This is a genomic window from Silicimonas algicola (assembly GCF_003148765.1).
Classification (GTDB): domain Bacteria; phylum Pseudomonadota; class Alphaproteobacteria; order Rhodobacterales; family Rhodobacteraceae; genus Silicimonas; species Silicimonas algicola.
Genome location: NZ_QGGV01000006.1, coordinates 53632 through 108889, shown reverse-complemented (window position 1 = coordinate 108889; position 55258 = coordinate 53632). Strand labels below are relative to the sequence as shown.

Below are 55258 nucleotides of genomic sequence, written 5' to 3'. Positions count from 1 at the left end.
CCCTAGGCCCCCCGGCATAGTCGTCATTCTCATGTCACAATGCCCTGCAACACGAAGGCCATGACCGTCACGCCGACCGATTTCCTGCGCGCGCCCCTGCCTCCGGCCGTGATGCCCGAGGGTAAGGACTTCGACGGTCCGGACCGTTTCATGAACCGTGAACTGTCGTGGCTGGCCTTCAACTGGCGGGTGCTGGAGGAGGCCGAGAACCCCCGTGTCCCCGTTCTCGAGCGTCTGAGGTTCCTGTCGATTTCGGCCACGAACCTCGACGAGTTCTACACCGTGCGCGTCGCCGGCCTGCGCGAGCTGGCCCATGCCGGAAACACCACGCCCGCCGCAGACGGGCTTTCCCCGATCGAGCAGCTGGTCCTCATCAACGCGGACGCGCGCCGCCTCCTGGAACGCCAGCAGGAGGTGTGGAAGGCCCTGCGCGACGAGATGGCCAGCGCAAACATCTCGCTTCTCTCCCGCGACGACCTCACGCGCGAAGACCGCTCCCATGTCGAGCAGGTTTTCCTGACGCAGGTCTTCCCGATCCTGTCGCCTCTGGCCATCGACCCGGCGCACCCGTTCCCGTTCATCGCGAACGAAGGTTATTCGCTAGCGCTGGAACTCGAGCGTGTTTCGGACAAGCGTCCGCTCCGCGCGCTTCTTCCGATCCCCGCGCAGGTCGACCGCTTCGTGCCCCTGCCGTCCGAGCCGGGAGAGCATCGCTTCCTGCCCCTCGAAGAGCTGTTGCTTCTTCACCTGCAACGCCTGTTTCCAGGCTACGGCATGAAGGGGCATTGCCAGTTCCGCGTCCTCCGCGACAGCGACCTCGAGGTCGAGGAAGAGGCCGAAGACCTCGTTCGCGAGTTCGAAGTCGCCCTGAAGCGCCGCCGCCGCGGCGAAGTGGTGCGCCTGACGATCTCGGCCAATGCGCCAGGCAAGCTGAGGCGCGTCATCATGGACGAGCTTCACGTCGAAGACAGCGAAGTTGTCGAGCTCGACGGGATGCTGGGCCTCAGCGACCTGAAGGAACTCGTGCTGGACTCGCGCACGGACCTGCTCTGGACGCCATTCCTGCCGCGTGTGCCCGAGCGGGTTCAGGACCACGACGGCGACATGTTCGCGGCGATCCGCCAGAAGGACATGCTGCTGCACCACCCCTACGAGACCTTCGACATGGTGATCCGCTTCCTCAAGCAGGCGGCGGCCGACCCGAACGTGGTGGCGATCAAGCAGACGCTTTACCGGACGTCGCGCAACTCTCCCATTGTCGAGGCGCTGTGCGAAGCAGCGGAAGACGGCAAGTCGGTCACCGCGCTTGTCGAACTGAAGGCCCGTTTCGACGAGGCTGCGAACATCCGCCAGTCGCGACGGCTGGAGCGCGCGGGCGCCCACGTCGTCTACGGCTTCATGAACTACAAGACACACGCCAAGATCTCGACCGTCGTCCGGCGCGAAGGCGGCGAGCTTGTCACCTATACCCATTTCGGGACCGGCAACTATCACCCGATCACCGCACGCATCTACACCGACCTGAGCCTCTTCACCTGCGATTCCGCCCTCGGCCGCGATGCCACAAAGGTGTTCAACTACTTGTCGGGCTACGCCCAGCCCGAGGGGTTGGAGAACCTGTCGATCTCGCCCCTGAACCTCAAGACCACGCTTCTCGAGCGTATCGCTGAGGAAGCCGAATTCGCGCTGGCCGGGAAGCCCGCCGTGATCTGGGGCAAGCTCAACTCGATCATCGAGCCGGACGTGATCGATGCGCTCTACCTCGCAAGCCAGGCCGGCGTCAGGATCGACCTCGTGGTCCGCGGAATCTGCGGCCTGAGACCCGGCGTGAAGGGTCTGTCGGACAACATCCGCGTCAAATCCATCGTGGGCCGCTTCCTCGAACACAGCCGCATCGTCTGCTTCGGCGCGGGCCACGGTCTGCCGCACAAGAAAGCGAGGGTCTACATCTCGTCCGCCGACTGGATGGGCCGCAACCTCGCTCGCCGGGTCGAGACGCTCGTCGAGTGCAAGAACCCCACGGTGAAAGCCCAGATCGTCAGCCAGATCATGGCCGCGAACCTCGCCGACGTGGCACAGAGCTGGATGCTCGGACCGGACGGAACCTACGCCCGCATCGCGCCGCCCGAGGGCGAGACGGCCTTCTCGTGCCATCGCTTCTTCATGGAAAACCCGTCCCTGTCGGGACGAGGATCGGCGGGCGCGGCGGACGTGCCGGAGCTGACCCACAGCGAGGATTGAGCCTCAATCGGGCCGGATGCGCGGCCCTGACTTGTCGGCAAAAGCCTTGAGCCGGTCGCGCGACGCAGGCTGCGTGTTGACGATGCCGGCCACCACTGCCTCGGCATAGGCGGCGTCGAGCGCCGACATGTTCTGCATGTGGCTGATCGCCGAGCAGATGGCGAAGTTCGACAGGGGCGGGTTCTGCGCGGCGGCACGCGCCAAATCGAAAGCCTTGGCGCGAGAATCCTCGACAAGGTACTGGCAAAGCCCGACCGCCATCGCCTCTTCGCCTTTGTAGACCCTGCCGGTCAGCATCATGTCGATCATCCTCCCCTTGCCGACGAGGTCGGCCACCCGGATCGTGGCCCCGCCGCCCGTGAAAAGGCCGCGCTGCCCCTCCGGCAGGGCGAAGTAGGTCGTTCGGTCGGCGACACGGATATGCGCTGCGGACGCCAGCTCCAGCCCGCCGCCGACGACAGCGCCCTGGAGGGCGGCGATGACAGGAACGCCGCCATATTCCATCTTGTTGAAGGCCTCGTGCCAGCGCAGGCAGAGGTGCATGAAGTCTGCCGCCGAACGCTCCTCGGCGTGATGCTCGACAAGATCCAGGCCGGCGCAGAAGTGGTCGCCCTCGGCCGTCAGCACGGCGGCGCGGGCCCCGATGCGCGGCAGGCGCGAGAAGACCTCGACCAGCTCTTCGACGGCCTGCGCGTTCAGTGCGTTACGCTTCGAGCCGCGGACGAGACGAACCTCGGTCACGCCCTCGCCCGCGTCGCTCACCTCGAGGAATTCAGTGTCGAACGTCATCTGCCTCTCCTCGTCGCGCCGGCCGAGGTTCCTGCCCACGCCCTGGAATGTCCACGGATAATTTTCCTTGCCCAGCCGTGGCTTCGTGGCGTCACGGGGACGCCGCGGGCATTGACCGCGGAGGGGTCCGGGTGCAGTGTCGCCCGGCACCATCATGGGGGACATGAATGGACGGCGCGAGCGAGTCCGCGACCACCGAGGATTGGGGCCCCTTCGGGCGCCCCCTTTTCGACGATCCGTCCGCGCGTGCCCTCAGCCGCGTCGGCGTGGTCGACGTCGGCTCGAACTCGGTCCGCCTTGTCGTCTTCGACGGCGCGGCAAGGTCGCCCGCGTATTTCTTCAACGAGAAAGTCATGGCGGGTCTCGGCGCCGGCCTCGCCGAGACGGGTCGGCTCAACCCGCAGGGCAAGGTTCGCGCGATGGAGGCGCTGAAAAGGTTCCAGCATCTTGCGGATGCCATGGGGATCGCACCGTTGACGGCTGTGGCCACAGCCGCGGTGCGCGAGGCGGAGGACGGTCCCGCGTTCAGGGAGGACGTGTTGCGTGAGACCGGCCTCCGCCTCTTCGTGATCGACGGCGAGGAGGAGGCTCGCCTTTCGGCGCAGGGCGTCCTTCTGGGCTGGCCCGGGGCGCAGGGCCTCGTCTGCGACATCGGCGGCTCGTCGATGGAACTGGCGGAACTGAGGGGCGGCAAGGTCGGCCGCTGCGTGTCCTCGAAGCTCGGTCCGCAGAGGCTGAAGACGATCAAGGGCAAGAAGGCGCTGAAGGCGCACCTGAGCCAAGGGCTCCGAGAGCTGGGCGACCAGATTGGCCGCGATCCGGGCCGGCTGTTCCTCGTCGGCGGGTCGTGGCGCGCCATCGCACGGATCGACATGGACCGGCGCGGCTATCCTCTGGCGGTCCTCCATGAATACCGCATGAGCCGGAAGGCGGTCTACGCGACGATCGAGTACATCGAGACCTCGGACATCGAGCAGCTTCGCCTGCGCTGCGGACTGTCCGAAAGCCGGATGGAGCTTGTGCCCCTCGCCGCGCAGGTCCTGAAACACCTCGTACGGGAACTGAGACCTACTGACATCGCGATCTCGAGCTACGGCATCCGCGAGGGCCTGCTCTACGAGCAGATGCCGCAGAAGCTCCGCGACCGCGACCCGTTGATCGAGGCCTGCCGCTTCGCCGAGGCGAAGGACGCGCGGATGCCCGGTTTCGGCGCGCGCCTTTACGATTTCGTGCTGCCGCTCTTCACCTGGCGCGGCGCCCCGGATAAGCGGCTCGTGAGGGCGGCCTGCCTCCTCCACGACGTGAGCTGGCGCGCGCACCCCGACTATCGCCACGAAGTCTGCTTCGACGAGGCGACCCGCGCGAACCTCGGCGGCATGACGCACGAGGAACGCGTGTTCCTGGGCGTGGCGCTTCTTCACCGCTACAAGAACAGCCGCGACGGCTCGCCCTTCGAGGATCTCTTCGGGCTTCTCGAGGAAGACGACCTGAAACAGGCCGAGATCCTGGGCAAGGCACTTCGCTTCGGTGCCATGCTGACGGCGTCCGAGAACGAGAAGATGGGCTCTCTCAAGTATTTTCCGAAGAAGAAGCGGCTTGAGCTGATCCTCGCCCCCGGCACGCGCGACCTCTATGGCGAGGTGGCGGAAGCCCGGCTGAAATCCCTCGCCTCCGCCCTTGGGGAGGTCGAGATCGTGGTGAAGGGCCGCTAGAGTTCGATCTCGCCCTCTTCGGCGCCCTCGATGCTCTCCTCGACCGGCGTCTTGCGGCGGATCAGGATGTCGCCGTTCGGAAGCACCTCGGGCGCATGATAGGCGTCGAGGTTGTCGAGAAAACCCGACAGGTCGTCGATGGCGGGCTCCATCTCCTGCATCAGCCCGCGCATGAAGAGCTTCAGCGCCTCGCCCATGAGGTCGATGCCCTGTTCGGGCACAGGCACCGGCTCGGGTTCGGCGTCCTGCGCGGCGGCGGGGAGCGTCATCGAGAGGGCGAGGAGTACAAAGAGAAAGCGCATGAAGCGCAATATAGCACCCCGCCCTTCATCGGTCCAAAAATATCCCGGGCAGGTCCGGAGGGGCAGCGCCCCTCCGACAGCTCAGACGCCCAAGCACCAGCGCATGATGGCCTTCTGCGCGTGCAGCCGGTTCTCGGCCTCGTCGAAGATGACCGAGTGCGGGCCGTCCATGACGGCCGAGGTCGCCTCCTCCTCGCGATGCGCGGGAAGACAGTGCATGAAGAGTGAGTCGGGCTTTGCCTTTGACATCAGGCGCTCGTTGACCTGGTAGGGGCGAAGCTGGTTGTGCCGCCTCTCGCGCGTGGTCTGGCTGTCGTGCATCGACACCCAGGTGTCGGTCACGACGAGATCGGCCCCGGTCACGGCGGTCTCGGGGTCGCGCTCGATGATGATCGGACGGCCCTTGTCACGGGCGAAGGCAAGCGCCTTCGCGTCGGGATCCAGCGTCTCGGGACCCGAGAAGGTCAGATCGAAGCCGAACTGGCCGGCGGCATGGGCGAGGCTCGCGAAGACGTTGTTGCCGTCGCCGCACCAGGTCACCTTCCGGCCCGCGATCGGGCCGCGATGTTCTTCGAAGGTCATCACGTCGGCCATGATCTGGCAGGGGTGGGACTGGTTCGTCAGCCCGTTGATGACCGGCACGGTGGCGTGCTCGGCAAGCTCGAGCAGCGCGTCCTGATCGAAGGTGCGGATCATGATGAGGTCGACGTAGCGCGACAGGACCCGAGCGGTATCGGCGATGGTCTCGCCGTGGCCAAGCTGCATCTCCGATCCCGTCAACACCAGCGTCTCGCCGCCCATCTGGCGCACGCCCACGTCGAACGAGACGCGGGTCCGGGTCGAGGGCTTCTCGAAGATCAGGGCGACGACATGGCCGCCGAGCGGCTGATCGTCGTCCTTCGCACCCTTCGGGCGACCGGCGCGCGCATCCTTCATGGCGCGGGCGTCGTCGATGATGGCGCGAAGGTCGGCGGGGTCTGTCCGGTGGATGTCGAGAAAGTGGTTCATGGCGTTTCGGCTTTTCGGTGGTCGGACCGGGGCTCTGCCCCGGACCCCGGAGTATTTGGTCCAAGAAGAATTCAGGCGGCTGCCATCGCGGAGGCGGCGGCGTCGATGCGTCGGGCGGCTTCGGCGATCTCGTCGTCGCTGATCGTGAGCGGCGGCAGCAGCCGCGCGACGTTGTCACCTGCTGGCACGAGGATGACGTCCTCGGCGTAGCCGGCCTTGACCACGTCGGCGGCGGGCGGCCTGCACTTCAGACCCAGCATCAGACCTGCGCCTCGCACCTCTTCGAAGACATCCGGATGATCGGCGACCAGACCTTCAAGCTTCTGCCGAAGAAGGCCGGCCTTGCGGTTCACATCCGACAGGAACCCGTCGGCGGTGATCGTCTTCATCACCGCCTGTCCCACGGCCATGGCGAGCGGGTTGCCGCCATAGGTCGAGCCGTGCGTGCCGACGACCATGCCGGCGGCTGCAGCTTCGGTGGCGAGAACGGCGCCAAGGGGAAAGCCGCCGCCGATACCCTTCGCCACCATCATGATGTCGGGCGTCACGCCCGCCCATTCGTGGGCAAAAAGACGTCCCGTCCGACCCATGCCGCACTGCACCTCGTCAAGGATCAGAAGCGCGCCCGTCTCGTCGCAGAGATCGCGCAGCCCCTTCAGGCACTGGTCGGGCAGAACGCGGATACCACCCTCGCCCTGCACCGGCTCGATCAGGACGGCGGCGGTGCGGTCGGTCACTGCGGCGCGTAAGGCGTCATGGTCGCCCCAGGGCACCTGCACGAAGCCCGGAAGCATCGGGCCAAAGCCCTTGACCATCTTCGGGGCGCCCGAGGCCGCGATGGCCGCCGACGACCGGCCGTGGAAGCAGCCCTCGAACGTCACGATTTCGATCCGGTCAGGGTCGCCTTTTTCGTACCAGTACTTTCGGGCCATCTTGATCGCCAACTCGGCCGTCTCGGTGCCCGAGTTGGTGAAGAAGACGGTGTCGGCGAAGGTCGCCTCGGTCAGCATCTCGGCCAGCGCTATCTGGCCCGGGATCTCGTAGAGGTTCGAGACGTGCCAGAGCTTCTGCGCCTGCTCGGTCAATGCCGAGACGAGGATCGGGTTGGCGTGGCCCAGAAGCGTCACCGCAATGCCGGACCCCAGGTCGAGGAAGCGTCGCCCGGTGTCGTCGATCAGCCAGGTGCCCTCGCCCTTCACGAAATGAAGCGGCGCGCGGGAATAGGTGGGCAGGACCGAGGGGATCATCGGGATCTTCCTTCTGAGAGAGGCCAAGACGTGCCAGCAGGGGCAGGTCGAGTCAACGGAACTGTAGGGGGTGTGGACGTGACGAAGCGGACGCTGAGGATCAGCGTCGGCGTCGGGAAGCGAAGTGAATCGCGTACGTCATGGGGCGCCCTCTAGCGCGTCGCATGTGGTCTGACCAGCGATTTCTCGCGGCCGCCAACGAAGTCAGAGGATTGCGCGACTGATCCGCCGGGAGGGTCCTCAGGCGGCGAGAACGAGAAGAACGAAGAGGGCAAGGGCGATCTGGAAGAGGCGCATGGGGTCCATCCCGGTCTGGCAGAGCCGCACTAGGGGCGCCAAATGTGGCAGCGGTTGGTCGAAACAGGCAAATTCCCGTGAAACGCCGAGCACTTGATGCAATCCCGAAACACCGCGACGACGAGCGCGTCTTGTAACCGCGGTGTGGGTGACTAGAATATGGCCCTCAAAGAAAGGGCAGGTTTCGAGATGTCGTGGACGGATGAGCGCGTTGAGCTCCTCAAGAAGATGTGGTCCGAGGGCCAGTCTGCCAGCCAGATCGCCAAGGAGCTGGGTGGCGTGACGCGCAATGCAGTGATCGGCAAGGTCCATCGCCTTGGCTTGTCGAACCGGGCCGGTGCATCCGCGCCCATGCCCGAGAAAAAGCCTGCCAAGGCCGCCATGCCCCAGTCGTCGCCCGCTCCGGCCGCCAAGGCGCCGGTCAAGCCTGCCGCGAAGCCGGCCGAGAAGGTGGTCGAGGTCACGGTCACTCCGCGCAAGCCGATCGTGCCGGCCGGGCAGCCGCTCCCGCCCCAGCCGTCGGCAAACGAGATCAGCCCCGAAGCGCTGGCCAATGTCCGCGAAGTCGAGAAATCGGCCAAGCGCATCAGCCTGATGGAGCTGACCGAGCGGACCTGCAAATGGCCGATCGGCGATCCCGCGACCGACGACTTCTGGTTCTGCGGTCTCGCCGTCCAGCAGGGCAAGCCGTATTGCGACGCTCACGTCAGCGTGGCCTTCCAGCCCATGTCGAACCGGCGGGACCGGCGGCGCTGAGACCGTTCCCCTCCTGGCGGACCGAACACCCTTCCCGCACGGAGAGGAACGCGCTATCAGCCGCGCCATGTCCGCGAACCCGCCAGACCTGCGCCCCGACCTAGCCCGCGCCCGCGTCCCCGAGGACCGCCGCGCCGGCCAGCCGACCATCGGCATGGTCTCGCTCGGCTGTCCAAAGGCGCTGGTCGACAGCGAACGCATCCTGACCCGGCTCCGCGCCGAGGGCTATGCGATCAGCCCGGACTACGGCGGGGCGGACGCGGTCATCGTGAACACCTGCGGCTTCCTCGACAGCGCCAAGGCCGAAAGCCTCGACGCCATCGGCGAGGCGCTGAAGGAAAACGGCCGCGTCATCGTCACCGGCTGCCTTGGGGCCGAGCCCGACTATATCACAGGCGCTCACCCAAAGGTTCTGGCGGTGACGGGGCCTCACCAGTACGAGCAGGTGCTCGACGCCGTCCACAGCGCGGTGCCGCCCGATCCCGACCCGTTCATCGACCTCCTGCCGCCTCAGGGCGTGAAGCTGACGCCGCGCCATTACAGCTATCTGAAGATCGCCGAAGGCTGCAATCACGCCTGCAAGTTCTGCATCATCCCCGACATGCGGGGTCGCCTTGCCTCGCGTCCGGAACGGGCCGTCCTGCGCGAGGCCGAGAAGCTGGTCGGGAACGGCGTGAGGGAGCTTCTGGTCATCAGCCAGGACACGTCGGCCTATGGCACGGATTGGAAAGGGCGCGACGCCAAGTTTCCCATTCTCGACCTCGCGCGTGGCTTGGGCGCCCTCGGAGCCTGGGTGCGCCTGCACTACGTCTACCCCTACCCGCATGTCCGGGACCTCGTGCCGCTCATGGCCGAAGGGCTGATTCTTCCCTACCTCGACGTGCCCTTCCAGCACGCCCACCCCGACACGCTCCGCCGCATGGCGCGTCCCGCCGCCGCCGAACGGACGTTGGAGGAAATCGCGGCCTGGCGTGCCGTCTGCCCCGAGATCGCGCTTCGGTCGACCTTCATCGTGGGTTACCCGGGCGAGACCGAGGCCGAGTTCCGGGTCCTGCTCGACTGGCTCGACGAGGCGCAACTGGATCGCGTCGGCTGCTTCAAGTACGAGAACGTGGCCGGCGCGCGGTCGAATGCGCTGCCCGACCACGTCTCCGAGGACGTGAAGGAGGAACGCTGGCACCGCTTCATGGAAAAGGCGCAGGCCATTTCCGAAGCGAAGCTGGCGGCCAAGGTCGGAACCCGTCTCGAGGTCATCGTGGACGAGGTTGACGACGAGGCCGCGACCTGCCGCACGAAGGCAGACGCGCCCGAGATCGACGGGCATCTCTTCATCGATGAGGGTTTCGAAGGTCTCGCTCCCGGCGACATACTGACCGTCGAGGTCGAGGAGGCTGGCGAGTACGATCTTTGGGGTCGGCGCGCGTGACCCTCGAGGTCCGCCCGGCCCGTTCCGCGGATGTGCCGAGGCTGGTCGAGATCAGTCGCATCACTCAGGCCGAGCACGCCGCGCGCCTCCCCGACATGTTCTCGGGCAAGGACGATCCGGTCTGCGCGCGGACCTATCCCGACATTCTGGCGGGACGGACACCGGGCGCGGTGGTCGTAGCCCACGACGGCGCGCGCATCCTGGGACACGCGGGCGCCGCCATCGTGCCGGTGGAGGCGCCCGAGCAGAGGCATCACCGCACTGGCCTGATCCTCGACGTGTCGGTCGACCGCGACGCGCGCGGCACCGGTGTGGGACGCCTTCTTCTCGACGCGCTGGCGGATGCGATGCGCGGTATGGGGGCTACGGACCTGCGCGCCCAGGTGTGGACCGGCAATGCCGCCTCCGAGTCCCTCTTCACCGCCGCGAACTTCGCGCCGATGCACCGGGAGTTTCGCCTGTCGCTCGCCCCGAGCCTCGAAGGACCTGCACGACGCGATACCTTGAATCCCGCGTACTGGCTCCTGATCGCCGTCGGCGCGCTTGGTCTCGGGCTGTTCCTTGCCATGCGCTGAACCTTCGCGATAGGTTCGGCTTCCGTGCAGCAGAGGCCCGACATGCCTTTCGAGAAGGTCCAGCCCGAAAAGCTCTCGCAGTCCGTCGTCCGCCAGATCGAGCTTCTGATCCTGCGCGGCGTTCTGCGACCCGGCGAGCGTCTGCCGTCCGAGCGCGACCTCGCCGAGCGTTTGGGCGTATCCCGGCCATCGCTGCGCGAGGCGGTGGCCGAGTTGGAGGAGGCCGGTCTTCTCTGCGCACGGGCCAACGCCGGGATCTTCGTCTCGGACGCGCTCAGCCAAAGCTTTTCGCCCGCGCTTGTCCGGCTGTTCGGCAGCCATGACGAGGCCGTGTTCGACTACATCGACTTCCGCCGCGACATGGAGGGGCTGGCCGCGGAGCGTGCCGCGCGTCTGGGATCCGACACCGACCTCGCCGTGGTCGAGAGCGTGTTCCAGCGGATGGAGATGGCGCACGGCAAGCGTAACCCGGCTGACGAGGCGCGGCTCGACGCCGATTTCCACCTCGCCATCGTCGAGGCCAGCCACAACGTCGTCATGCTGCACATGATGCGGTCGATGTACGATCTTTTGCGTGAGGGCGTCTTTTACAACCGGCAGATCATGTTCCGTCAGCGCGCCACGCGGGCCATGCTTCTCGACCAGCACCGCGAGATCAACACGGCGCTTCAGGCGCGCGACCCCGCGGGTGCGCGGGCCGCGGTCGAGGCGCACATGACCTTCGTGCGCCGCTCGCTGACCGATCACCTCAAGGCCGAAAAGAACGAGCGCATCGCGCGCCAGAGATTGGCCCACGAAAGCGGGCGTTAGAGGACGAGCTTCATGTGGATGACGCGCGCGTCGCTCCCGTGGAATGCGTCGGTATTCGTATAGCGAACGAAGCCGAGGCTTTCGTAGAGCGGCAGCGCCTCGACGTGGCGATAAAGCGCGTCCAGCCAGACGGTCCCCATGCCCCGCGCCCGCGCCTCGGCGACAAGCGCCTCGCCAAGCGCGCGACCCAACCCCTGCCCGCGCGCGCTTGCGCGGACGAACATGCGGTTCATCTCGCCGTCGCCTTCGCCATGACGCTTCAGAAGCACCAATCCGACCGCCTCGCCCTCGTGCCATGCAAGGAAGGCCTCGCCGCGGGGTGGCAGGAACCGGGCGGCGAAATCCGCGAGTTCGCCCGCCACATCCTGCTTGGCGAAGTAGTCGTCGATGGTGTCGATCATGTCGGGATAGCGCTCTTTCATGGAGTCGAAGAACTCCCAGACGAGGGCGCGTGCGGTGTCGATCTCGTCGGAGGTCCTGACCTTCGAGACCCGCTCCATCATGGTCTCCGCGGGTCAGCCGGATAGACACCGAGGATTTTCATCTCGGTCGTGAAATAGTCGAGCTCTTCCAACGCAAGTTGAACCGGGCGGTCGTCCGGATGGCCCTCGATGTCGGCATAGAACTGCGTCGCGTTGAACGATCCGTCGACCATGTAGCTTTCAAGCTTCGTCATGTTCACGCCGTTCGTCGCGAACCCGCCCATGGCCTTGTAGAGCGCCGCCGGGATGTTGCGGACGTTGAACACGAAGGTCGTCACCATCCGGTCTGCGCGGCGGGAATGGTCAGCCTCACGCGACATGACGAGGAAGCGCGTGGTGTTGTGGTCCTGGTCCTCGATGTGCCGCGCGAGGATATCGAGCCCGTGGATCTCGGCCGCGAGATCCGAGGCGAGCGCCCCTTCGTCACCGACGCCGCTTTTCGCGAGGTCGGCCGCAGCCCCGGCGCTGTCGGCGGCGGCTTCGCTTCGGATGCCGTGCGCCTTCAGGAAGGCGGCGCACTGCGGCAAGAGGACGAGATGCGCGCGGACCGTCTTGACCTGATCGAGCGTCACGCCCCTGTTGGCCATGAGGCTGATGTGGACGCGGACGAAGGCTTCGTCGACGATGTGAAGACCGCTTTCAGGCAGCAGGCGGTGAATGTCGGCCACACGCCCGTAGGTTGTGTTCTCGACCGGCAGCATCGCGAGTTCGGCTTGGCCCGAGGCGACCGCTTCGATGACATCCTCGAACGTGCGGCAGGGCAAGGGCTCCATCCCGGGACGCGTTTCCCGGCAGGCCTGATGCGAATAAGCCCCCAGTTCCCCCTGAAATGCGATGCGTCCCGCCATGTATCCCCGCGTCTGAAAACCGTGACCGGCAGATGGTCGATTGGTCGCGGCTCTTATCCCTTGTGCCTTGGCAAGGGAAGCGGATAAAAGCCCGCGAGACCTGATCATACGGGACGCGACATGTTCGACACCATGACCATGACGAAGATCGTCGGCGGCTTCTGCGGCGCCTTCCTGATCTTCCTTCTGGGCGGTTTTTTCGCCGAGTTCATCTATCACGAGGCCGAAAGCCACGACGGCGAAGCGCATCAGGCCTATACCATCGCGGTCGAGGACGGCGGGACCGAGGGCGGCGAGGCCGAGGCCGAAGTTCCCTTCGAGGAAGTCTTCGCAGCCGCGGATCCGGCGGCGGGCGAGCGCCTGTTCCGCCAGTGCCAGGCCTGCCATTCGGTTGAGCCGGGCAAGAACGGCACGGGTCCGACGCTGTACGGAGTCGTCGGCCGGCCGGTCGACGCGGTCGAAGGCTACAGCTATTCCGGTGCGCTCGAAGAGGTGGCGGACGTCTGGTCGCCCGAGAACCTGAACGGTTTCATCGCTAACCCGAAGGAATATGCTCCGGGCACCAAGATGACCTACAAGGGCCTGCCGGGCGTCGAGGACCGCGCGAACCTGATCGCCTGGCTCGACACCGTCGACAACTGATCCCGGGCGACAGGACAACCAGGCGGACCGGGCCAACGCGCCCGGTCTTTTCGTTTCTTTAGGCACTTCGGTCGCGGCGCCCTCACCAAATGTTCAGAAGTTCCCGCTTGAGCAGTCGACACCGCACTCTTTAAGTTCAAGTGTAAGAGGCGCCAGGAACGCGCCGTCCAGAACGGAGAAGAGCAGCGATGACCAAGGTCCCCTTTCCGGCCGTTCTAGTCGGGCTTGCCGCAGCGTGGATGACCTCTGCCGGCCCGTCGATCGCGCAGGGCGATGAGAAGATCATCACGGCGCACGGTTACAACGAGTACGACGAGCTGAAATACGGACCCGACGCGCAGAATCTCGACTACGTCAATCCCGACGCGCCCGAGGGCGGAGAAATCTCGATCTCGGCCATCGGCACTTTCGACAGCATGAACCCCTATGCGACCGGCATCGGAAACTGGGGCGCCCTCTCGACCATCGGGTTCGAGGACATCATGCAGACGACCGACGACGAGATCGGCTCGTACTACTGCGTGCTGTGCGAGACGATCGAATACCCCGAGAGCAGGGACTGGGTCATCTTCAACCTGCGCGACGACGTGACCTTCTCGGACGGCACACCGATGACCGCCGAAGACATCAAGTTCACGCTCGACCTGCTGCTGGAACAGGGCACGCCGTCCTATCGGGCGGGTGTCGGCGAGATGATCGACACGGTCGAGGTCCTGGACCCGCACCGGATCAAGTTCACCTTCGCCGCCGATTATCCGCGCAAGGGTCTCATCACCCAGTTCGGCTCGCTCTCGCCCTTTTCGAAGAAGTGGTACGAAGAGACCGGCGCACGGCTGGACGAGAGCCGGCTCGAGATCAGCCCAGGCACCGGCGAGTACATGCTCGACAGTCTCGATGCGGGCCGTCAGATCATCTACAAGCGCAATCCCGATTATTGGGGACGCGACCACTGGTTCATGAAGGGCCGGGGCAACTACGACTCGATCCGAGTCGAGTACTTCGGCGACACATCAGCCGCCTTCGAGGCGTTCAAGGCCGGCGTCTATACCTTCCGCGCCGAGAACAGCTCGCTCAACTGGGCGACGCTCTACGATTTCCCTGCCGTTCAGAAAGGCTGGGTCAAGAAGGAAGAGCTGCCCGACGGCAACCTGCCCAACGCCAGCGGCTTTGTCTTCAACATGCGCGGAGACAAGTTCGCCGACCGCAACGTGCGGCTGGCGCTTGGCCGGATGTTCAACTTCACCTGGACGAACGACAACCTGCAGTACGGTCTCTTCCAGCAGCGCGAAAGCTTCTGGGAGAACGAACGGCTGAAGGCCACCGGCCTCCCCGAAGGGGACGAGTTGGCCATCCTCGAGGAGTTCCGCGAACAGCTGCCTCCCGAAATCTTCACCGAACCGGCCGTCCTGCCGCACGAGAGCGGAGACCGCCCGCTCGACCGGCGCAACCTGCGCGCGGCCTTGGGACTGATGGCAGAGGCGGGCTATACGCCTGGCGCCGACGGCCTTCTGCGCGACGCCGAGGGCAAAACGCTGGATGTCGAGCTTCTGGAGGATACGCAGAGCTTCGACCGCATCCTGTTGCCCTACGTCGAAAACCTGAAGGCGCTCGGCGTCAACATCACCTACAACCGCGTCGATCCCGCTCAATACCAGACGCGGCGACAGGCCAACGACTTCGACATGCGCTTCGACGGCTACTCGGTCGGGCTGGTCGAAGGGTCTGGGCTGGAACAGAAGTTCGGCTGCGAGGACAAAGACGACATCTTCAACGCGGCGGGATACTGCAACCCCGTCGTCGACACCCTGGCCAAGCGCCTCCTCGAGGTCGAGACGTACGACGAGATGTCGGCGCTTGTGCGCGCGATCGACCGCATAATGCGCTACGACTACTTCATCGTTCCGACGTGGATGCTTCAGGAAAACTGGGTCGCGTACTACGACATGTACGAATATCCCGAAAACCTGCCTGAATTCGGGCTCGGCTACCTCGACTACTGGTGGATCGACGAGGAGAAGGCCGCCGCCCTTCGCTCCGCCGGCGCGCTGAGGTAACTGCACCGACATGGGCGCCTATATCCTCAGACGGCTGCTTCTGGTGATCCCGACGCTGTTCGGGATCATGCTCATCAACTTCGTCCTGACGCAGTTCGTACCTGGCGGCCCCATCGAGCAGTTGCTCGCTCGCATCGAGGGCTCGGGGGACGTTTTCGAGACGATCTCGGGCGGCAGCGGCGACGTGACCACGCAGGCGCTGGATTCGGTCGATTCCGGCTATATCGGCGCACGTGGTCTGCCCAAGGAATTCATCGAGGATCTCGAGAGGCAGTTCGGCTTCGACAAGCCCGCCTGGCAGCGCTTCCTTCAGATGATCTGGGACTACCTGCACTTCGACTTCGGCGAAAGCTACTTCCGGTCGATCAGCGTGGTGGACCTCGTCCTCGAGAAGTTGCCCGTCTCGATCTCGCTCGGTCTCTGGTCGACGGTGCTGGCCTACATGATCTCGATTCCGCTCGGGATACGCAAAGCCGTCCGCGACGGATCGACCTTCGACACCTGGACCTCGGCGGTTCTGGTCGCGGCCTATGCCATCCCGGGATTCCTCTTCGCCATCCTCCTCCTCGTCCTCTTCGCGGGCGGGACCTATTTCCAGTGGTTCCCGCTGAGGGGCCTGACCTCGGACAACTGGGAGCAGCTTTCACTCTTCGGCAAGGTCGTGGACTATTTCTGGCACCTCATCCTGCCGATGTTGGCGCTGATGATTTCGGCCTTCACCTTCTCGACGCTGCTGACGAAGAACAGCTTCCTCGACGAGATCAAGAAGCAATACGTCATCACAGCCAAGGCAAAGGGCCTGTCCGAGGGGCGTATTCTGTATGGCCATGTGTTCCGCAACGCGATGCTGATCGTCATCGCGGGCTTTCCGGCCGCCTTCATCGGCATCTTCTTCGGCGGCTCGCTGATCATCGAGACGATCTTCTCGCTGGACGGCATCGGGCGCCTCGGCTTCGAGGCGGCAGTGGCCCGGGACTATCCCGTCATCTTCGGCACACTTTTCGCGTTCGGCCTGATGGGCCTCGTCGTCGGCATCCTCTCGGACCTGATGTACGTCTTCGTGGACCCCCGGATCGACTTCGAAGCGCGGGAGGTCTGAGGTGGCGGTGAAGGACCTGACACCGGGCGCGCCGGGACCCGAGCATCCTGCGCCGATCGTCGTGCCGCGCCGCAGGCGGATGTGGCTGTCGCCCCTGAACCAACGCCGCTGGCGCAACTTCACCCGCAACCGTCGGGCGTACTGGTCGCTCTGGATCTTCGCCGTCCTCTTCGGAGTGAGCCTCTTCGCCGAGTTCATTGCCAACGACAAACCCCTCCTGGTGAAATACCAGGGCGAGTACTACACGCCGATCTTCAAATTCTATCCCGAGACGGCCTTCGGAGGGGACCTGAGGATCGAAGCGGACTATGCCTTCGGCGACGTCAAATGCCTGATCGTGTCGGGTGGGATCGAGGACTGCTACGACGACCCCGAAGCGATCCTCGTGGAGATCGAGACGAAAGGCACGGCACTGGGCCAGCCGGTCGACGAGGGTTGGATGCTGTGGCCACCGATCCCCTACAGCTATGACACCATCGTCGACATCCGCGGCGCAGCCCCGTCGCCGCCCGATGAATTCAACCTCCTCGGCACCGACAACACCAAGCGCGACGTGCTGGCGCGGGTGATCTACGGCTTCCGCCTGTCGATCCTCTTCACCCTGATCGTCACCTCCGCGGCCTCCCTCATCGGCATCATCGCGGGAGCGACCCAAGGCTACTTCGGCGGCAAGCTGGACCTGATCTTCCAGCGCATCCTCGAGATCTGGGGGTCCACACCGCAGCTCTACGTCATCATCATCCTCTTCGCGATCCTTGGGCGAAGTTTCTGGCTTCTGGTCTTCATCATGGTGCTGTTCGGCTGGCCGTCGCTCGTCGGCGTGGTCCGCGCCGAGTTCCTGCGCGCGCGCAACTTCGAATACGTCCGCGCCGCGAAGGCGCTTGGCGTGTCGGACCGGACGATCATGTTCCGCCACATGCTGCCGAACGCCATGGTGGCCACGCTGACCCTGATGCCTTTCCTGATCACCGGCACCATCGGCACCCTCGCGGGCCTCGACTTCCTGGGCTATGGCCTCCCCTCGTCGGCGCCCTCTCTTGGAGAGCTGACGCTTCAGGCCAAGCAGAACCTCCAGGCGCCCTGGCTGGCCTTCACGGCCTTCACGGTGTTCACCGTCATGCTGTCGCTTCTCGTCTTCATCTTCGAAGGCGTGCGCGATGCCTTCGATCCCAGGAAGACCTTTCAGTGAGCGCGCCCGACCCGTCGACCGTGCTCGACGTGCAGGACCTTCGGGTGTCCTTCCGTCAGGACGGGCAGCTGATCGAGGCGGTGAAGGGCGTGAGCTTCACCGTCGGCAAGGGCGAGACGGTGGCGCTGGTGGGCGAGTCCGGGTCCGGCAAGTCGGTCACGGCGCTGTCCACGGTCAGCCTTCTGGGCGACAATGCCGAGATTTCGGGCGGGCCGATCTGGTTCAACGGCACCAACCTGTCGAACGCATCCGAGCCCGACCTGAGGCGCGTGCGCGGCAACGACATCAGCTTCATCTTCCAGGAGCCGATGACGTCGCTCAATCCGCTTCACACGCTGGAAAAGCAGCTTGCTGAGTCTCTCCTCCTGCACCAGGGCCTGTCCGGCCGCCCGGCGCGGACGCGGATCCTCGAACTTCTGACGCGCGTGGGCATCCAGGACCCTGAAAGCCGGCTGACCGCCTATCCCCACCAGTTGTCGGGAGGTCAGCGTCAGCGAGTGATGATCGCGATGGCTCTGGCGAACGGGCCGGAACTGCTGATCGCCGACGAGCCGACCACCGCACTCGACGTAACCATCCAGGCGCAGATCCTCGACCTACTGGCCGAACTCAAGGCGTCGGAAGGCATGTCCATGCTCTTCATCACCCACGACCTGGGGATCGTGCGCAAGATCGCCGACCGCGTCGTGGTGATGAAGGATGGTCTCATCGTCGAACAGGGTCTGACGCGGGACATTTTCTCGAACCCTCGGCACCCCTACACGCAGCGGCTCCTGTCGGCCGAAAACACCGGCCATCCCGATCCGGTCCCCGAGGGTGCCGAGGTCGTGGCCGGGACCGAACACCTGAAGATTTGGTTCCCGATCCAGCGCGGACTTCTGAAGCGCACGGTTGGATATGTGAAAGCCGTCAACGACGCCACGCTTTCCGTCCGCGAGGGCGAGACGCTCGGGATCGTCGGCGAAAGCGGCTCGGGAAAGACGACGCTGGCGCTGGCCATCATGCGGCTCATCTCGTCCGACGGGCGTATCGCATTCCTCGGGCAGGATATTCAGGGCCTGTCGGGGCGCTCCATGCGCCCCCTGCGCGCGGAGATGCAGATCGTCTTCCAGGACCCCTACGGCTCCCTCAGCCCGCGCATGACCATCGAAGAGATCATCTCGGAAGGCCTGACCGTCCACGGTGTCGAGAAGGGTCGCGACCGGCGCGAGATGGTGGCCGAGATCATGGCCGAGGTCGGGCTCGACCCCCTGACCATGCATCGCTATCCCCACGAATTCTCGGGCGGGCAGCGCCAGCGTATCGCCATCGCGCGCGCCATGATCCTGCGGCCTCGTCTGGTGGTGCTGGACGAGCCGACGAGTGCGCTCGACATGACAGTGCAGGTCCAGATCGTGCAGCTTCTGCGCGAGCTTCAACGAAAATACCGGCTGGCTTACCTGTTCATCAGCCACGACCTGAAAGTCGTGCGGGCACTTAGCCACAAGGTCATGGTGATGAAGCGAGGCGACGTCGTCGAAGCAGGCGACGCCGCCGAGATCTTCGACGACCCCAAGACCGAATACACGCGTGAGTTGATGGCTGCCGCACTTGCAGGGTCGGTCAGAGGCTGACTCCCGGCAACAGAAAAGGCGGCCGAAGCCGCCCTTTCCAGGTCTGTAGGTCGCGTCTTACTTGCGGCGCTTCAGGACGGCGAGACCGCCCAGACCACCGAGAAGCAGGAAGCCAGCGGCCGGAAGCGGGACTTCGGGAGTCTCGCCGCTGCCACCACCTTCGCCCGGGCCTTCTTCGCAACGGCCGAACCAGCATTCGCAGTCCGAACCGATGGCGATGACCTGGGCACGACGCTCCTGGAGATGGTTCCAGATAATCGCGATCTTGGCGTGCACGGACGGCACCTTGTGATCACGGAAACTGAAACCGCCACTATAGGGCGCCGCCATGGACGTCCCGCCGACAACCGCAAAAACGGCTGCGAGCATAAGCGTTTTCTTCATACACTAATCCCCCAAACAACAATCCGACGAACATCTCGCCGGTACACGAGGCACGCTTTGTGCAAATGGAAAGATAGCAGAAAAGTGGCAAACGCCAAAGAGAAGCCGACAAAACAAAGGCAATGTGGAGCCAGTCGAAACAATGCCGGAGGGGCCGCTTCTTTACACTTTCTTCACGAACAGAATCTCCTGTTCACCCTTGGAAAATGTGTCTTCTCCGCAGCAGTACGAGCGCAGCCAGTCCCCCAATCGACAAGGCGAAAGAGGAGGGCAGAGGCACCGCATCGGGTTCGACATCCGAGAATCGAAGCCCGGTGAGGCGGAAAGCCGAGTTCTCCCACCAGCAGGCGTGACCCTCTCCGATCGCATATCCGCAGGACTGGTAGCGCGAGGCCGCCACGGCGAATGTGCGCGCGACCGGGCTGCCGTCGACCGCGATCGAACTGACCCAATCGTAGCCTGAAAGATCGTCGGCCTTGTAGGGTCGCTGAAGCGCAGCCTCGTCGCCGATGTAGAGGTCGAAGCGGTCCCACCAGTCGATCAGGGCGAAGTCGATCCGCTCGAGCCGCACAGGACGGTCGAAGCGGAAGACGATGACGTCCTCGCCGTCGTAGGAGTCGATCTGGTCCGTTCCGTCGGCCTCTCCCGTGTCCCCTGCCCCCACGACTCCCATGCCGCGGGATCGGGAGGTGCTGAGACTGTCGTACCCCTGCACGACGCGGCCATCGACGACGCGGGCCGCCTCGATGGTCACGCCGGCGGGAGCCGTCGCAAGGCCATTGAACGACAAGGTGGCTGCCGAGGTCGGCGACATTGAGAAAAGGGATAGGAAGATAAAAGCTGAAAGACGAGCCATGGCATTTCCGATCATGCGGGAGCCGGCCGTTCTGGCAGCGATTACAGTGCTGACCTTAGCACATCGACAGCGATCTGTCGCCGGTTCTCTTGGCCTCAGTGCCCGGCGGCGGGAACCGTATTCTTCTCGGGGAACAAACCGGAGGCCAGCGGCACGATCAGCTTCGATACGACCGGCATCAGGATGAGACCCCAGCATAGGCCGATCACGCCATCGACGGCGGCGGTCACGCTCCAGGCCACCGCGCCTTCGGCACGTCCGACGGCGTGAGCGGCGAGCTCCGCCCAGTGATGAATGGTTGCGTAGGGCCAATGCCACCCGAGTGTGTCCGCGCCGTGGACCATGATGTTTCCGCCGACCCAGAGCATCGCGGCAGTGCCGACGATCGAGATCAATCGCATGAGCGTGGGCATGAACTTCACCAGCCCGCGCCCGAAGCTGCGGGTGAACGCAAGCCGCCCGATCTGGGACAGCCTGAGCCCCACGTCGTCCATCTTCACCAGGATCGCGACCGCGCCATAGACCAGCGCCGTGATCCCGATTGCGACCATGGCAAGGATCAGGCCGGCCGTGACCCAACTGTCGCTTTCCACGGCGGCGAGCGAGATCGTCATGATCTCGGCGGACAGGATGAAGTCCGTCTTGATCGCGCCCTTGACCCTTTGTTCCTCGAGATGCGCGGCGTCGATGACCTCGGCCGCCTGCGCATGGCTCTCGGGGTGGGGATGAAGCCAGTGCCAGATCTTCTCGGCGCCCTCGAAACACAGGTACGAGCCGCCGAGCATCAGAAGCGGCGTGACAAGCCAGGGCAGGAAGTTGTCGAGAAGAAGAGCCACGGGCAGCAGGATGACCAGCTTGTTGAAGAAGGACGCCCGCGCGATCTTCCAGATGATTGGCAGTTCGCGCGCGGCCGGCAGGCCGGTGACATACTTCGGCGTCACCGCCGCGTCGTCGATGACCACGCCCGCCGCCTTGCTTCCGGCCTTCGCCGCGTCGTCGAGGACCGTGGCCCCGACTTTCGCCCCTACCTTGGTGGCCTGAGCTGCCAGATCGTCGACCTGCGTCGCCGCAAGTTTCGCGATGGCCGCAACGTCGTCGAGAAGGGCAAGAAGTCCGCTCATGGCGTGGCAAGTCCCCAAGGTCTCGTTTGTTCCGAAGGGTGTTGCACAGGGCAGCCTACGCCTCAAGCCCGGCGCAGGAAGATGGGCCTCATCCACCTGTCGAAAAGTCAGCATTGCATCGGCTGCGATTGCGATGATTCAATACCCGCGATGGCCGGACTGCGTCCTCATCCAGATCTGCCAATGGTGTCGCAGGATCCGCGCGATCCTGCGTTCATCCAGAACCCTTACCCATTCTATCGAAAGCTGAGGGCCCTTGGTCCCCTTGTCTGGTGGACGGAATACGACCGGGCGATGGCCACGACCCAAGCCGCCGTCTCGACCGTCCTGCGCCATCCCGGGATGGGGCGCGAGGTTCCTCCCGACCGGCGGCCCCAGGTCACGCCGCCGTTGGAGCCCTTCTACGCGGTCGAGCGCCATTCGCTCCTGGAACTCGAGCCGCCGCAACACACGCGCATCCGTCGGATCGCCATGCAGGGTTTCGGACGTGCGAGCCTCGCGCGAATGGCGCCGGAAGTCAGCCGCATCTCGGACGCCCTCATCGACGCTTTCCCGTCAGGCCCTTTCGATGTGCTGGAGGCCTACGCGCGTCCCCTGCCGGCGCTCGTCGTGACCCGGTTCTTCGGGCTGGCGGACGACATGGCGGCGCAGCTTCAGGCCTGGTCGAACGACATGGTGGCGATGTACCAGGCGCGGCGGAACCCCGAGATCGAACACGCGGCGGGCGTGGCGGCTGCGGAGTTCCGGGATTTCCTCGCCGAGGTCATCTCCGAAAGGCGCAAGAAGCCGGGAGACGACTTCCTGAGCGAGATTCTGTCGCTCGAGTCCAAGGGCGTGGGTCTGAGTTCGGATGAGTTGATCTCGACCGTGATCCTCCTGCTCAATGCCGGGCACGAGGCGACGGTGCACTCGCTTGGCAACGCGGTGGCACGGCTTGCGGACCATCCCGACCGAGGACTGGTGCTGGAGCCCGGCCAGATCGAAGGCACCGTCGAGGAGTGCCTGCGCTTCGATCCGCCGCTCCACATGTTCAGCCGCTACGTCTACAAACCCGTCGACATCGAGGGCGTGACGTTTCACGCCGGCGACGAGATCGGCTGCCTCCTTGCCTCGGCCAGCCGCGACGATGCGGTGTGGCCCGACGGCGACCGCTTCGATCCGCTCCGCGCGCGACGTCAGCACCTGGCGTTCGGTTCGGGCATCCATGTCTGCATCGGCGCGTCGCTCGCGCGTCTGGAAATGCAGATCGCGCTGCCGATCCTGTTCGCGCGTTGCCCGGGTCTGAAGGTGACCGAGCCGCCGCAATTCGCCGACGCCTACCACTTCCACGGCTACGAGCGTCTTGTGGTCGAGGTCAGACCGGCAAATCCGTCGTCGACTTGATCTCTTCCATCGAGAGCAGAGCGGTGACGTTGTAGATCCGGACCTCCGAGATCAGCGCCTGATAGAACTCGTCATAGGCGCGCGCGTTTCGCACCCGGACCTTCAGGATATAGTCGATGTCGCCCGCCAGCCGGTGCGCCTCCAGCACCTCGGGACGCGACCGAAGCGCCTTGAGGAACTTCGCCTGCCATTCGGCCTCGTGTTCGGAGGTGCGGATCAGGACGAAGAAACAGGCTTCGAACCCCAGCTTCTCGGGATCCAGGATCGCCGTCTGGCGACCCACGATCCCCGAGTCGCGCATCTTGCGAATCCTGTTCCAGACCGGGGTCTTGGAAGACCCGACGGTCTTCGCTATGTCGTCTAGCGACTGGCTTGCGTCCCGCTGCAACTCGCGCAGGATTTTCCGGTCCAGTTCGTCGATCCGCGCCGCCATTCCCGTGATCCTTCGATTGGGCGAAATTCGTTCCGATAGGACGAACATCTAGAACATTTGTTCTTATCCGCAACCTCATACTGCCATTTATCGGGACGAAATCCTATAATCTAGGACAAGCCCGGAGCAATTCGCCATGAAGCACTTCCCCATCTTCCTTTCCCTCGTGGATCGCACCGTCGTCGTCGCCGGCGGCGGTGAAGCCGCTGTCGCCAAGCTGCGCTTGCTGCTCAAGACAGAAGCCCGGATCGTGGTCTTCGCGTCCTCGCCCGACGAAACCGTGGAAAGCTGGGCGAACGAGGGCCAGATCACTCTGCGGCGCCGCGCCTTCGCCGAAGGAGACGCCACCGGCAGCGCCCTTGTCTATGCCGCGTCCGACGACGAGGCCGAGGATCGCCGGGTCGCGGACATCGCCCGCGTCGAAGGCGTCCTCGTCAATCACGTCGACAACCTCGAGAATTCGGATTTCATCACGCCCGCCATCGTCGACCGCGATCCGGTCACCGTCGCCATCGGCACAGAAGGCGCAGCCCCAGTTCTGGCCCGCGCCATCAAGGCGGACCTCGAGGAACGGCTGCCCCGTTCGCTCGGCATCCTCGCCCGGATCGGCAAGGCGTTCCGCAGCGCGGCCGACGCCCTGCCGCACGGCCCCGCGCGCCGTGAGTTCTGGTCCGACTACTATTTCGCCGCCGGCCCCCGAGCCTTTGACAGCAACGGTGAGGCAGCGCTTCCCGAGACGCTTGACGACCTTCTCGCGGACCACCTGAAACGGAGCGCTCGTGAGGGACACGTCACCTTCGTCGGCGCAGGTCCGGGTGACCCCGAGCTTCTGACGCTGAAGGCCCGCCGCGCCCTGCACGAAGCTGACGTGGTGATCCACGACCGGCTTGTGACACCGGCCATCCTCGAGCTCGCGCGGCGCGAGGCGATCATCGTCGACGCCGGCAAGGAAGGCTTCGGTCCCTCGACCCCGCAGGACGAGATCGACGCCACGATCGTGCGCCATGCGCTCGACGGGCACCATGTCGTTCGCTTGAAAGCGGGCGACGCCACGATCTTTGGCCGCCTCGACGAGGAAATCGAGGCCTGCGAGATGGCTGGCGTATCGTTCGCCGTCGTCCCCGGCATTACCGCTGCCTCGGCTTCGGTCGCTGCCATCGGCCAGAGCCTCACACGTCGCGGGCGCAACTCGTCGGTTCGCTTCGTCACGGGTCACGATGTCCAGGGCTACGCCGACCAGGACTGGCGGACGCTGGCCCAGCCGGGCGAGGTCGCCGCTATCTACATGGGCAAGAAGGCCTCGCGCTTTCTTCAGGGTCGGCTGATGATGCACGGCGCCGATCCCGAGACGCCGGTAACCCTCGTCGAGAACGCCTCGCGTCCCGACCAGCGCGTGATCGCCGCACGCCTCCGCACCCTGCCCGAGGACGCAGCCCTCCTCGAAGGCCCCGCCCTCATGCTCTACGGCCTCGCGCCTCGCGACGCTGCCGCCATCCAACTGCCAGAGGAGATCGCGCTATGAGCCGCCGTCCCTTTACCCCCAAGGTCGTCGCCGCAAACGCGCTTCTCGATGGAGACGCCGTCTGGCTGACCGCCGACGACCGCTGGACCCGCGACATGGCGGAAGCAGAGCTGATCGAGGACGAGGCCGTCGCCGAGGATCGCCTGATCCACGCGCTGTCGCAGGGACACGAGGTCGTCGGCGCCTACCTCGTCGACGCAAAGGCCACGGCGGAGGGCCCGGCGCCCACGCACTTCCGCGAAGCGTTCCGCACGCGCGGACCCTCCAACTACCGGCACGGCAAGCAGGCCGACGCCAGCCGAGGACTGTAAGATGTACCACTACACCGAATTCGACGAAGCCTTCGTCCGCGAACGCGTGGCCCAGTTCCGCGCCCAGGTCGAGCGCCGCATCGACGGCAGCCTGACCGAGGACGAGTTCCGTCCCCTGCGCCTAATGAACGGCCTCTACCTCCAGCTTCACGCCTACATGCTGCGCGTGGCGATCCCCTATGGGACGCTCAACTCGCGGCAGATGCGCCAGTTGGCACTCATCGCCGACCGTTGGGACAAGGGTTATGGCCACTTCACCACGCGGCAGAACATCCAGTACAACTGGCCGAAGCTGCAGGACGTGCCAGACATGCTGGACGCGCTGGCAGACGTTGGCATGCACGCAATCCAGACCAGCGGGAACACCATACGCAACGTGACGGCAGACCATTTCGCGGGCGCTGCCGGCGACGAGATCGCCGACCCGCGCCCGGTGGCCGAGCTGATCCGGCAATGGTCTACGGACCACCCGGAATTCCAGTTCTTGCCCCGAAAGTTCAAGATCGCCGTCACCGGCAGCCCGAACGACCGCGCCGTCACGAAGGCGCACGACATCGGGCTGAGGATGGTGCGGAACGAGGTCGGCGTCGGCGGGTTCGAGGTCATCGTGGGCGGCGGTCTGGGCCGCACACCGATGATCGGCGAAGTCATCCGCGACTTCCTCCCGCAAGAGGACCTGCTGCCCTATCTCGAAGCCATCGTGAGCGTCTACAACCTGCTTGGTCGGCGCGACAACAAGTACAAGGCCCGCATCAAGATCACGGTTTCCGAGACCGGCATCGAGGAGTTCCGCGCACGGGTCGAGGACCAATTCGAACAATTGCGCGGCGAGTTCGGAGGCGCGGATCAGGAGCTTCTTGCCCGGATCGAACAATCCTTCGCCGCGCCCGAGTTCCGCACCGCGACGTTCGAAAACTTCAACGCCGCTCGTCTGGCGAACCCGGCCTTCCGGGCTTTCACCGACACCAACCTCGCGTCGCACCGGGCCGAGGGCTATTGCATCGTGACCGTCTCGCTGAAGGCCCACGGGGCGACGCCCGGCGATGCGACCTCGGATCAGATGCGCGTTCTCGCCGATCTGGCCGAAACCTACGGCCACGACGAGCTGCGCATAAGCCACGAGCAGAACGTCATCCTTCCGCACGTCCACAAGTCGGACCTACCCAAGGTTTACGCGACGCTGCGCGAAGCCGGACTGGCCACGGCGAACGTGGGTCTGATCTCGGACATCATCGCCTGCCCCGGCATGGATTACTGCGCGCTCGCCACCGCGCGGTCGATCCCGATCGCACAGGAGATCGCGACGCGCTTCGACGAGCTGAAGCTCGAGCACGAGATCGGGCCGCTCAAGATCAAGATCTCGGGCTGCATCAACGCCTGCGGCCACCACCACGTCGGCCACATCGGCATCCTCGGACTGGACCGTGCAGGCGTCGAGAACTACCAGATCACGCTCGGCGGCGATCACACCGAGACGGCAGTGATCGGCGAGCGCGCCGGGCCGGGTTTTCCGGCAGACGAGATCGTCCCGGCCATCGAGCGGCTCGTCGGCGCCTACCTCGAGAACCGCGAGGATGCGGGCGAGACCTTCCTCGCCGCCTATCGCCGCCTCGGGCCAGATCCGTTCAAGGCCGCGCTGTACCCCGAGAAGGAAACGGCCGATGCGGCCTGACGGAACCCTGCCGAGCCGGGTCATCGACCTGAACCGGTGCTATGCGCACCACTCGGCGGCGGACGTGCTGAAGCACGCTCTCACCGATCCGCAGGTCGGGCGCACGGCGCTCGTGTCGTCCTTCGGCGCCGAATCCGTCGTGCTCCTGCACATGGTGGCCGTCGCGAACCCGGCGACGCCGATCCTCTTTCTCGACACCGAGATGCTGTTCCCCGAAACGCTGGACTATCAGCAAAGCGTCGCGGAACGGCTGGGTCTGACCGACGTTCGCATCATCCGTCCCGACCCGGAGGAGGCAGCCGTTCGCGACCCGCAGGGACTCCTGCACCGGACCGACACAGACGCCTGCTGCGCGCTGCGCAAGACGGCGCCCCTCCACGAGGCGCTGAAGGGCTTCGACGCCTGGATCACCGGCCGCAAGCGCTATCAGGGCGGTCGGCGGACAGACCTCGAATTCTTCGAGGCCGAGCTTCGGGTGCGGATCAAGATCAACCCCCTGACCCACTGGGCGCCGGGCGACGTTCAGGAATACATGCTGAACAACCGCCTGCCCCGGCACCCCTTGGTGGCCCAGGGATATCCGTCCATCGGATGCGCGCCCTGCACGAGCAAGGTCGCCAAGGGCGAGGACCCGCGCGCCGGACGCTGGCGGGGTAGCGAGAAAGAGGAGTGCGGCATCCACTTCGTCAACGGCAAGGTCGTGCGCGGCCCCCTGCCCGCGCCGGTCGAGGAGCCGCAGAAAGAGGACATCATGGCGACAGAAGACACCGTCATCGTCACCGACACGGGCTTCGGACCGGAGGACTGGGCCCACGGTTTCGCCACGCCGAACACGCTTCCGGCAACTGCCGGAGCCGCCCTGGCGGTGGACCTTTCACCCGACGCCGACCTTTCGGTGCTCGACGGGCGGCTCGAGTCCATCGACATGATCCGCATCGACTTCCCCAGCTTCTCGGACGGTCGCGGCTTCACGCTGGCGCGCCGCCTGAGGCTCAAGGGCTTCCATGGCCGCCTTCGCGCCAAGGGCCATGTCATTGCGGATCAGTACGCGATGGCAAGGCGCTCGGGCTTCGACGAGGTCGAGATCGCGGCAGAGCTTGCCCGCCGCCAGACCGAAGACCAGTGGCTTGCCCGCGCGAACTGGAAGGCACACGACTACCAGGCTCGCCTGCGCGCCTGAGACGCCTTCTATTGACCCGCATCAAGGACTATGACGAGGGACGGTTCCAAGCAGGACCGGATGAATGAGATGACAGATCAGAGACCCGTGACCCAGACCGCCGCCAAGCCTGCGACCCTGCCCGACGCCCAGACCGTCACCGAGGTGAAGCACTGGACCGACCGCCTGTTCTCGTTCCGCGTGACGCGGCCGGCCAGCCTGCGTTTCCGCTCGGGCGAGTTCGTGATGATCGGCCTCCTCGGCGACAACGGCAAGCCGCTCCTGCGCGCCTACTCCATCGCCTCGCCCGCCTGGGACGACGAGTTGGAGTTCTATTCGATCAAGGTGCCGGACGGGCCGCTGACCTCGAAACTCCAGCACATCCAGCCCGGCGACGAGATCATCCTGAGGCCCAAGCCGGTCGGAACCCTCGTCCTCGACGCTCTCCTGCCAGGTCAGCGCCTCTGGTTCTTCGCCACCGGAACCGGCATCGCGCCCTTCGCGTCGCTGATGCGCGACCCTGACACCTACGCCCGCTACGACCAGATCGTGATGATGCACACCTGCCGCGACGTGGCCGAACTCGAATACGGCCACCAATTGGTCGATAGCATCCGACAGGACGAGATGCTGGCCGAGCTGATGGGCGAAGGCTTTGCCGACAAGCTGATCTACTATCCCACGACGACGCGCGAAGACAGTGACACCATGGGCCGGATCACCGACAACCTCGTCAGCGGCAAGGTCTTCGCCGATCTCGGCATTCCGCCCCTGTCGCCGGAAACCGACCGCGGCATGGTCTGCGGAAGCCTCGCCTTCAACACCGACATGAAGACGGTGCTGGAAGGCTTCGGGCTTGAGGAAGGCGCCAACAGCGATCCGCGTCACTACGTCGTCGAGAAGGCATTCGTCGGCGACGGCGTCTGACGGTCTCCCGGCGCAGACCGGGACCCTCTCGTCAGTCCAACGCCAAGGCCAGACGGATGTTGGCCAGAACCTCGTCGAGGTCGGCTCGACCCAGTTCGGCTGCCGCGAGATCGGCCTCGAAGGCGTCGCGTTCACTTTCGGACAAGGGGGACGCCTCAAGCAGATCGATAACGATCTCGCCGTTATAGGTCTCTGGCCTGAGCGCGGACATGCCCCAGGCGGCGCTGGCGAGCGCGCTGCCCCAGCTTCCGTTCCCCGTCACCTCGGCAGACGCAGACGGCATCTCGGCCGCAACGCTCTGCTCGACCGGCGCCCCATCCGCGTCCGGATCCCCGGCGGTGATGCCGAAGACGAAGGCGGCGACAGCCGCGAAACTCGATGCCCAGATAATATGCCCCATCCTGCATTCCTTCTTGAACGTCCGGAACACCCTCCCACGGCGTCCTCATGACAAGACGCGCGGACGCTGCCAACACCTCTCGCTCGGCGATGCGGAAATAGGCCGAAGCCGGCGCAACGTCACTGTGGCGATCGGCGGATTCTTGAAGGGCGGCAGGGGTTCGTGATGATTTCCAGACGGCTCGACATTTTTGCCACGGGGACAGGTCTGGTCCCACCGCCTGCGGGTGCTTTCCGCTCCCCTCCCGAATCCGGTTGAAAGACAGGGTTTCGACCTCTATGTTTTGCAGCCTGAAAACGTAACGAAACAAGGAACATCGACCATCGCTCGCAGACCGCATAACGCACCCCCGGTGCGTGACACCGGCCCCCGGATCAACGACCGTATCCGCGCGCCTGAAATCCGGCTCATCGGAGCCGAGGGAGAGAACGTCGGAGTCGTGACGCCCGCGCGCGCCATGGCCTTGGCCGAGGAGGCCGGACTGGACCTCGTCGAGATCTCTCCGAACGCCACTCCTCCCGTCTGCAAGATCATGGACTTCGGCAAGTTCAAGTACGAGACGCAGAAACGCGAGAGCGAGGCCCGGAAAAAGCAGAAGATCATCGAGGTCAAGGAAGTGAAGTTCCGTCCCAACACGGACATCCACGACTATGACGTCAAGATGCGGAACGTGACGCGCTTCCTCGAGGCGGGCGACAAGGTCAAGGTGACCCTGCGCTTCCGTGGCCGCGAAATGGCCCACCAGAACCTCGGACGCGACCTTCTGGAGCGCGTCGCGGCGGACGTTGACGGGCTGGGCAAGGTCGAGAACATGCCCAGGATGGAAGGCCGTCAGATGGTGATGATGATCGGGCCGTCTAAGTGACATCGACCTGAGCTGTCAGTCTGATGACAAAAGGCCCGGCTTTCGCCGGGCCTTTCGCATTCAATATGGCAATCGCCGTCAGTTCATCGCCATGCCGAGAAGCGGCGTGATCTGGCGAACGGTGGCGCGACGGTTAGCCCGCTCCGCGGATTCGGTCTGAACGCGAAGCTGCGATTCGCCGTAGCCTTGCGTGACCATGTTCTCCGGCGGCACGTCGAAGTACTCGGTCAGCGCGAGCGCCAGCGTTTCGGCCCGGCGGTCGGACAGCGCGAGGTTGTAGGTCGCGTCGCCCACGGCGTCGGTGTGACCTTCGATCAGGAAGACTTCACCCGGGCTCTCTTCGATGAGGTCCTTCATCGCGTTGCCCAGTTCCGACAGTTCTTCCGCCTGGTTGGGCAGGATCGCCGCCGAGCCGGACGCGAAGGTCACGGCATTGACGTCGATCTCGGGCGCAAGGGCGCGGACCTGTTCGATCTGCCGGATCTGACGAAGCGAGAACCTGCGGTCGAGGTTGTTGACCTCGGCGGCGGCAAGAGCCTCCCGCAATTGATCGGCGTTGTTCGCGTCGATTCCAGTCGCACGCTTCTCGATGGTCGGAAGCTCGGTCACGCGAACGGGCTCGAATTCGGTCGTATCGTCGAACAGCACGATCTGGCGGCCATCGGGCAGGATCCGCGCACGGCGCACGACCCGACCGTCAGCGGCGCGGATCGTCACGATTTGCGTCCCGTCATCACGGGTCACGGTGCTGCGCGTCGAGCCGTCGCTGAAGGTTTCGGTCTGCACCTCGGAACCAGGCTGACGCAGAAGCGCGTCGTCGTTTTTCAGGACGCGCAGGTCGCCCGATGGTTCCCGCAGCACAATCCGGTCACCGGAGTTCGAGACGACCTCGTCGCCGTTGTTCAGGATCGAGCCAACGGCCACGGCGCCCAAACCGATCAGAAGAGCCTTCTCGAAGTTCGAAAGCCCATCGTCGCCTCCGACCTCGGCTTGCGCGGACGCATCTCCCGTCGCAGTGGTCTGGAACTCTTCGGAAGACGACCGCGAGGTGTCTTCGGTCACTTCCTCGGTCTCGACGGTCACGTCAGCCGGGGCTTCCGCCGTCCCATCGGCAGCAGCGGCAGCCGCCGAAGGCGCTTCTTCGACCTCGACGATCTCTTCAACCGGGGCTTCGGGCTCGGTGGCGTCAATGCTTTCAACCGGGTCTTCGGTGGACGTGGCGACGTCGCCTTCGGCTTCAACAGACGGCTCTGTGTCGGTCGCCGTCATTTCGCCACCCGCGACTGGCTGCTCGGCTTCGACCTCAGAAGTCGGCTCGGCCTCTGCAGTTGTCTCGGTTTCGACGTCGGGGGCCGGCTCGGACTCTGCGGTTGTCTCGGTTTCGACGTCGGGGGCCGGCTCGGCCTCTGCAGTTGTCTCGGCTTCGACAGGCTGTTCGGCCTCGGTTTCAGCGACCGCGCCTTCATCGGCGGGAGCCTCTTCTGTAGCTTCAGGCGCTTCGACGACGTTCGCGCCAGTGTCTTCCTCGATGGTCGACCCTTCGTTCGCCTGTTCTTCGGTCGGCGGGACAGCGGAGTCGGCTGTGGTGTCGGTCGAGATGGTGCCGTCAGCCGTGCCTTCTTGCGGCTGGGCAGCGGTGTCAGCTTCGGCAGTTGTATCGGCCTGGAGCGCCGCCTCGCCTTCGGTGACAGCAGGCTCTTCGGTCACGACATCGACCGGCGCGGCTTCCTCGGCGGGCTGATCGCCTGCCGCCGCTTCGGACTCGGCATTCGGTTGCGACTGGCGATTGGCGAGAACCTGTTGTCCGATTTCGGACTCCACATCGACCTTCACCAGGCCTTCGGTCGTCACGCACGGCACCGGGGTCTCGGCATCACAGGCTGCCAGACCGTCGGTCGGGCGCTGGACGACCAGGAATCCGTCTTCCGAGACGCAAGGCGCGTCAGGCGCGTCGCCGTCGCACATTTCAAGCCCGGCTTCGGCCGCAAGCTGCTGCGTAAGGCCGCCCGGCACATTCTGCGCAATCAGCGCATTCGGCGCGACCAACGCGACGCAGGCCATCAGGGCTGTGGTGTTTTTCAGCGAAACCATTGAATTCACTCCAATCCTTTGAGTGCTCTTTGCAGAGCGTCGTCACCATAACGCGTGGAGGGTAAAGCTGTTCCGGAGCGATGTCCCCACGCGGCGGAGATCCGCATTGCCATTGCCGCCGGTTAGGGACCACCTTAGCTGAATACCCCAATCGCCCTGACGGAGGACCGACATGAACGCGCACGACCGCCTGAAGCCGAAGGATGCGCCATCTCTCGCCCGCTTTGACTGGGCCGATCCGTTCCTTCTCGAGGATCAGCTCGACGAGGACGAAAGGATGCTCCGCGATGCCGCGCGGGCCTTCGCAGCCGACCGCCTGTCGCCTCGTGTGCGCGCGGCCTATGCCGAGGAACGCGTAGAGCCCGAGATCTTCGCCGAGATGGGGGAAGCGGGACTTCTGGGCGTGACATTGCCCGAGGATCTTGGCGGCCTGGGCGCGGGATACGTCACCTATGGCCTCGTCGCGCGGGAAATCGAACGCGTCGACTCGGGCTATCGCTCGATGATGTCCGTCCAGTCGTCTCTCGTGATGTATCCGATCTACGCCTATGGGACCGACGAACAGCGCCAGAAGTTCCTGCCCGGCCTCGCCGCCGGCAGCCTCATCGGCTGCTTCGGACTGACCGAACCCGATGCCGGCTCCGACCCGGCGGGCATGAAGACCGTGGCGAAGAAAACCGAGGGCGGATACGTCCTCAACGGCGCCAAGATGTGGATTTCGAACAGTCCCATCGCGGATGTTTTCGTGATCTGGGCCAAGTCCGAAGCCCACGACAATGCAATTCGCGGCTTCGTTCTGGAAAAGGGGGCCAAGGGGCTTTCTGCCCCCAAGATCACCGGCAAGCAGTCCCTGAGGGCCAGCGTGACGGGCGAGATCGTCATGGACAACGTTGAAGTTGGCGAGGATGCCCTCTTGCCGAACGTCGAAGGACTCAAGGGTCCGTTCGGCTGCCTCAACCGCGCGCGCTACGGGATCGCGTGGGGCGTCATGGGCGCGGCCGAGTTCTGCTGGCAGGCCGCCCGGCAATACGGGCTCGACCGGAAGCAGTTCGGCAAGCCGATCGCGGGCACGCAGCTCTTCCAGAAAAAGCTCGCGGACATGCAGACCGAGATCTCCCTCGGCCTTCAGGCGGCGCTACGGGTCGGCCGTCTGATGGACGAGGGTCGCGCCGCACCCGAGATGATCTCTCTCATCAAGCGCAACAACTGCGGCAAGGCGCTCGACATCGCGCGCATGGCCCGCGACATGCACGGCGGAAACGGAATCTCGGAGGAATACCAGGTCATCCGGCACGTCATGAACCTTGAGACGGTGAACACCTACGAGGGTACACACGACATCCACGCCCTGATCCTTGGCCGCGCGCAGACCGGACTCCAGGCGTTCTTCTAGGTCATTGACCCCCACATCAGGGACAACCGGGGCGCCGCAGCGGTCCGGTTGCCCCGAACGAAACAGTCTGCCCCCATCACGCCCATATCCTTGCCGAGTCGCACGGACCACGTCTATGGTGACCCTCGTGTTGTGAGGACGAGTGAATGGTGGCGGGGGCTGCTATCTCCACCGATCTGTCGGATTCCGAGTGGCTGCATGCGCTCAGGGAGATCGGCGAGAGGGAGGGATATTACACATCTCTAGGGGACGACCATGCGGCGGTGTTCATTGAACAATCGCACGACGTCCTTTTCGTGTCTTTCGAGACCCTCTTCACGATCCGGTCGGTCAGCGACACCGGCATGCCGCTGGCCTTCGACATGGCCGCGCGCAAGGGCTGGTCGCACCTGACGCTGATCGCCACGAGGCAGGACTGGTTTCGCGACCGCCGCCTTTTCAGCTACTTCGACGGACTGGTGGACCACGGGTTCTTCGAGAACTTCGACCGCGTCATCTTCTACGGTGCAGGCATGTGTGGCTATGCCGCCGCAGCCTTCTCGGTCGCAGCGCCCGGATCGACGGCGCTCCTCGTCTCGCCCCAGGCCACGCTCGATCGCCGCCTGACGGGCTGGGACGACCGCTTTCCGTCGACGCGCCGGCTCGAGTTCCGCTCGCGCTACGGCTACGCCCCCGACATGATAGAGGCGGCCGAGGCGGCCTATGTCCTCTTCGACCCCGAAGAGACCGAGGACGCGATGCACGCAAGCCTCTTCCGCGGACCGAATGTGCATCACTTCCGCTATCGCAGGGGGCGCGCCGGGGCCATCGAGAGCGACCTGCGCACCTTGTCCCTGATTTCGAAGCTGTCCGACCACGCGTCGCGCGGCACCTTGGACTTCGCCACCCTGGCCCACGAGATGCGGAAGCGGCGGCGGCATGTGCCTTATCTGCGTGCGCTCCTGTCGCGCGTCCTGGCCGAGGATCGGCCGCGCCTGACCGCGCGCCTCTGCCGGGCCGTTCTTGCGGAACAGCCCATCCCGCGCTTCAAGCATCACCTCGAAGCCGCCGAACGGCGCATCGCCGCTGGCAACGGGCACAGCCAAGATCCGGTCGACGACGAGGACGAGACCGCGGACAGCCCTCAGGTGTCGTAGTCCGGCGTGCGCGCCGCCCTGACCCGATCCCGCACCCTCGGCAGCACCACGCCGATGCAGCCGCCCAGGGCCAGCGGAACCGCGTGCGGCACGGCAAGGACCCACGACATCACCGCCGCCACCAGAAGGCACAGCGCCAGCGAGAGCGCCCGCGCCTCGGCTGGATCGAACGGAGGATCGTCCGGCAAAAGCAGCCCCGACAGAAGCGACGTGACCTGAGGTTCCGCCCGGTCGGCGGCCCATCCCGCGAACAGGCCCAGCAAGAACGTGACGAGCATCCGGTCCTCCTCCTCTTTTCTCCAGTCTACACCCATTCTCTGCGCCGTGCAGCGCCTCTGGCCCCTCTCGAAGGGTTGGGCTAGAGGGAACCCATGACGGACCGCCTGACCCTCCGCCGCCCCGACGACTGGCACCTCCATCTGCGTGACGGAGCCATGCTGGACGGCGTTCTGCCCTGGTCGGCGCGCCACTTCGCCCGCGCCATCGTCATGCCGAACCTCGTGCCGCCCGTCGTCACAGGACGCGACGCCGCGGCCTATCGCGACCGCATCCTGAACGCGCTGCCCGAGGGCATGACCTTCGAGCCGCTGATGACGCTCTACCTGACCGAGGACACCGACCCCGCCGACGTGGCGAAGGCGGCGGAGACGGGTCTCGTGAAGGCGGTCAAGCTCTACCCCGCCGGCGCCACGACCAACTCGGCCTCGGGCGTCCGTGACTTCGACCGGGTGCGCCCCGTGCTGGAGCGCATGGCCGCGACCGGATTGCCGCTTTGCGTCCACGGCGAGGTGACGCGTCCCGAGATCGACATCTTCGACCGCGAGGCCGTCTTCATCGACGAGGTGCTCGACCCGATCCGCCGCGCGACGCCCGGTCTGCGGGTCGTGATGGAGCACATCACCACCTCCGAGGCGGCGGCCTATGCCGCCAGTGGAGGCGACGACTTGGCCGCGACGATCACCGTCCAGCACCTGATGCTCGACCGGAACGACATGCTTGTCGGCGGCCTGCGTCCGCACTTCTACTGTCTGCCCATCCTCAAGCGCGGCACCCATCGCCCAAAGCTGCTCGAGGCGGCGACGAGCGGCAGTCCGCGCTTCTTCCTCGGGACCGACAGCGCCCCGCACCCGACCGACCGCAAGGAAGCCGAGTGCTGCGCGGCGGGCTGCTTCACCGCTCCCGTGGCCCTGTCCTGCCTCGCCGAGGTCTTCGACGAGGCGGGTGCGCTGGACCGGCTCGAGGCTTTCGTGTCCGAGAACGGCGCGCGTTTCTACGGCCTGCCCCGGAACGAGGGCACGGTCACGCTGGAGAAGGGCGATCCGCTGGAGATCCCGGTGGCGGTCGAGACCGGCGCGGGTTCCGTCACGGTCTTCGATCCGGGCCGTCCGCTGCACTGGCGGGTGGTGTGACTTGCGTATTTGGAACAAGATGAAGAGGCAGGCGCGATGATCCCCAGCAGTTTCCCCGAGAAGGACGAGATCGCCCGGCTGACGGCGAAGATGCTTCTGGAGATCGGCGCGGTCCACTTCAACGCCGAGACGCCCTTCACGCTCGCCTCCGGCCTGCCTTCGCCCACCTATATCGACTGCCGGAAGCTCATCTCGTACCCCCGCATCCGCTCGACGCTTATGGACTTTCTTGCGGTCACCGTGATGCGCGACGCGGGTTTCGAGGCCTTCGACAACGTCGCGGGCGGGGAAACGGCGGGCATTCCTTTCGCCGCCATGGTGGCCGAGCGGCTGGCCTTACCGATGACCTATGTGCGCAAAAAGCCAAAGGGATACGGCCGCAACGCGCGCATCGAAGGCGTGATGACCGAAGGCCAGCGCGTCCTCCTGATCGAGGACCTGACGACCGATGGCGGCTCGAAGCTGTCTTTCGTCGACGCGATCCGCGAGACGGGCGCCACATGCGGGCACACCGCAGTCATCTTCTATTACGGCATCTTCCCCGAGACGATGGACACCCTCGCCGGCCACGGCATCGCCCTTCATCACCTCTGCACCTGGTGGGACGTGCTGGAAGCGGCGCGGGCGGGAGAGCGGTTCGATGAAGCGACGCTGAAGGAGGTCGAGACCTTCCTGCGCGCTCCCCGCGCCTGGCAGGAAGCGCGCAAGTCTTAAGCCGCTTTTGGCGCACCAGATGTTGACGCGAGGCAGCCGATGCCCGCAAGATGAGCCCGCACAACTCTGTCCACAGGCTGTCCACAGGATATCCAGATGGCGCGGACGTTCCGGGCGGCGTAGGACGGCTGCGGGACAGGGCAAAAAGAATCGAGAGGGGCAGCAATGAGCGAAGTCGCTCAAATCAGGCGCGCGGACGAGCAGGCCGGGGACGAGGCCGTTCCGCATAACATCGAGGCCGAGCAACAACTGCTCGGCGCGATCCTCACGAACAACGAGATCTACGACCGCGTCGCGAACATCATCAGCGAAGTGCATTTCTACGATCCGGTCCACGCGCGCATCTACGAGATCGCCGCAAGCCGCATCGCGAAGAACGCGCTCGCTTCGCCGGTCACGCTGAAGGCGTTCCTCGAAGACGATCCCGGCCTCCAGGAGCTTGGCGGCCCAAGCTATCTTGCCCGCCTCGCCGGTGCGGCGATCTCGTCCTTCGCGGCGCGCGATTACGCGCAGATGATCTATGAGCTGGCGATCCGCCGAAAGCTCATGGACCTTGGCCGCGACATCGTCTCGAAGGCCCGCAAGGTCGATGTGGCGAACGACCCCAAGGAGCAGATCGTTGAGGCCGAGCAGGCGCTCTACAAGCTGGGCGAACAGGGCACGTCCACGTCAGGCTTCGTGTCGTTCCTCAAGGCCGTCACGGATGCCGTGAACATCGCCAACGCCGCCTACCAGCGCGAGGGCGGCCTCGCCGGCATCTCGACCGGCCTGGTCGACATGGACAAGAAGCTCGGAGGTCTTCACAAGTCCGACCTTTTGATCCTGGCTGGCCGACCCTCGATGGGAAAGACGTCGCTCGCCACCAACATCGCCTTCAATATCGCCAAGGCTTATCGCAAAGGCACCCGGCCGGACGGCTCTGAAGGCGCCGTGGACGGCGGAGTTGTGGGCTTCTACTCTCTCGAGATGTCGGCGGAACAGCTTGCGGCCCGGATTCTTTCGGAAGCCGCCGAGGTGCCCTCCGAGCAGATCCGCCGCGGTGACATGACCGAAACCGAGTTCCGCCGCTTCGTCGAGGCCGCCAAGGCGCTGGAGGCCTGCCCGCTTTACATCGACGACACGCCTGCCCTTCCCATCAGCCAGCTCGCCGCCCGCGCGCGGCGCCTGAAGCGCGAACATGGGCTGGACGTGCTGATCGTCGACTACCTCCAGCTGGTTCGTCCGGCGACCGCGAAGGACAGTCGCGTGAACGAGGTGTCCGAGATCACGCAAGGCCTGAAGGCCATCGCAAAGGAACTGGATATTCCGGTGATCGCGCTGTCCCAGCTCTCGCGCCAGGTCGAAAACCGCGAGGACAAGAGACCCCAACTCTCCGATCTTCGCGAGTCTGGCTCGATCGAGCAGGACGCCGACGTCGTGATGTTCGTGTTCCGCGAAGAGTACTACAAGGAACGCGAGAAGCCGGGCGACCACGAACTCGAGAAGATCGCGGTCTGGCAGGAGGAGATGGAACGTCTCCACGGCCGCGCCGAGATCGTCATCGGCAAGCAGCGGCACGGCCCCATCGGCACGATCGAGCTTTCCTTCGAAGGCCGCTTCACCCGCTTCGGCAACCTCGTGAAGCCCTGGCAGCAGGCGGGCGGTGACGAGGGGTTCTGAGACCCCGCTTCAGGGCGCGACGGTGGCCGGTGGAAGATCGTCCAGCGGAGTGGGATCGACGAGGACGACTTCGGCCGCCTTGCCGTCTTCGGCTGGGACTTCCTCGACGACCTCGTCCTCTTCTTCCTCTTCCGTGCCCGAGATGAAGATCCCCAGGCCGGCCAGGGTCGGAATATGCTCCGAGAAGACGCGGACGGCGATCAGCGCGGGGACGGCCACGAACATCCCGATGACAGACCAGGCCCATCCCCAGAAGGCGACGGCGATGAACACGATCACGGCGTTCAGCTTCAGGCTTCGTCCCACCGCGTAGGGCGTGATCAACTGTCCCTCGAGCGTCGTCAGGAACAGGTACGAGCCCGCCGCCAGTGTCGCCTGCCCGACCGTATCGAACGAGATGAGACCGATGGCGAAGGTCATGGCCACCCCGGCGATCGCGCCGAGGTAGGGAATGAAGTTCAGAAGAAAGGCCGCAACACCGAACAGAAGCGGGTTCGGCATCCCCACCCACCACAGAACCAGTCCGACCCCGATACCGAGACAGGCATTGATGATGGTGATGGTCAGGAAGTAGCGCGACAGCTTCTTCTCGATGTCGTAGGCGATCTGGATCGCGCGCTTCTTGTCGCGAAAGGTCGGGCTGGCCTGGACGAGCTTCTGGTAGAACATGTCGCCAGACGCTGTCAGGAAGAACAGCAGGACGAAGGTGAAGATCGCCTGACCGACCACGACCGGCGCGCTGTAAAGTGTCGCAGTGACAAGGTCAGGACCGTTCTGGACGACGACCGTCTCTTCCGTCGGATCCGCGTCGTCCATCGTGGCCATTTCGGTGACCTGGTCCGTCGCTTCGGCGACCTTCTCGATCGCGTTGGACACGCCGCGCAGCTTCTGCTCGACGTCCATGGCGATGGCGCGGGAATTCTCGGCATAGTCCGCCACGGGCCCCGAGAGGAAGTAGACCAGCGACGACAGGCTGACCACGAGGAGGCTCACCACGACAGTTGCGGTGATGACGGGAGACACGCCGCGACGCTGAAGAACGCGGCGGATGGGGCTGACCGTGATCGACAGCAGGAAAGCCATGAAGACCGGCATCAGGAACGACCGGGCAACGACAATGGCGGTAACTGTCGCGAGCAGTGCTAGTGTCACCAGGGCCCAGTTCGCGTACTTGTTAGGAGAAATTTGCAACTTCTGACCCCGTTGTTACGTGCTGAACGCGCGATGCAGGTTTGCGTTCCAGAGTGGGAAGCAGGATCGCGGGCGGTCAAGCCTCGACATTTCCCGCCAATCGTTCATCATCGGAATATGCGCTGGCGCCTCGGCCTCATCCTCTGCCTCGCCGCCCTGCCTCTGTGGGCCCAGGCCGTCGAGGTCGACGTCGAATTGTCGCTCATGGTCGACGTCTCGCGCAGCATGGGACCGGAAGAGCTTGAGATACAGCGGCGTGGCTATGCCGCAGCCATAGCATCCGACGAGGTCGTCAAGGTCATCGAAAACAGCTATACTGGTCGGATCGCCATTACCTATGTCGAATGGGCCGGACGCTACCTTCAGCGCGTCGTGGTGCCCTGGACGGTGATCGACGGGCGCGAGGCGGCCGAGGCCGTGGCACGGCAACTGACGGCGGACTTCGACTTTTCGATGCGGCGGACCTCGATCTCCGGCGCGATCGAATATGCGCACTTCGACATCGAGACCAACGATTTCGAGGGACTGCGGCGCGTCATCGACCTCTCCGGCGACGGGCCCAACAACGACGGGGTGCCGGTGACGGAAGCGCGCGACGCGGCGGTCGGGGCGGGTATCGTCATCAACGGTCTTCCGCTGATGACCGAGGACTCGACCTCCCGGTGGGGGATCGACGATCTGGACGTCTATTACCAGACCTGTGTGATCGGCGGTCCCGGCGCCTTTGTCATCCCGGTCCTCGAATGGGGCGACTTCCCCATGGCCGTACGCCGGAAACTCGTGCTCGAACTCGCGGGTCCGCCCGAGGTGGTGCTGGCGGCGCGGACCGGACGCACGCCTGACGGCTACGACTGTCTGGTGGGCGAAAAGCTGAGACGCGAAAGGGACCGGATCTGGGGCGAACCCTAGGTCCGTTCCAGGAAGGTCAACCAGGTGTCTCCGTAGCGCCGCGCATCGCGTCGGATGAAGCCCGCAGGCGCGTCCTGCTCGCTCCTCTCCTCCCAGGCAATCAGCGCGCCGGGCGCGATCCAGCCGCCCTCATCCGCCGACGCCAGCGCCGCCTGGCCCAGATCCTTGCCATAGGGCGGGTCGAGAAAGACGAGCGTCGCAGCGGGGCCTTCGACGGGCCCAAGCCGCGTCGCATCGCGCTTCAGAACCCGGACAAGGTCGGAAGCGCGGGCGCGGGCGATATTGGCGTCGAGAAGTTTCAGCGCCGGACGCCTGGATTCGACGAAGGCGACCTGGTCCGCGCCCCGCGACAAGGCCTCGAGACCGAGGGCGCCAGTGCCGGCAAACAGGTCGAGGACGATGGCGCCCGGCACCGGCCGGCCCAGCCGTCCGCCCTCCAGCAGGTTGAAGAGGCTTTCGCGCACCCGGTCCGACGTGGGCCTCAGATGCGCAGCGGCGTCCCCTTCGCCGACCGGCGCGAGGCCAAGCCCGCGCATCCGGCCGCCGATGATCCTCATCCTTTCAGCAGCGCCTTGAGGTTGGTCGAAGCGTCGGCGACCGCCTCGGGATCGACTGTCCGCCCCATTTCGAGAAGACGCTTGCCCACCATGTAGTCCCGCGCCGCGTCGATGGCGTCGACCGCGAGAAGGCGGCCGTCCTTGAAGTACCAGTGCGACCGTCCGCCCTCGCCCTCGCGCACCACGATCCGGTCATATCCCGTCCCCAGCCCCGCGATCTGGAGCTTGAGGTCGTACTGGTCCGACCAAAACCAGGGATGGGGGACATAAGGTACATTCGCCCCCAGCATGTTCCGCGCCACCGCCTGCGCCTGGTCGATGGCGTTCTGGACCGACTCGAGTCGCATCCGCCCGCCCTTGTAAGGAAACGACGCGCAGTCCCCCGCCGCCCAGACATGAGGGGCCGAGGTGCGGCCCATCTCATCGACCGCGATCCCGTTGTCGCAGAAGATCCCTGCCGCTTCGGCGAGGGCGGTATCGGGTCGGATACCGGTTCCCACGATGGCGAAATCGATCTCGAGAACGCTGCCGTCCGTCAGTTCCGCCCCGTTGACGTGCCCCTCGCCCGTCAGGCGCACCAGTCCGCATCCTTCCAGGATCCGGACTCCATGCGCCTCATGCTCGGCGCGGATGACGTCCGAAGTCTCGGGTGCGGCGACACGGCTCAGGATGCGCGGGGACATTTCGACCACGGTCACCGACAGCCCCAGCTTTGACGCGACCGCCGCGGCCTCGAGCCCGATGTAGCCGCCGCCGACGACGAGCACACGCGCGCCAGGTGAGACACGCGTCTTCATCCGGTCGATGTCCGCAAGCGACCGCACGGTGAAGACGCCGTCGAGCGCACCACCGATGGCCGCGGGCAGGCGGTTCGGGACCGACCCCGTGCAAAGCGCCAGTTCGTCATAGCCAAGCGTCTCGTTGCCCGCCGTCACCGTCTGGGTCGCCGTGTCGATACCCGTCACCGGGGTGCCCAGACGCATCTCGATCTTCCACTCCTCGTAGATCGCGGCAGGACGCAGATAGAGCCGCTCCTGTTCCACCTCTCCCATGAGATAAGCCTTCGAAAGCGGAGGCCGCTCGTAGGGCAGAACCGGCTCGGCTCCGAGAACCATGACGCGCCCCTCGTAGCCTTCGGACCGCAGGGTCTGCGCCAGCGTCGATCCCGCCTGTCCGCCGCCCACGATGAGAATGCCCGTCATGCCACGTCGCCTCTGGTCGTCCCTCTCCGCCCGATTATATGCTGGCCGGGACGAAGGCAAACGACAGAGGCAGGAACATGGCGATCAAAGTCGGGGACAAGCTCCCCTCGGCGAAGGTTTTGCATCAGAAGGACGACACGGTCGCCGAGATCGACATCGCCGAACGGGCAAGCGGCCGGAGGATGGTTCTCTTCGGCCTGCCCGGGGCCTATACCGCGACCTGCTCGGCCGCCCATCTGCCCAGCTTCATCCGCACCGCGCAGGCCTTCCGCGACAAGGGCGTGGACGAAATCGTCTGCGTGGCCGTCAACGACGTTCGCGTCATGTCGCACTGGGGCAAGTCCTCCGGCGCCGAGGAGGCGGGCATCACCATGCTGGCCGACTGGGATTCCGAGCTGACGAAAGCGCTCGGTCTTCAGTTCAGCGTGCCTGCCATCGGGTTCAAGGACCGGATGCAGCGCTGCGCCATGCTGGTCGAGGACGGCGTCGTGAAGGTGCTCCAACTCGAAGAAAAGGTCGGGGCCTGCGACTTGACGGCGGGCGAGACGCTGCTCGAGAAGATCTAGGAGCCCGCGTCCGCTCGCAGCACGGTCCGCGTCGGGAAGGGGATGTCGATGCCGTTCGCGTCGAACGCCTCTTTCACCGCGCGCTTCATGTCGGCCTGGTACTGGAAGTAGTCCGTCGCCGGCACCCAGCACCGCACAAGGAAATCGACCGAGAAATCGCCCAGGTTGTTGACCTGGAGGAACGGCGCGGGCTCGGACAGCGAGCGCGGATCCGAGAAGATCGTGTCGCGGATGATCTGCTCGGCCGCCTTGAGATCGGCGTCATAGCTGACGCCGAAGATCCACTCGGCCCGGCGCTTGTCGTAGACCGAATAGTTCTTGATCGTGTTCGACCAGACCTCGGTGTTGGGAATGATGACCTGAACGTTGTCCAGCGTCGCAAGCTCTGTGGTGAAGATCGAGATGTCCTTCACCGTCCCGGTATGGCCGTTCACCTCGACGAAGTCGCCCAGCTTGATCGGCCTGAACACCACCAGCATCACGCCTGACGCGACACCGCCAAGCACGCCCTGAAGCGCCAGTCCGATCGCAAGCCCGGCGGCGCCGAGAAGCGCCACGAGCGAGGCGGTCTGGAAGCCGAACTGCTGGAGGACGAAGATCAGCGTCAGCGCGAGGATCGCGTAGCGCGCGAGGTTCGCCAGGAACCCGCCCATGGTCTTGTCGATGTGCCGAGAACGGTCGGTCAGCCGGACGATCCGCTTGCGAGCGAAACCCGCGATCACGAAACCCGCGATCAGAATGATCGCCGCCAGCACGACCTGCCCGACCGCGCCCAGAAGGAACTGAAGTGTCAGAAGCTCGCCCACGGTCGTCTCGCCGATCCTGAACGCCATCAGCTCTTCGACGTAATTCATTGACCGAGCTTGCCGATGCGCAGCGCCAGGTCGACATCGAGCGACGTCAGGCCCTTGGCATCGTGTGTGGTAAGAATGACTTCTACCCGATTGTAGACGTTGGTCCATTCGGGATGGTGGTTCATGGACTCGGCGATCAGGGCGACCCGGTTCATCCAGCCCCAGGCCTCGTTGAAGTCGCGGAAGCGGAAATTGCGGCGAATGGCGTCGCGGCCTTCCGTTGCCTCCCACCCAAGATCCGCCAGTTCGGAAAGTGCCGCGTCCCGCGCGGCGCCCGTCAGTCGCTCGGCCATGTGCCCATCCATTCTGTGCGGCTTCAAGAAAGAGGACTAAGGTCCGGAAGGTCAACCCGAAGGGTCAGTCGGTCTCGTCCACTGTGACTTTCCGGAAAGGGCCGAAACCGGTCAGCACTTCGATATCCTCGTCCACCGCCCGCCGCTCGGCCACGAGGTAATCTTCGACCGCGCGCGAGAAGCCCTCGTCCGCGATCCAGTGCAGCGAATGGATCGGCACGGGCAGATAGCCCCGCGCCAGCTTGTGCTCGCCCTGCGCGCCGGCCTCGACCGTGCCGAGACCCTGAGCGATGGCCCAGTCGATGGCCTGGTAATAGCAGAGTTCGAAGTGCAGGCAGTCGTGGTGCTCGACCGCGCCCCAGTAGCGACCCAGAAGCCTGTCCCGCCCGATGAAGTTGAGCGCCCCGGCAACGGGACGCCCGTCGCGGACGGCGAGGACAAGGAGGATGTCGTCGCGCAGACGCTCGTGGGCGATGTCGAAGAAGCTGCGCGTCAGGTAGGGCGTGCCCCACTTCCGCGCTCCGGTGTCCTGATAGAAGTGCCAGAAGGCGTCCCAATGCTCTGGCTGGATGGCGTCGCCGGTCAGCGCCACGATGTCTCCGCCAAAAGACTGCGCTGTCTGGCGCTCCTTGCGGATCGTCTTCCGCTTGCGGGACGACAACGCCGCAAGGAAGTCGTCGAACGACCCATAGCCGTCGTTATGCCAGTGATACTGCTGGGTTACGCGGTGAAGCAAACCCATCTTTGCCCCACGCTCGGCTTGGTCCTCGGTGCAGAATGTGGCGTGGACAGACGACAGCCGGTTCTGCGTCGCGATGTGAAGCGCGCCCTGGACGAGGGCCTCGAAGCCCGTCGCCTCGAAACCCGGACGGACCAGGAAGCGGCGGCCCGTGACCGGCGTGAACGGGACGGCGATCTGAAGCTTGGGGTAATAACGTCCCCCCGCCCTCTCCCAGGCATGGGCCCAGTTGTGATCGAAGATGTATTCGCCCTGGCTGTGACCCTTGGCATAGAGCGGCGCGACCGCGATGACCTCCTCGTCTTCGCGCACCACAAGGTGCCGCGGCTCCCAGCCCGAGCCCGGCCCGACAGAGCGGCTGTCCTCCAGCGCCTTCAGAAAGCGGTGTGTCGTGAAGGGGTCGTCGGGCCGTCCCCCGTCGGCGGCCTCGGGACAAGCGCAGGCGTCCCAGTCCCCGGGGTCGATGGCCGAGATCGAGGACAGGGCCGAAATGTCGAGAGTGGTGTCGGTCACGCTCTCCAAGGTGAGCCCGGGCAGAGGGAATTCAAGTCGCCCGCTCCGGGAGATAGCCCTCGAAGGTCACGTTATCGGCAATGCGCCTCGCCGCCGTCTCCTCGTCGGTCGAGCGGATCGTCCAGCACAGGATGGCCGCACCCTGCGCCTTGAGGCCCGCCACGCGAGGCGACGACAGGTCACGATGTCCGTGACTGATGAACGACGCGCCGACGCGGTCGTAGTCGGCGATGGCCGACAGCTCGGACAGACGTGTCTCAGGCACCGGCCAGTCACCGGGGCGGAACGCTTCGGTCGTCAGCCCGCGCGGCACGTCCGGGCAAAGCTCGGCCAGCGCCGCGACGCTGTGGGGGTTGAACGACATCAGGGCGAGGTCGCCGTCGTAGCCCTCGACCGCGCGGGCCACAGCCTGTTCCAGCGAACCGACATCCGGGCCGAGCCCTCCGTCCTGATCCTTGACCTCGACCAGAAGCGGCACCCGCCCGCGGACAAGGTCCAGCACCTGAGGCAGGGTCGGAATGCGGTCTTCGCCGCCAGTGAGCACGAGCGCTGTAAGCACGTCCGCCGGATGTTCCCTGACCATGCCCTCCCGCCCGGTGAGCCGCTCGAGGTCGTAATCGTGAAAGACCATCGCTTCGCCGTCCGCCGAAAGCTGGACGTCGAGCTCGATGCCCCAGCCACCCTCGACCGCCGCGCGGAATGCGGCGGGCGAATTCTCGATCCGCCCCGCGGCGCGGTCGTGAAGGCCACGGTGCGCTATGGGGATGCGCCGGAATGAGTCAGGCAGGGCGGGCGTCATGCGAGCTGAAAGATCGCCTCGACCTCGACGGCGACGCCGAGCGGCAGCGATGCGACCGAGACGGCCGACCGCGCGTGGCGGCCCTTTTCGCCGAGGATGTCGACCAGCAGGTCCGAGCATCCGTTGACGACTTTCGGCTGCTCGGTGAAGTCGGGCGTCGAGTTGACGAAACCCGTCAGCTTGACCGCACGTCCGAGACGCGAAAAGTCGCCGCCCACGGCCTTGCCGAGCTGCGCGAGAAGCGACAGCGCGCAACGCTCTGCCGCCTTGGCACCTGCGGCCGTATCCATGTCGGCGCCGAGCTTGCCCTTGATGAGAGCGCCGTCCGCATCCATCGAGATTTGGCCGGAAACGAAGACCAGGTCCCCCGAGATGACGAACGGCACATAGTTGGCAGCTGGAGCCGGGGTTTCGGGCAACGACAGGCCCTTTGCGTCAAGCTTGGCGGTGATGTCCATCTGGCAGCCTCCTGCATCCATTTCGCCGCCACCTTCCAGAGGCCGCGCCGGCTCTGCAACATGTTTTATCTTTCGGGGGCTTTTCACGGCACGGACTGTCATTCCGCGCGGGCTCGTCTTATCTTGAAGCCCTGTGTCACGATCGAACCTTAGTCTGCTGGGTCTCTGGGATGTCTAACGCCAAGCTGCCAACCTTCATCGCCGTCGGCGCGTTCGCGGTGCTTGCCGGATGCTCTGCGCCGAGCGAGTCGGGAGGCGTCAACGATCCGTACGAAAGCGTGAACCGCGCCACGCACGCCGCCAACAAAGGCGCGGACCGCATCTTCTTCCGTCCTGCGGGCAAAGCTTATGGCACCGCCGTTCCGGCACCCGTCCGGGCAAGCCTGTCGAACGCCGCCTCGAACCTCGACGGTCCCCGGACGGTGGCGAACGACATCCTCCAGGGCAACATCGAGGATGCGGGCCACAACCTGTCGCGCTTCCTCGTCAACTCGACCCTGGGCGTCTTTGGGCTCTTCGATCCCGCAGGGTCCAGTTTCGGTCTCGAGGCGCGGCCGACAGGGTTCGCCGACACGATGGCCGTCTGGGGCGTCCGCGAGGGCGCCTATCTGGAACTGCCGCTCTTCGGGCCTTCGACCGAACGCGACGCCTTCGGCAAGGTGGTCGACGTGCTGACGAACCCGATCAACTCATGGGAAGACGGGACCGAAATCGCCGCAGCGACCGCGCTGCCCTCGGTGCTGGATTCACGCTATACCTATGGGGAGTCGCTCGACAGCATTCTCTATGACAGCGCTGACAGCTATGCTCAGCTTCGTCTCTACTACCTCGAAAGCCGACGGTTCCGGCTGACCGGGCAGGGTTCCGCCGAGAACGCCTATGATCCCTATGAGAACCTGTATGAAGACGTATATGAGGGCATTTATGAGTGACACCCACATCTCCCGCCGCACCGTCCTTGCCGGTGGCGCCGCCCTGTTTCTGCTGGCCGTCCTGCCCCGACAGGTCTTCGCGCTGACCGAGGGTCAGGCGCGCTCGCTCATCGATCAGGCCGTGGCCGAGATAAACGCCGTCATCAACTCGGGTCGCTCGGAAGGCGCGATGTACGGCGAGTTCGAGAAGATATTCCGCCGCTACGCGGACGTGCCGACCATCGCGCGCACCGCTCTCGGGCCGCCGGCGCGCTCTGCCTCGGCCGGCCAGATGCAGGCCTTTACCGGAGCCTTCGCGGGCTACATGGCGCGGAAGTACGGCAAGCGCTTCCGCGACTTCGTCGGCACCCAGATCCAGGTGACCGGCGCGCGTACCGTGAAGAGCTTCCAGGAGGTTCAGGCCGTGGCGAAGATGAAGGGCCAGGCGCCCTTCGCGATCAGCTTCATGGTCTCCGACCGTTCAGGGTCGGACAAGTTCTTCGACCTGCTGATCGAGGGCATCAGCCTTCTCAAGTCGGAGCGGGCCGAGATCGGCGCGATGCTCGACCGCCGCGGCGGCAACATCGACGCCCTGATCCAGGACGTCCAGCGCGCAGGCTAGGATCTGCCTCCCCGGCGCGCCCGGACATGGGCGCGCCACAGCGTGAAGATGCCAGCAGCCACGATGATTGCGGTTCCGACCGCGACGTTGGTGCGAAGTGTCTCGCCAAACAGCAGGATCCCGATCGTCGAGGCGAAGACGAGTTGGAAGTACGCGAAGGGCTGCACCGCGCTCGCCTCGGCCACCTCGTAGGTCTTGATGAGAAGCCAGTGTCCCGTCGCCCCGGTGACGCAGAGCGCCGATATCCATAGCCAGTCCGTCCCCTGCATCGGCGTCCAGGCCGGCAGACCGATGACCGTCATCGCCACCGCGCCCGTCGTGCCGGTCCAGAAAAAGCTCGTCGCCGCGCTGTCGCGGCGCGCGGCGTATCGCGTCAGAAGTCCGTAGAGCGCGAACATGAGCGCCGAAACGAAGGGCACCACGGCTGCCGGCTTGAAGACGCCCGACCCGGGGTCGAGGATGATGACCATGCCCGCGAAGCCGACCAGGATGGCGAGCCACCGCCGCCATCCGGCGACCTCGCCCAGGACCGGACCCGCCAGCGCCGTGATGAGAAGCGGATAGGTCGCGAAGATCGCGTGACTTTCCACGAGGCCCACAAGGGTAAAACCGTAAACGGCGACGCAGATCTCCAGTGCGAGGAGGACGCCCCGGAAGCCCTGAAGCCAGGGCTGCGAGGTCGCCGCAGCGGCTCGCACGCCTCCGGCTTTCCTGGTCGAGATCAGGATGACAAAGGCCGCGAAGAACCAGTAGCGGATCATCACGACCATCAGCGTGTTATAGCTCTCCGCGAGATGACGCGAGATGCCGTCCTGCGCCGAGAAGACGAGCGTCGTCAGGATCATCAGGACGATCCCGCGTCGGTTCGATTGCTCGATCACGCCAGGCGCGCCGCGGTCATGTGCCGCTTGCGGCCGTAACCGTCGCGCCTCTCGACGACGAAGCCCGCCTCGGCCAAAGCGCGCCGCACCGCGCCCGCGGCGGTGTAGGTTGCGGCGGTCCCGCCCGGCGCAGTGTGGCGGGCCACCTCCGCCAACAGGGATGGTGCCCACAACTCGGGGTTCCGCGCCGGGGCGAAACCGTCGAGGAACCAGGCGTCCGCCGCGCCGTCCCACAGGGGCAGCGTCTCGCGCGCGTCGCCGATGACGAGCGTCAGATCCAGGAAGGGCAGCGCGATCCGGGTCTCGCCCCGCTCTCGCGCCTCGACCAGCGGGCGGGACAGATCGGCGAGGTCGGGGAACACAGCCAGCGCGCGCGCCATGTCGGCGGCGGTCAGCGGAAATCGCTCGAAGCTCGTGAAGGACAGGCGCCCCACCTGCCCCGACTCCGCCCAGGCACGCGCAGCCACCAGCGCATTCAGGCCCGTACCGAAACCCAGCTCGGCGATGCGGAATCCAGGCCGGAAGCCATCTGGCAGGCCGTTTCCCGCAAGGAAAACGTAGCGCGTCTCGGCCAAGCCGTCGTCGAGCGAGAAATAGGGATCGTCGAACGCCGTAGCGACGGGAACGTCGCCTCGCCAGAGGATGTGGGGATGCTGGTCGTCGGCCACGCTCTGCCCTATCAAGGCGACGGTTCGGGCGCGACACTGGCAAGGAGGGGGTGCTTTGGCAATGGTCGATCTGACGGTCCGGGGCGCCGGGATCTTCGGCCTGTCGGTGGCCTGGGAAGCGGAATCGCGCGGCGCACACGTGCGGGTCGTGGACCCCGCCGGTCCGGGAGCCGGAGCCTCGGGAGGCATCGTCGGCGCGCTGCAGCCTCACACGCCGGATTCCTGGAATGAAAAGAAGGACTTTCAGCTCGAAAGCCTGATGCTCCAGGCGCCTTTTTGGGAGGCGGTGGAAGCAGTCTCGGGCATCTCTGCGGGATATGGGCGTCTTGGTCGGCTGCAACCGCTTCATTCCGACCGCGACGTCGTCCTCGCCCGCACCCGCGCCGAGGCCGCCATGCGGAACTGGAGGGGGTGGGCAAACTGGGATGTGATCGACGAGGCCGAGGTGGGCCAGTGGCGCCCTGCCTCGCCCACAGGTCTTTACATCCGCGACGACCTGTCCGCCCGCGTTCACCCGCGACGCGCCATCGAGAGCCTAACGGCGGCGCTTCGGTCGCGCGGGGTCGAGATCATGGCGGACGCCGACGACAGCACGCCCACGGTCTGGGCCACAGGATGGCGCGGCCTTGTCGAGATGGACGCCGGCACGGGCGTCAAGGGCCAGGCGGCGCTGCTGCGCCATGACGCGCGCGGGCATCCGCAGATCTTCGCCTCGTCCCTTCACATCGTGCCCCACGCCGACGGGACGGTCGCCGTCGGCTCGACCTCGGAACGCGAGTTCGACGATCCCGCTTCGACCGACGAAGCGCTGGACGACGTCATCCGTCGCGCGGGCGAGGTGCTGCCGATCCTGAAAGGCGCCGAGGTGATCCAGAGATGGGCCGGCGTGCGCCCCCGCGCCGCAAGCCGCGCGCCCTTGCTCGGCCCTATCCCGGCGCGGCCCGGGCATTTCGTGGCGAACGGCGGCTTCAAGATCGGCTTCGGCGTGGCGCCTCTCGTGGCGCGGGTCATCTGCGACCTGGTCCTCGACGGACGAGACCGGATCCCGGACGCCTTCCGGGCCTGAACGCTACTGCGCCTCGGCGGTCATGCAGAGACGCCGGCGCGGACCTTCGACCCAATAGCGCCCGCCACTCCGGCAAAGCCAGGCCACGTCGCCCAGGATCAGGGGCGAGGTCGCGCGGAACGAGAACCTCTTGAGCCGTCCGATTGTATCGGCGGCGAAATTGGCCAACGCAGTCGCCATCAGGGGACCGTGGACGACGAGGCCGGAATAGCCCTCCTCCCGGCAATACTCGGCGTCGTAGTGGATGCGGTGTGCGTTGAACGTCAGCGCCGAATAGCGGAACAGCGTGATCTCGGACAGCTTGAGCGCGCGCCGCTCCTCGACGTCCTGCGTCTCTACCGGCGGCTCTCGCGTCAACTCGCCAGGCTCGCGATAGACGATGTCCTGCTCTTCGGTGAGGACGGGCATGTTGCTCTGCCGGATGTCGTGCCGAAGTGTCACGAAAGCCAGCTTTCCAGACCGGCCCTCCTTCTTCTGCACGGTCGTCAGACGCGAGATCCGCTCCGCCGCGACACCCGCGCGGAAGGGACGATGAAACGTCAGCCGCCCTCCAGCCCACATCCGAATCGGCAGACCAAGGTCCGGGATCAGGCCGCCCAGATGCGCGTGCCCGTCACGTCCAAGACCGGTTTCGGGCACGGCGTGCCAGAAGAAGGCGAGATGCGACAAGGGCGGCATCTCGGTCCCCACCTCCGCGCGCCCCTCGAGACCGAGTGTGGCGAGAAGGGCGGTGGCCCTGGCCGGGTCGATCCGGTCGGCTGTGGTTTCGGTCTGGCCGTTCATGGACGAGGGGATAGCGCCTTGCGCGTGGCCCGGCAACTAACGGTCGTTCAGCCCCTTGCCCGCGAGGATGCGGTCGCGCGCCTTCTCGATACGGGCGGAGCGGGTGGCGGATTGTTTCGCGCCGTTCAGGTGCAGGATCCAGCTTCGGCGCCGGCCGGGCGTCAGCGCCTCGAACGCCTCCCTCAAGGGCTCATCGGCGTCGAGGGCGTCGATGAGTTCGGCGGGCGGGTCGAGGTCGTCTTTCGGCAGATCGACCATGGCGCCTTCCGACTCCAGTCGGATCGCTTCGTCGATGAGGGCGCGCAAGGCAGGCGCCGCCGTTTCTATGTCTTCGACGGAGGTGAATCGCGCGACCCGCGCGCTGCGGCTGTTGTCTCCAGGCGGGACGAGGATACCTTCGGGGTCCGTCAGGAGAACGCCCTTGAAGAAGGACAGCACGCAGTCCGCCCTGAATGCCCCCACGAGGGCCAGGTTCGCGCCCTCCCACATGTAGACCGGCTGCCGCCACTTGAAGGCCTCGTCGAGAGGGCTGGCGAGAAGGATGGCCCTCAGTGCCCGCATTTCGTCCGCCCAGGCCCCGGCTCGATCGTAGAAGACACCGGCGCGTCTGTCCGCATCGCCCATTGGTTCATCCTCCCGTCAGCCAATATCTTGTGGATAACCGCAGACCAACACACCGTCCTTGGGGTTCCGCGTTGACTCGCACGGCCCTCCGCCGGACACTCCCGCACCGGAATCACTCCACGGATCGCACTTGCGCTTCAACCGCATCAGATTGAACGGCTTCAAGAGCTTCGTCGACCCCACAGACCTTGTCATCGCCGAAGGGCTGACGGGCGTCGTGGGTCCGAATGGCTGTGGCAAGTCGAACCTTCTCGAAGCGTTGAGGTGGGTGATGGGCGAGAACCGGCCCACGGCGATGCGCGGCGGCGGGATGGAGGACGTGATCTTCGCCGGCGCGTCGACCCGGCCCGCCCGCAACTTCGCCGAGGTGTCGCTGCACCTCGACAACTCGGACAGGCTGGCGCCGGCGGGCTTCAACGACCTCGACACGCTCGACATCGTGCGGCGCATCACGCGCGACGCCGGAAGCGCTTACAAGGTCAACTCGAAGGACGCCCGCGCCCGGGACGTGCAGATGCTTTTCGCCGATGCCTCGACGGGCGCGCATTCGCCCGCGCTGGTGCGGCAGGGGCAGATATCGGAACTCATCAACGCCAAGCCGCAGAACCGTCGGCGCGTGCTGGAAGAGGCGGCCGGGATATCGGGGCTCTACCAGCGTCGGCACGAAGCCGAACTGAAGCTGCGGGGGGCCGAGACCAACCTGTCCCGCGTCGACGATGTGATCGAGCAGTTGGCGCAGCAGCTCGCGTCGCTTGCGCGGCAGGCGAAGCAGGCGCGCCGCTACCGCGAGATCGCCGAGGAACTCCGCCATGCCGAGGGCCTTCTCCTCTACCTCCGCTGGCGCGAGGCCGAGAGCGGGCGGACCGCGGCCGAGGCCGACCTCGCCGAGCGAACCCGCGCTGCGGCCGAGGCCGAGCGGATCGCGCGCGGCGCGACGGGCGAACGCGCCAGGACCGAGGAAGCCTTGCCCGCGCTGCGGGAGGAGGAGGCCATCGCCGCCGCCGTTCTTGCCCGTCTCCAGCTTCGCGCGACACAACTCGACGAGGAAGAGGCCCGTGCGGCACGGACCATCGAGACGCTCGATGCGCGCATCGCCCAGCTTTCGCGTGACGCCGACCGCGAGCGCGAACTGAACGCCGACGCGGGACGCACGATAGAGGCGCTGACCTCCGAGGCGACAAGGCTCGAAACCGACGGCGATGGCCACGACGCCGCACTCGTGGCCGCGAATGCGGACGCTCACGAGGCGGCGAAGATCCTTCAGGACCGCGAGAACGCGCTCTCGCAACTGACCGAGGACGTGGCGCGCCTGGCCGCCCGGCACCAGTCGGCGGAGAGGCTTCTCTCCGACTCCCGCACCACTCTCGCGCGGTCCGAAGAGGCCGAGGCGAAAGCTCGCGGCGAAGCCCGGACCGCGACAGACGACCTCGCAAGGGCCGCCCAGGCCTTCGCGGCGGCCCAGACGGCGCTGACGACGGCGGGCACTGCCGCCACGGCCGCCGAAACAGCGCTCGCCGAGGCCGACGATGCCCGCGAGGCGGCCCAGGGCAAGGAGGCCGAGGCCCGCGCCAGCCGGTCCTCGGCGGAAGGTGAATCCAAGGCGCTTCAGGCCGAAGTCGCCGCGCTCGCGCGCCTGGTCGACCGGGACACGGCCGAGGGCGGTCAGGTCATGGACCTGCTCTCGGTGAAGTCGGGCTACGAAAAGGCGATCGGCGCCGCGCTGGCCGACGACCTGCGCGCGCCGGTCATCGAGGGCGACGCCGCCTCAGGGTGGGCAGAGCTTCCGAAATACGGTGCAGTGCAGGACCTGCCAACGGGCGTCGCGGCGCTGTCGAACTACGTCAGCGTGCCGCCCGTCCTGTCGCGGCGTCTGTCTCAGGTGGGTCTCGTCGGGCGCAAGGACGGGGCAAGGCTTCAGGCCGACCTGCTGCCCGGTCAGCGCCTCGTCAGCGCCGAGGGCGATCTCTGGAGGTGGGACGGATTTCGTGCCGGCGCAGGCGACGCGCCTTCGGCCGCCGCGTTGCGCCTCGAGCAACTCAACCGTCTTCAGGAGTTGAAGCAGGACCTCGAGGAAGCGAAGGCCCGGGCCGAGGGCGCCTCCCGCGCGCACGAGCACCTGAAAGCACGGATGGAGACCTTGTCCGCCCGCGTCGCCGAGACCCGAGACGCCCGACGCGCGGCCGACCATGCGCTGACCGAAGCAAGTCGCGCCCTCTCCCGCTCCGAAGCCGACCGCAACATCGCCGAGGGCCGCCGGGAGTCCGCGGAGATGGCCGCGCGGCGCCATGCGGACGAGGCGACGGCCGCGCGGTCGGCCCTGACACAGGCCGAGCGCGCCTTTGCCGATCTCGACGACCTGGCAGCCCTTCGGGCGACCGCGGAAGACGTCAAGATGACCGTGGAAGCCGCGCGGATGACCATGATCGCCAGACGGTCCGCGCATGACGAGCTGAAGCGCGAGGGCGAGGCGCGCGCGAAGCGGCTGGCCGACATCGGGCGCGAACGTACCACATGGGAAAAGCGTCTCGAGAGCGCCGGCGGACGAATCGCCGAACTGGCCGAACGCCAGGCGCAGTCCGAGGCGGACCTGGCCGAGGCGAAGGACCTCCCGGCCCGCATCGCCGCCGACCGCGACGCCTTGTCCAGCGAACTCGACATTGCGGAAGCTCGGCGCGCAAAGGCCGCCGACGCGCTTGCGCTGGCCGAGACAGCCGAGCGCGACGCCAAGGTCGCCGAACGCGACGCCGAGCGACGCGCGTCCGAAGCCCGCGAGCATCGCGCTGCAGCCGAGGCCCGCGCCGAAGCGGCCCGCGCCACCGTCGCAGCGGCCGCCGAGCGCATCGCCGAGGAACAGGACACCACACCGCAGAAGCTGCTCGAGACGCTCGATGCTGACCCCGGCTCGATGCCTTCGGCCGAGAAGATCGATACCGAGGTTCTTCGCCTGCGCCGGAACCGTGACGCGCTTGGGGCCGTGAACCTCCGCGCCGAGGAAGACGCCAAGGCCGTCGAGGAAGAGCACAACACGCTCGTCACCGAGAAGACCGACCTCGAGGATGCGATCCGCACGCTTCGGAACGGCATCAACAGCCTGAAC

At 65.7% G+C, this 55258-nt stretch carries 55 protein-coding genes and 1 pseudogene (2 of these 56 running past the window's edge); 31 read left to right on the top strand and 25 right to left on the bottom strand.

The features are described 5' to 3' along the window. Positions 1 to 6: the 3' portion of an HdaA/DnaA family protein gene (locus C8D95_RS13920; RefSeq protein ID WP_109759795.1), read on the top strand. It extends 654 nt beyond the left edge of the window; the window shows 6 of its 660 coding nt (coding positions 655-660); its start codon lies off the left edge, out of view; the stop codon is at positions 4 to 6. A gap of 54 nt (positions 7 to 60) precedes the next feature. Then, a complete protein-coding gene (locus tag C8D95_RS13915) occupies positions 61 to 2241 on the top strand; it encodes an RNA degradosome polyphosphate kinase (protein ID WP_109759935.1) in 2181 nt (726 codons plus the stop codon). A gap of 3 nt (positions 2242 to 2244) precedes the next feature. On the opposite strand, the gene C8D95_RS13910 is transcribed toward C8D95_RS13915, so the two are convergent. Then, entirely contained in the window at positions 2245 to 3030 is a 786-nt protein-coding gene (locus tag C8D95_RS13910; RefSeq protein ID WP_109759934.1) for a crotonase/enoyl-CoA hydratase family protein, read from the bottom strand. A gap of 167 nt (positions 3031 to 3197) precedes the next feature. Between C8D95_RS13910 and C8D95_RS13905 the strand changes: the two genes are divergently transcribed. Continuing rightward, positions 3198 to 4742: a Ppx/GppA family phosphatase gene (locus C8D95_RS13905; protein WP_109759794.1), complete on the top strand. Its 1545-nt coding sequence runs from the start codon at positions 3198 to 3200 to the stop codon at positions 4740 to 4742. Here C8D95_RS13905 and C8D95_RS13900 read toward each other — a convergent pair. From C8D95_RS13900 to C8D95_RS13890, 3 genes are all read right to left on the bottom strand, one after another. Continuing rightward, positions 4739 to 5044 carry a hypothetical protein gene (locus tag C8D95_RS13900; RefSeq protein WP_109759793.1) on the bottom strand — a complete coding sequence of 102 codons (306 nt, stop codon included), beginning with the start codon at positions 5042 to 5044 and terminating at the stop codon, positions 4739 to 4741. The two genes, C8D95_RS13905 and C8D95_RS13900, sit on opposite strands and share 4 nt — an antisense overlap. 81 nt (positions 5045 to 5125) lie before the next feature. Continuing rightward, positions 5126 to 6052: an ornithine carbamoyltransferase gene (argF, locus tag C8D95_RS13895; protein ID WP_109759792.1), complete on the bottom strand. Its 927-nt coding sequence runs from the start codon at positions 6050 to 6052 to the stop codon at positions 5126 to 5128. 71 nt (positions 6053 to 6123) lie between these two features. Continuing rightward, the gene (locus C8D95_RS13890; RefSeq protein WP_109759791.1) at positions 6124 to 7299 is read right to left on the bottom strand and encodes an aspartate aminotransferase family protein; all 1176 of its coding nucleotides are present in this window, start codon (positions 7297 to 7299) and stop codon (positions 6124 to 6126) included. 486 nt (positions 7300 to 7785) lie between these two features. Between C8D95_RS13890 and C8D95_RS13885 the strand changes: the two genes are divergently transcribed. The 4 genes from C8D95_RS13885 (at position 7786) to C8D95_RS13870 (ending at position 11163) form a co-directional block, all read left to right on the top strand. Continuing rightward, positions 7786 to 8352: a GcrA family cell cycle regulator gene (locus C8D95_RS13885; RefSeq protein ID WP_109759933.1), complete on the top strand. Its 567-nt coding sequence runs from the start codon at positions 7786 to 7788 to the stop codon at positions 8350 to 8352. A gap of 67 nt (positions 8353 to 8419) precedes the next feature. Then, complete coding sequence (gene rimO, locus C8D95_RS13880) at positions 8420 to 9778, top strand: 30S ribosomal protein S12 methylthiotransferase RimO (protein ID WP_109759790.1); 1359 nt, start codon at positions 8420 to 8422, stop codon at positions 9776 to 9778. Then, the gene (locus C8D95_RS13875; RefSeq protein ID WP_126918597.1) at positions 9775 to 10353 is read left to right on the top strand and encodes a GNAT family N-acetyltransferase; all 579 of its coding nucleotides are present in this window, start codon (positions 9775 to 9777) and stop codon (positions 10351 to 10353) included. The genes rimO and C8D95_RS13875 overlap by 4 nt, the downstream gene beginning before the upstream one ends. Before the next feature lie 42 nt (positions 10354 to 10395). Further along, the gene (locus tag C8D95_RS13870) at positions 10396 to 11163 is read left to right on the top strand and encodes a FadR/GntR family transcriptional regulator (RefSeq protein WP_109759788.1); all 768 of its coding nucleotides are present in this window, start codon (positions 10396 to 10398) and stop codon (positions 11161 to 11163) included. On the opposite strand, the gene C8D95_RS13865 is transcribed toward C8D95_RS13870, so the two are convergent. Together C8D95_RS13865 and C8D95_RS13860 are read right to left on the bottom strand one after the other, a co-directional pair. After that, the gene (locus tag C8D95_RS13865; protein WP_211312648.1) at positions 11160 to 11666 is read right to left on the bottom strand and encodes a GNAT family N-acetyltransferase; all 507 of its coding nucleotides are present in this window, start codon (positions 11664 to 11666) and stop codon (positions 11160 to 11162) included. The two genes, C8D95_RS13870 and C8D95_RS13865, sit on opposite strands and share 4 nt — an antisense overlap. Beyond that, the gene (locus C8D95_RS13860; protein WP_109759787.1) at positions 11663 to 12493 is read right to left on the bottom strand and encodes a prephenate dehydratase; all 831 of its coding nucleotides are present in this window, start codon (positions 12491 to 12493) and stop codon (positions 11663 to 11665) included. Before C8D95_RS13860 ends, C8D95_RS13865 begins: the two co-directional genes overlap by 4 nt. Before the next feature lie 120 nt (positions 12494 to 12613). Here C8D95_RS13860 and C8D95_RS13855 point away from each other — a divergent pair, with 120 nt between their 5' ends. The 5 genes from C8D95_RS13855 (at position 12614) to C8D95_RS13835 (ending at position 19090) form a co-directional block, all read left to right on the top strand. Next, on the top strand, positions 12614 to 13135 hold the full coding sequence (locus C8D95_RS13855; RefSeq protein WP_109759786.1) for a c-type cytochrome: 522 nt from the start codon (positions 12614 to 12616) through the stop codon (positions 13133 to 13135). Positions 13136 to 13323: 188 nt separating this feature from the next. Further along, positions 13324 to 15189: an extracellular solute-binding protein gene (locus C8D95_RS13850; protein ID WP_109759785.1), complete on the top strand. Its 1866-nt coding sequence runs from the start codon at positions 13324 to 13326 to the stop codon at positions 15187 to 15189. 10 nt (positions 15190 to 15199) lie between these two features. Further along, on the top strand, positions 15200 to 16288 hold the full coding sequence (locus C8D95_RS13845) for a microcin C ABC transporter permease YejB (protein WP_109759784.1): 1089 nt from the start codon (positions 15200 to 15202) through the stop codon (positions 16286 to 16288). A gap of 79 nt (positions 16289 to 16367) precedes the next feature. Beyond that, a complete protein-coding gene (locus tag C8D95_RS13840) occupies positions 16368 to 17477 on the top strand; it encodes an ABC transporter permease (protein ID WP_109759931.1) in 1110 nt (369 codons plus the stop codon). Then, positions 17474 to 19090 carry an ABC transporter ATP-binding protein gene (locus tag C8D95_RS13835; protein ID WP_109759783.1) on the top strand — a complete coding sequence of 539 codons (1617 nt, stop codon included), beginning with the start codon at positions 17474 to 17476 and terminating at the stop codon, positions 19088 to 19090. The genes C8D95_RS13840 and C8D95_RS13835 overlap by 4 nt, the downstream gene beginning before the upstream one ends. Before the next feature lie 57 nt (positions 19091 to 19147). Here the strand turns inward: C8D95_RS13835 and C8D95_RS13830 are convergent, their stop codons facing one another. From C8D95_RS13830 to C8D95_RS13820, 3 genes are all read right to left on the bottom strand, one after another. Then, positions 19148 to 19474, bottom strand: a complete 327-nt coding sequence (locus C8D95_RS13830; RefSeq protein WP_109759782.1) for a VPLPA-CTERM sorting domain-containing protein — start codon at positions 19472 to 19474, stop codon at positions 19148 to 19150. Between the two features lie 193 nt (positions 19475 to 19667). Further along, positions 19668 to 20288 (bottom strand): VPLPA-CTERM sorting domain-containing protein, encoded by a 621-nt coding sequence (locus C8D95_RS13825; protein ID WP_146203002.1) that lies wholly within the window; start codon positions 20286 to 20288, stop codon positions 19668 to 19670. Between the two features lie 137 nt (positions 20289 to 20425). Beyond that, positions 20426 to 21451: a DUF808 domain-containing protein gene (locus tag C8D95_RS13820; protein WP_109759780.1), complete on the bottom strand. Its 1026-nt coding sequence runs from the start codon at positions 21449 to 21451 to the stop codon at positions 20426 to 20428. Between the two features lie 150 nt (positions 21452 to 21601). Between C8D95_RS13820 and C8D95_RS13815 the strand changes: the two genes are divergently transcribed. Further along, a complete protein-coding gene (locus C8D95_RS13815) occupies positions 21602 to 22834 on the top strand; it encodes a cytochrome P450 (protein WP_241239701.1) in 1233 nt (410 codons plus the stop codon). Here the strand turns inward: C8D95_RS13815 and C8D95_RS13810 are convergent. Then, positions 22806 to 23267: an Lrp/AsnC family transcriptional regulator gene (locus tag C8D95_RS13810; RefSeq protein ID WP_109759778.1), complete on the bottom strand. Its 462-nt coding sequence runs from the start codon at positions 23265 to 23267 to the stop codon at positions 22806 to 22808. The genes C8D95_RS13815 and C8D95_RS13810 overlap by 29 nt on opposite strands. A gap of 136 nt (positions 23268 to 23403) precedes the next feature. Between C8D95_RS13810 and cysG the strand changes: the two genes are divergently transcribed. From cysG to C8D95_RS13785, 6 genes and pseudogenes are all read left to right on the top strand, one after another. Continuing rightward, entirely contained in the window at positions 23404 to 24789 is a 1386-nt protein-coding gene (gene cysG / locus C8D95_RS13805; protein ID WP_109759777.1) for a siroheme synthase CysG, read from the top strand. Next, positions 24786 to 25100 (top strand): DUF2849 domain-containing protein, encoded by a 315-nt coding sequence (locus C8D95_RS13800; protein ID WP_109759776.1) that lies wholly within the window; start codon positions 24786 to 24788, stop codon positions 25098 to 25100. Before cysG ends, C8D95_RS13800 begins: the two co-directional genes overlap by 4 nt. A 1-nt stretch (position 25101) precedes the next feature. Continuing rightward, entirely contained in the window at positions 25102 to 26772 is a 1671-nt protein-coding gene (locus tag C8D95_RS13795; RefSeq protein WP_109759775.1) for a nitrite/sulfite reductase, read from the top strand. Beyond that, positions 26762 to 27481, top strand: a pseudogene (locus C8D95_RS22075) (phosphoadenylyl-sulfate reductase); the annotation flags it as partial. The gene C8D95_RS13795 and the pseudogene C8D95_RS22075, both read left to right, overlap by 11 nt. 42 nt (positions 27482 to 27523) lie before the next feature. After that, positions 27524 to 27952 (top strand): DUF934 domain-containing protein, encoded by a 429-nt coding sequence (locus tag C8D95_RS22770; RefSeq protein WP_170121487.1) that lies wholly within the window; start codon positions 27524 to 27526, stop codon positions 27950 to 27952. Positions 27953 to 28021: 69 nt separating this feature from the next. Beyond that, a complete protein-coding gene (locus C8D95_RS13785; RefSeq protein ID WP_109759930.1) occupies positions 28022 to 28858 on the top strand; it encodes a ferredoxin--NADP reductase in 837 nt (278 codons plus the stop codon). A gap of 31 nt (positions 28859 to 28889) precedes the next feature. Here C8D95_RS13785 and C8D95_RS13780 read toward each other — a convergent pair whose 3' ends face one another. Then, positions 28890 to 29258 carry a hypothetical protein gene (locus C8D95_RS13780; RefSeq protein WP_109759773.1) on the bottom strand — a complete coding sequence of 123 codons (369 nt, stop codon included), beginning with the start codon at positions 29256 to 29258 and terminating at the stop codon, positions 28890 to 28892. 352 nt (positions 29259 to 29610) lie between these two features. Between C8D95_RS13780 and infC the strand changes: the two genes are divergently transcribed. After that, positions 29611 to 30123: a translation initiation factor IF-3 gene (gene infC / locus C8D95_RS13775; protein WP_241239702.1), complete on the top strand. Its 513-nt coding sequence runs from the start codon at positions 29611 to 29613 to the stop codon at positions 30121 to 30123. Positions 30124 to 30201: 78 nt separating this feature from the next. On the opposite strand, the gene C8D95_RS13770 is transcribed toward infC, so the two are convergent. Continuing rightward, the gene (locus C8D95_RS13770; RefSeq protein WP_241239703.1) at positions 30202 to 32214 is read right to left on the bottom strand and encodes an OmpA family protein; all 2013 of its coding nucleotides are present in this window, start codon (positions 32212 to 32214) and stop codon (positions 30202 to 30204) included. A gap of 172 nt (positions 32215 to 32386) precedes the next feature. Between C8D95_RS13770 and C8D95_RS13765 the strand changes: the two genes are divergently transcribed. After that, positions 32387 to 33607, top strand: a complete 1221-nt coding sequence (locus C8D95_RS13765) for an acyl-CoA dehydrogenase (protein ID WP_109759772.1) — start codon at positions 32387 to 32389, stop codon at positions 33605 to 33607. Positions 33608 to 33753: 146 nt separating this feature from the next. Next, positions 33754 to 34743 (top strand): phosphoadenosine phosphosulfate reductase, encoded by a 990-nt coding sequence (locus tag C8D95_RS13760; RefSeq protein WP_109759771.1) that lies wholly within the window; start codon positions 33754 to 33756, stop codon positions 34741 to 34743. Here the strand turns inward: C8D95_RS13760 and C8D95_RS13755 are convergent. Further along, positions 34731 to 35021, bottom strand: a complete 291-nt coding sequence (locus tag C8D95_RS13755) for a hypothetical protein (protein ID WP_109759770.1) — start codon at positions 35019 to 35021, stop codon at positions 34731 to 34733. The genes C8D95_RS13760 and C8D95_RS13755 overlap by 13 nt on opposite strands. Before the next feature lie 93 nt (positions 35022 to 35114). On the opposite strand from C8D95_RS13755, the gene pyrC reads away from it, so the two are divergent. The 3 genes from pyrC (at position 35115) to C8D95_RS13740 (ending at position 38525) form a co-directional block, all read left to right on the top strand. Next, positions 35115 to 36152, top strand: coding sequence for a dihydroorotase (pyrC, locus tag C8D95_RS13750; RefSeq protein ID WP_109759769.1), 1038 nt, complete (start codon positions 35115 to 35117; stop codon positions 36150 to 36152). A 36-nt stretch (positions 36153 to 36188) separates the two neighbouring features. Continuing rightward, positions 36189 to 36866, top strand: coding sequence for an orotate phosphoribosyltransferase (locus tag C8D95_RS13745; RefSeq protein WP_109759768.1), 678 nt, complete (start codon positions 36189 to 36191; stop codon positions 36864 to 36866). 165 nt (positions 36867 to 37031) lie between these two features. Beyond that, positions 37032 to 38525, top strand: coding sequence for a replicative DNA helicase (locus C8D95_RS13740; protein WP_109759767.1), 1494 nt, complete (start codon positions 37032 to 37034; stop codon positions 38523 to 38525). A gap of 9 nt (positions 38526 to 38534) precedes the next feature. On the opposite strand, the gene C8D95_RS13735 is transcribed toward C8D95_RS13740, so the two are convergent. Then, positions 38535 to 39677, bottom strand: a complete 1143-nt coding sequence (locus C8D95_RS13735; RefSeq protein ID WP_241239704.1) for an AI-2E family transporter — start codon at positions 39675 to 39677, stop codon at positions 38535 to 38537. A gap of 156 nt (positions 39678 to 39833) precedes the next feature. Here C8D95_RS13735 and C8D95_RS13730 point away from each other — a divergent pair, with 156 nt between their 5' ends. Then, entirely contained in the window at positions 39834 to 40625 is a 792-nt protein-coding gene (locus C8D95_RS13730; RefSeq protein WP_109759766.1) for a DUF1194 domain-containing protein, read from the top strand. Here the strand turns inward: C8D95_RS13730 and rsmD are convergent. Together rsmD and C8D95_RS13720 are read right to left on the bottom strand one after the other, a co-directional pair. Next, positions 40622 to 41182: a 16S rRNA (guanine(966)-N(2))-methyltransferase RsmD gene (rsmD, locus tag C8D95_RS13725; protein WP_109759765.1), complete on the bottom strand. Its 561-nt coding sequence runs from the start codon at positions 41180 to 41182 to the stop codon at positions 40622 to 40624. The two genes, C8D95_RS13730 and rsmD, sit on opposite strands and share 4 nt — an antisense overlap. Beyond that, positions 41179 to 42384, bottom strand: a complete 1206-nt coding sequence (locus C8D95_RS13720; RefSeq protein WP_109759764.1) for an NAD(P)/FAD-dependent oxidoreductase — start codon at positions 42382 to 42384, stop codon at positions 41179 to 41181. Before C8D95_RS13720 ends, rsmD begins: the two co-directional genes overlap by 4 nt. A gap of 77 nt (positions 42385 to 42461) precedes the next feature. Here C8D95_RS13720 and C8D95_RS13715 point away from each other — a divergent pair, with 77 nt between their 5' ends. After that, positions 42462 to 42950 (top strand): peroxiredoxin, encoded by a 489-nt coding sequence (locus tag C8D95_RS13715; protein ID WP_109759763.1) that lies wholly within the window; start codon positions 42462 to 42464, stop codon positions 42948 to 42950. Here C8D95_RS13715 and C8D95_RS13710 read toward each other — a convergent pair. From C8D95_RS13710 to C8D95_RS13690, 5 genes are all read right to left on the bottom strand, one after another. After that, a complete protein-coding gene (locus C8D95_RS13710; protein WP_109759762.1) occupies positions 42947 to 43804 on the bottom strand; it encodes a mechanosensitive ion channel family protein in 858 nt (285 codons plus the stop codon). The two genes, C8D95_RS13715 and C8D95_RS13710, sit on opposite strands and share 4 nt — an antisense overlap. Continuing rightward, entirely contained in the window at positions 43801 to 44097 is a 297-nt protein-coding gene (locus C8D95_RS13705; RefSeq protein WP_109759761.1) for a 4a-hydroxytetrahydrobiopterin dehydratase, read from the bottom strand. The genes C8D95_RS13710 and C8D95_RS13705 overlap by 4 nt, the downstream gene beginning before the upstream one ends. Before the next feature lie 64 nt (positions 44098 to 44161). Next, positions 44162 to 45349 (bottom strand): GNAT family N-acetyltransferase, encoded by a 1188-nt coding sequence (locus C8D95_RS13700; RefSeq protein WP_109759926.1) that lies wholly within the window; start codon positions 45347 to 45349, stop codon positions 44162 to 44164. Positions 45350 to 45380: 31 nt separating this feature from the next. After that, a complete protein-coding gene (locus tag C8D95_RS13695; RefSeq protein ID WP_109759760.1) occupies positions 45381 to 46148 on the bottom strand; it encodes a glycerophosphodiester phosphodiesterase family protein in 768 nt (255 codons plus the stop codon). Continuing rightward, a complete protein-coding gene (locus C8D95_RS13690; protein WP_109759759.1) occupies positions 46145 to 46606 on the bottom strand; it encodes a RidA family protein in 462 nt (153 codons plus the stop codon). Before C8D95_RS13690 ends, C8D95_RS13695 begins: the two co-directional genes overlap by 4 nt. 170 nt (positions 46607 to 46776) lie before the next feature. Between C8D95_RS13690 and C8D95_RS13685 the strand changes: the two genes are divergently transcribed. Further along, positions 46777 to 47538 (top strand): MlaA family lipoprotein, encoded by a 762-nt coding sequence (locus tag C8D95_RS13685; protein ID WP_109759758.1) that lies wholly within the window; start codon positions 46777 to 46779, stop codon positions 47536 to 47538. Continuing rightward, complete coding sequence (locus C8D95_RS13680) at positions 47531 to 48139, top strand: MlaC/ttg2D family ABC transporter substrate-binding protein (RefSeq protein WP_241239705.1); 609 nt, start codon at positions 47531 to 47533, stop codon at positions 48137 to 48139. Before C8D95_RS13685 ends, C8D95_RS13680 begins: the two co-directional genes overlap by 8 nt. Here the strand turns inward: C8D95_RS13680 and C8D95_RS13675 are convergent. Both C8D95_RS13675 and mnmC2 read right to left on the bottom strand, forming a co-directional pair. Next, a complete protein-coding gene (locus C8D95_RS13675) occupies positions 48136 to 49020 on the bottom strand; it encodes a DMT family transporter (RefSeq protein ID WP_241239706.1) in 885 nt (294 codons plus the stop codon). The two genes, C8D95_RS13680 and C8D95_RS13675, sit on opposite strands and share 4 nt — an antisense overlap. Further along, on the bottom strand, positions 49017 to 49688 hold the full coding sequence (mnmC2, locus tag C8D95_RS13670; RefSeq protein ID WP_146203001.1) for a tRNA (5-methylaminomethyl-2-thiouridine)(34)-methyltransferase MnmC2: 672 nt from the start codon (positions 49686 to 49688) through the stop codon (positions 49017 to 49019). The genes C8D95_RS13675 and mnmC2 overlap by 4 nt, the downstream gene beginning before the upstream one ends. A 55-nt stretch (positions 49689 to 49743) precedes the next feature. On the opposite strand from mnmC2, the gene C8D95_RS13665 reads away from it, so the two are divergent. Beyond that, on the top strand, positions 49744 to 50754 hold the full coding sequence (locus C8D95_RS13665) for an NAD(P)/FAD-dependent oxidoreductase (protein ID WP_241239707.1): 1011 nt from the start codon (positions 49744 to 49746) through the stop codon (positions 50752 to 50754). A 3-nt stretch (positions 50755 to 50757) separates the two neighbouring features. Here C8D95_RS13665 and C8D95_RS13660 read toward each other — a convergent pair whose 3' ends face one another. Further along, positions 50758 to 51537 carry an HTD2 family dehydratase gene (locus tag C8D95_RS13660; protein WP_109759754.1) on the bottom strand — a complete coding sequence of 260 codons (780 nt, stop codon included), beginning with the start codon at positions 51535 to 51537 and terminating at the stop codon, positions 50758 to 50760. Between the two features lie 36 nt (positions 51538 to 51573). After that, positions 51574 to 52161 (bottom strand): YdeI/OmpD-associated family protein, encoded by a 588-nt coding sequence (locus C8D95_RS13655; protein WP_109759753.1) that lies wholly within the window; start codon positions 52159 to 52161, stop codon positions 51574 to 51576. 130 nt (positions 52162 to 52291) lie between these two features. Between C8D95_RS13655 and smc the strand changes: the two genes are divergently transcribed. Beyond that, positions 52292 to 55258: the 5' portion of a chromosome segregation protein SMC gene (smc, locus tag C8D95_RS13650; protein WP_109759752.1), read on the top strand. It continues 489 nt past the right edge of the window; 2967 of the gene's 3456 nt are visible here — the first part of the coding sequence; it begins with the start codon at positions 52292 to 52294; its stop codon lies beyond the right edge, outside the window.

Coding starts and splice junctions, on each gene's coding strand:
- C8D95_RS13915 (WP_109759935.1), top strand. CDS start 61: ATGACCGTCACGCCGACCGATTTCCTGCGCGCGCCCCTGCCTCCGGCC.
- C8D95_RS13910 (WP_109759934.1), bottom strand. CDS start 3,030: ATGACGTTCGACACTGAATTCCTCGAGGTGAGCGACGCGGGCGAGGGC.
- C8D95_RS13905 (WP_109759794.1), top strand. CDS start 3,198: ATGGACGGCGCGAGCGAGTCCGCGACCACCGAGGATTGGGGCCCCTTC.
- C8D95_RS13900 (WP_109759793.1), bottom strand. CDS start 5,044: ATGCGCTTTCTCTTTGTACTCCTCGCCCTCTCGATGACGCTCCCCGCC.
- argF (WP_109759792.1), bottom strand. CDS start 6,052: ATGAACCACTTTCTCGACATCCACCGGACAGACCCCGCCGACCTTCGC.
- C8D95_RS13890 (WP_109759791.1), bottom strand. CDS start 7,299: ATGATCCCCTCGGTCCTGCCCACCTATTCCCGCGCGCCGCTTCATTTC.
- C8D95_RS13885 (WP_109759933.1), top strand. CDS start 7,786: ATGTCGTGGACGGATGAGCGCGTTGAGCTCCTCAAGAAGATGTGGTCC.
- rimO (WP_109759790.1), top strand. CDS start 8,420: ATGTCCGCGAACCCGCCAGACCTGCGCCCCGACCTAGCCCGCGCCCGC.
- C8D95_RS13870 (WP_109759788.1), top strand. CDS start 10,396: ATGCCTTTCGAGAAGGTCCAGCCCGAAAAGCTCTCGCAGTCCGTCGTC.
- C8D95_RS13865 (WP_211312648.1), bottom strand. CDS start 11,666: ATGATGGAGCGGGTCTCGAAGGTCAGGACCTCCGACGAGATCGACACC.
- C8D95_RS13860 (WP_109759787.1), bottom strand. CDS start 12,493: ATGGCGGGACGCATCGCATTTCAGGGGGAACTGGGGGCTTATTCGCAT.
- C8D95_RS13855 (WP_109759786.1), top strand. CDS start 12,614: ATGTTCGACACCATGACCATGACGAAGATCGTCGGCGGCTTCTGCGGC.
- C8D95_RS13850 (WP_109759785.1), top strand. CDS start 13,324: ATGACCAAGGTCCCCTTTCCGGCCGTTCTAGTCGGGCTTGCCGCAGCG.
- C8D95_RS13845 (WP_109759784.1), top strand. CDS start 15,200: ATGGGCGCCTATATCCTCAGACGGCTGCTTCTGGTGATCCCGACGCTG.
- C8D95_RS13840 (WP_109759931.1), top strand. CDS start 16,368: ATGTGGCTGTCGCCCCTGAACCAACGCCGCTGGCGCAACTTCACCCGC.
- C8D95_RS13830 (WP_109759782.1), bottom strand. CDS start 19,474: ATGAAGAAAACGCTTATGCTCGCAGCCGTTTTTGCGGTTGTCGGCGGG.
- C8D95_RS13825 (WP_146203002.1), bottom strand. CDS start 20,288: ATGTCGCCGACCTCGGCAGCCACCTTGTCGTTCAATGGCCTTGCGACG.
- C8D95_RS13820 (WP_109759780.1), bottom strand. CDS start 21,451: ATGAGCGGACTTCTTGCCCTTCTCGACGACGTTGCGGCCATCGCGAAA.
- C8D95_RS13815 (WP_241239701.1), top strand. CDS start 21,602: ATGGCCGGACTGCGTCCTCATCCAGATCTGCCAATGGTGTCGCAGGAT.
- C8D95_RS13810 (WP_109759778.1), bottom strand. CDS start 23,267: ATGGCGGCGCGGATCGACGAACTGGACCGGAAAATCCTGCGCGAGTTG.
- cysG (WP_109759777.1), top strand. CDS start 23,404: ATGAAGCACTTCCCCATCTTCCTTTCCCTCGTGGATCGCACCGTCGTC.
- C8D95_RS13800 (WP_109759776.1), top strand. CDS start 24,786: ATGAGCCGCCGTCCCTTTACCCCCAAGGTCGTCGCCGCAAACGCGCTT.
- C8D95_RS13795 (WP_109759775.1), top strand. CDS start 25,102: ATGTACCACTACACCGAATTCGACGAAGCCTTCGTCCGCGAACGCGTG.
- C8D95_RS22770 (WP_170121487.1), top strand. CDS start 27,524: ATGGCGACAGAAGACACCGTCATCGTCACCGACACGGGCTTCGGACCG.
- C8D95_RS13785 (WP_109759930.1), top strand. CDS start 28,022: ATGACAGATCAGAGACCCGTGACCCAGACCGCCGCCAAGCCTGCGACC.
- C8D95_RS13780 (WP_109759773.1), bottom strand. CDS start 29,258: ATGGGGCATATTATCTGGGCATCGAGTTTCGCGGCTGTCGCCGCCTTC.
- C8D95_RS13770 (WP_241239703.1), bottom strand. CDS start 32,214: ATGGTTTCGCTGAAAAACACCACAGCCCTGATGGCCTGCGTCGCGTTG.
- C8D95_RS13765 (WP_109759772.1), top strand. CDS start 32,387: ATGAACGCGCACGACCGCCTGAAGCCGAAGGATGCGCCATCTCTCGCC.
- C8D95_RS13760 (WP_109759771.1), top strand. CDS start 33,754: ATGGTGGCGGGGGCTGCTATCTCCACCGATCTGTCGGATTCCGAGTGG.
- C8D95_RS13755 (WP_109759770.1), bottom strand. CDS start 35,021: ATGCTCGTCACGTTCTTGCTGGGCCTGTTCGCGGGATGGGCCGCCGAC.
- pyrC (WP_109759769.1), top strand. CDS start 35,115: ATGACGGACCGCCTGACCCTCCGCCGCCCCGACGACTGGCACCTCCAT.
- C8D95_RS13745 (WP_109759768.1), top strand. CDS start 36,189: ATGATCCCCAGCAGTTTCCCCGAGAAGGACGAGATCGCCCGGCTGACG.
- C8D95_RS13740 (WP_109759767.1), top strand. CDS start 37,032: ATGAGCGAAGTCGCTCAAATCAGGCGCGCGGACGAGCAGGCCGGGGAC.
- C8D95_RS13730 (WP_109759766.1), top strand. CDS start 39,834: ATGCGCTGGCGCCTCGGCCTCATCCTCTGCCTCGCCGCCCTGCCTCTG.
- rsmD (WP_109759765.1), bottom strand. CDS start 41,182: ATGAGGATCATCGGCGGCCGGATGCGCGGGCTTGGCCTCGCGCCGGTC.
- C8D95_RS13720 (WP_109759764.1), bottom strand. CDS start 42,384: ATGACGGGCATTCTCATCGTGGGCGGCGGACAGGCGGGATCGACGCTG.
- C8D95_RS13715 (WP_109759763.1), top strand. CDS start 42,462: ATGGCGATCAAAGTCGGGGACAAGCTCCCCTCGGCGAAGGTTTTGCAT.
- C8D95_RS13710 (WP_109759762.1), bottom strand. CDS start 43,804: ATGAATTACGTCGAAGAGCTGATGGCGTTCAGGATCGGCGAGACGACC.
- C8D95_RS13705 (WP_109759761.1), bottom strand. CDS start 44,097: ATGGCCGAGCGACTGACGGGCGCCGCGCGGGACGCGGCACTTTCCGAA.
- C8D95_RS13695 (WP_109759760.1), bottom strand. CDS start 46,148: ATGACGCCCGCCCTGCCTGACTCATTCCGGCGCATCCCCATAGCGCAC.
- C8D95_RS13690 (WP_109759759.1), bottom strand. CDS start 46,606: ATGGACATCACCGCCAAGCTTGACGCAAAGGGCCTGTCGTTGCCCGAA.
- C8D95_RS13685 (WP_109759758.1), top strand. CDS start 46,777: ATGTCTAACGCCAAGCTGCCAACCTTCATCGCCGTCGGCGCGTTCGCG.
- C8D95_RS13680 (WP_241239705.1), top strand. CDS start 47,531: ATGAGTGACACCCACATCTCCCGCCGCACCGTCCTTGCCGGTGGCGCC.
- C8D95_RS13660 (WP_109759754.1), bottom strand. CDS start 51,537: ATGAACGGCCAGACCGAAACCACAGCCGACCGGATCGACCCGGCCAGG.
- C8D95_RS13655 (WP_109759753.1), bottom strand. CDS start 52,161: ATGGGCGATGCGGACAGACGCGCCGGTGTCTTCTACGATCGAGCCGGG.